We start from the raw sequence: 57,671 nt of genomic DNA, 5'->3' as shown, positions 1-57,671 counted from the left end.
GGGCGACCTTCTTGTGTGCCTTGGCGCGCAGGTGTTTCGCGGCCCGGTAGCCGCGCGAGGCGGGCTGTCCCTTCTTCGGCTTGCGGCGGGCCATCATCCGGTCGTATCGGGACAGCTTCGCCGTGGCCTTCTTGCCGTGCTCGGGATGCGGTAGATCGTGCGGATCGGAGGTGGTGGTGGCGATCTCCCGCACACCCCAGTCAACGCCGATCACTGCGCCCGTTGCCGGCAGCGGTTCGACGGCGGCGGGCATCACGAAGCTCGCGTACCAGTGGCCGAGACTGTCCTGGAAGACGCGGACGCTGGACGGGGCGGCGGGCAGCGGACGCGACCACACCACGGTCAGCACGACGCCGCCCGCCAGATGCAGCCGGCCGTCATCCTTCAACTGGAAGCCGCGCCGGGTGTAGTTCAGGCTCGGGCGCGTCTCGTGCCTCTTCTTGAAGCCCGGCATCCCGGCCCGCTGCCGCATCGGCCGCCGCTCCATGACGTCCTTGAGCGCCTTGGTGCGGGACTTCCCGAAATCCCGGATCATCTGCTGCTGCGGCACCGAACTGCCCGCCCGCAGCCACGGGGTCACGGCCCGTGCCTGGGTGAGCATCTTGTCCAGTTGGGCCGGACCACACGTCTGCTTGTCCTGCGGATGCGCGACGTTGTGCTGGTGGACGGCGATCGACTGGGCTACGGCCTCGTTCCAGATCCACCGGCACCGGCCCCACTCCGCGCCCAGCGCCGCCTCAGCGGTTGCCGATACCCGCAACCGGTAGGTGAAGCGGGCACACCCCACGCCCTCACCGCCTGTTGCCGTCCTGGCCGCCACGTCCCCACCCCCGCCCGGGCCGCTGTTCCGGTCATGCGCCCCTCACCGGAAACGACCATACGAGCGAGACCCGCACACCTGCCCGCACTTCACGCCACGATCACCCCTGCCAGCGATCACGCGCACACGCGTTCGCCTTCACCCCGGCTCCGCCGGGCCTTCGCGATCGGCACTCCGTGCCAGGAGCCGGAATGCGGCGACACTGCGCGTCGCTGCCACAGGATGCGCTTCTCCCCCGCAAGTGGGAGGTACCCCCACCCCGACGTGAACGCCGGGGCATCCTCGCAAGACGTCAGGTGAACTCCGCTCAGCCGATCGTCCTCGGCAGCCGCAGGCTCAGCAGGCCGGTCAGGGCCACGCAGCCCAGCTGGGTGAGGAGCGTGACGACCAGCGCGTCGCGCATGCCCAGGTGCGGGACCAGGGAGAGGAAGAGGGTGCCGAGAGCGGCGACGCCGAGGGCGAGGGCCGACTGCTGGGTCGTCATCATCACGCCACTGCCGACGCCGGCCCGCGCGGGCTCCACCTCGGACAGCACCACCCTGAAGATGATGGGGAGTTGGAGCGCCTGGCCCGCTCCGGCGAGGGCGGCTCCGGGGAGCAGCTCGACGAAGCCGAGGTCCGGCCAGGCCCGCCAGGCCGCGAGGGCCATCAGGCCGACGCCGGCCGCCTGGAGCAGCGCGCCGGCCGTCACGATCCGGGTGCCGTAGCGGGCGACGAGGCGCGGGCCGGCCAGCGAGACGAAGAAGAACACGACCGCCATCGGGGCCAGCGCCATCCCTGCCGGGACCGGGCCCAGCCCGGCGCCCCGCTGCAGGGCCACCGCGATCACGAACATGAATCCGCTGAACCCGACCGAGAACGGCAGGATCATCACCAGCCCGCGCCGCAGGGAGGTCAGCCGGAACAGGCTCGGCGGGACGAGGGGGGTACGGCCGCGCCGGTCCTCCCGGCGTTCGACCAGGTAGAAGGCGGCCGCCAGGAACGGGAACGCCGCCAGCGACAGCCACGTCCACAGCGGCCAGCCCGCCGTCCGGCCCTCGGTGAGCGGGGCCAGCAGGGCGAGCAGGGCCGCGGTCAGCAGGACGGTGCCGGGGCCGTCGACCGGCTCCGGGTGCTGGGAGCGGGTCTCGGGGACGGCTCGGGCCGCCAGGACGAGGCCTACGACGACAACCGGGACGTTCACCAGGAAGACCGAGCGCCAGCCGGTGCCGGCGATGTCGGCGGCCACCAGGACCCCGCCGAGGATCTGCCCGGCGACCATGGACAGGCCCGCCGTGGCGCCGTACAGGCCCATCGCCCTGGCCCGGCGCGGGCCCGCGGTGGCCGACTGGATGGTGGCGAGGATCTGCGGCAGCATCGCGGCCGCCGCGGCACCCTGGAGGACCCGCGCCGCGACCAGGGTCCAGGCGCTCGGCGCGAGCCCGCACGCCAGCGAGGTCAGGCCGAAGGCCGCCATGCCGCCGAGGAAGAAGCGGCGCCGCCCGAACAGGTCGCCGAGCCGGCCGCCGAGGACCAGGAGGACGGCGTACGCCAACCCGTAACCGGCGACGACGAGTTCGAGCACGGACTCGCTCGCGTGGAGGTCCCTGCCGATCGTCGGCAGGGCCACGTTGACGATGAAGAAGTCGATGAGGGGGAGTGCGGCGGCGAGCAGCACGGTGAACAGTCCGAGGCCGCCGAGGGTGGGTGGGGTCGCCGGGGAGCGGGCGGTGGTGCGCGAGGTGATGGTTTCGGTCACGCCTACGAGCGTGCGCCCGTTCCCAGGCTGGTACCAGAGTCTTCTTATCCTGGTAGAACCACTACCTGGAAACAGGGTCCGTGGGGAGGCAGGCTGGAGGCATGGTGACGATGGCCCAGGAGCAGGCAGTACGTGGTACTGGTACCCCGGTGAGCAGGGACGTGGCCGGTTCGGTGGTGAGCCGGGACGCTGCCGGTTCGATCCGGCGGCATGAGCTCGCGGGGTTCCTCCGGCACCGTCGTGAGCACATCACCCCGGAACAGGTCGGCCTGCCGCGCGGCCGCCGGCGCCGCACGCCCGGTCTGCGCCGCGAGGAGGTCGCACAGCTCGCCGCGGTCGGGGTCACCTGGTACACGTGGCTCGAACAGGCCCGGGACATCCAGGTCTCCGTCCAGGTCCTGGACGCCCTGGCTCGCGCCTTGTTCCTTGATCCGGGGGAGCGCGCCCATCTCTTCCAGCTGGCCGGCCAGATCGACCCGACGCCGGCCACCACGTGCCCTTCGATCACTCCGGCGGTGCGGGCGCTGCTGGCGCAGCTGGATCCGGTGCCGGTGAGCGTGCAGAACAGCCGGTACGACATCCTCGCCCACAACCGCACGTACGGGCTGCTGTTGTGCGACATGGACGCGGTGCCGCCGCAGGACCGCAACGCGTTGGTTCTCTCCTACACGAACGCCGAGTGGCAGTCCTCGATCGTGCATCTGCAGGACGCCCAGCGGATGATGGCCGCGCGGTTCCGTGCGGCGATGGCGGGGCATCTCGCCGAGCCCGCCTGGAAGATGCTGCTGAAGCGGCTGCGGGCGGAGTCGGCGGAGTTCTGCGAGGTGTGGGACCGGCATGAGGTGATCGCGCCGAGCACGAAGCGGAAGGAGTTCGACAACCGGTATGTCGGGCGGGTGACCGTCGATCACACCGATCTGTGGCTGGGGCCGGAGTTGGGGCCGCGGATGGTCACGTATGCGCCGGCGGACGAGCAGTCCCGGGAGCGGTTGGAGCGGCTGCACCGTATAGCGCTGGAGAGGGCAACGCCCTGAGCCGAACTACGCGTTGACCCCTGCGGCTTGGCGTACCTCCGGGGACTCCAGCTGATCGGCCGCACGTTCGGCCGTCTTCCGAGCCCACCGTCCGCTCGTCAACGCGCCGAGCACAAGCACGACGACCCCGCAGCCCACGAGAATCCACCAGGCCGGCACGGCAGCCGACTCGAACGCCGACTTGTACGACGACGACCCCACGCCGGAGGCCAGCACCGCCCCCACGACGGCGACCCCGAGCGTCTGCCCCAACTGCCGGCTCGTGGAGGCGACGGCGGCCGCGACGCCGGCCTGGGCGCGTGGCATCCCCGAGACGGCCGTGTTGGTGATCGGCGCGTTCACGAACCCGAACCCGATCCCGAACACGACGTACCCCAGGAACAGCGTGACGTCGGACGACTCCGCGTCGAACGCCGCGAAGAGTATCGCGCTCGCCGTCATCGTCGCTCCCGCGATGACCAGGGACAGCCGCGGTCCGCGACTGCCGACCAGTCGTCCGGACAGCGGCGCGCACAGGAACATCGGCACCGCCATGGGCAGCATCCACAGCCCCGCGTGGAGCGCGTCGTACCCTCGTACGTTCTGGAGATACAGCGTCGACAGGAACAGGAAACCGCCGAGTGAGGCGAACGCGCCGATCGCGATGACGGTTGCCCCGCTGAACGGCACCGAGCGGAAGAACCGCAGGTCGATGAGGGGTTCGTCGCGGCGAGGCTCGTACCACAGCAGTCCCGCCAGTGCGGCCGCGGCGATCACCGCGAACGGCAGGACCGAGGTGAACCCCGAGGCCGGCGCCTCGATGATCCCGTACGTCAGAGAGCCGAACAGCGCGATGACCAGGAACTGGCCTACCGGGTCGGGGCGGCGGGCCTTGGGGGCGCGGGACTCGGGGACGTAGCGGAGGGTGAGGAGCAGTGCTGTCAGGCCCACCGGGATGTTGACCCAGAAGATCGAGCGCCAGCCGATCGACTCCACCAGCGCGCCTCCGACGAGCGGGCCCGCCGCCATCGATATGCCGACGACCGCACCCCACACGCCGATCGCCCGTGCGCGCTCACGTGCGTCCGTGAACGTGTTCGTGATGATCGACATCGCCACCGGGTTGAGCATCGAGCCGCCGATTGCCTGGAGCATCCGGAAGACGATCAGTGCGTCGAGGCTGGGGGCGAGGGAGCAGAGCAGCGAGCCCAGGGAGAAGACCACCAGGCCCGCCATGAAGACCTTCTTGCGGCCGATCCGGTCCGCGGTGGAGCCGGCCAGCATCAGCAGCGAGGCCAGCACCAGTGTGTACGCGTCGATCGTCCACTGGAGACCCGACGTGGTGGCGTCGAGTTCGTGCTGCATCGACGGGAGGGCGACGTTCAGGGCGGTGACGTCGAGGCTCACGATCAGCAGGCTCATGCAGCAGATCGCTAGGACCAGGAGGCGTCGGCGGGGGCTGAGCTCGGGCATGCGGTCCAGCGTACGCCGACTTCGATAGTGTGTCTAACTAATAGTGCCGCTAACTAATGGTTGGTACATGATCGCTGTTGGTGCGCGATGATGGGGCAATGTCCACGCCCTTGTCTCCCTTGCGGATCGGTCCGCATGCTGTCAGTCCGCCCGTTGTCCTGGCGCCCATGGCCGGGATCACGAATGCTCCCTTTCGGACCTTGTGCCGAGAGTTCAGTGGGGGCAAGGGGCTGTTCGTCAGCGAGATGATCACTACTCGGGCGCTGGTCGAGCGCAACGAGAAGACCATGCAGCTGGTCCACTTCGACGCGAGTGAGAAGCCGCGGTCGATTCAGCTGTACGGCGTCGATCCGGCGACTGTCGGCAAGGCCGTCCGCATGATCGCGGAGGAGGGGCTGGCCGACCATATCGACCTGAACTTCGGGTGCCCTGTGCCGAAGGTCACGCGGAAGGGGGGCGGGTCTGCGCTGCCGTACAAGCGGAACCTGCTCCGGGCGATTCTGCGGGAGGCCGTTTCGGGGGCCGGGGAGTTGCCGGTCACGATGAAGATGCGCAAGGGGATCGACGACGATCACATCACGTACCTCGACGCCGGGCGTATCGCGGTGGAGGAGGGGGTTACGGCGATCGCGTTGCATGGGCGTACGGCTGCGCAGCACTACGGGGGTACGGCCGACTGGGAGGCCATCGCTCGGTTGAAGGAGCACGTGCCGGAGATTCCGGTGTTGGGGAACGGGGACATCTGGTCGGCCGGGGATGCGCTGCGGATGGTCCGCGAGACCGGCTGCGACGGAGTCGTCGTCGGCCGTGGCTGCCTGGGCCGTCCGTGGCTCTTCGCGGACCTGGTGGCCGCGTTCGAAGGCCGGGAACAGGAGACCCTGAAGCCCTCTCTGCGCCAGGTTGCCGACATCATGGTCCGGCATGCGGCGTTGCTCGGGGAGTGGATCGGCGACGAGTCGAAGGGTGTTGTCGACTTCCGTAAGCATGTCGCCTGGTATCTGAAGGGGTTCGCGGTCGGGAGCGAGATGCGCAAGCGGCTGGCGATCACTTCGTCTCTGGCGGAACTCCGGGCGGGGCTGGACGAGTTGGACCTTGATCAGCCGTGGCCGGTGGGGGCGGATGGGCCGCGTGGGCGTACGTCCGGGAACAACAGGGTTGTGCTGCCTGACGGTTGGCTGAAGGACCCGTACGACTGTGCGGGGATCGGTGAGGATGCGGAGCTCGACACGTCGGGGGGTTGAGGTCGATGCCTGCGGCGCCTGTGCGGGTTCGGTGGGGGCTCGTGTAGCGCCTGCGGTTGGGTGGGGGGGCGGGGCCGGGGCGGGGGTGTCCGTCCTCGGAACGGCGCGGAATCGGTTGGTCGGATGGGGGACGGTGTTGACGCGCCAACCGCTGCGGGCGGACACCCCCGCCCCGTCCCCTTCTCGCCGTACGCGGCTGCTCATGCGCCCCTTCGGGGGCGCATCAGGGGCGCGGGGAACTGCGCGACCAGCCCCCGCCGGGCCGCAGCCGCCTACTGCCGTGTCACCCCTTCTTCGGGTGCGGAGTCGAGCCGTACGCCGTCAGGAACTTGTCGCGGAACGAGCTCATCTTCCACACCGGGGCGTTGTGCGCGGGGCGAAGGCCGTCGGTCCAGTTCCAGTCGTTGATCTTGTCCAGGACCTTGGGGTCCTTGGCGACGATCGAGATCGGGACGTCGCGGCTGGCCTTGTTGCCGCTGACCCGGGCTATCGGCTGGTGGTCGCCGAGGAAGACCAGGACCGTGTCCTTGGTGCCGTAGCGCTCCAGCCATTCGGTGAGGGCCGTCACCGAGTACTGGACCGACTTGCCGTACTCCGCCTGGGACTTGGGGGAGCTGGTGATGATGTCCGACGGGTTCTTGCCGGCCTTCTGGATCGAGTTGAAGACCGAGCCGTCGCCCAGGTCGTTCCAGGGGACCATCTTGGGGATCGGGGCCCAGGGCTGGTGACTTGAGGTCAGGATGACCAGGGACATCAGGGGCTTGCTGCGCTTCTTGCTGTGCTCCAGGTTCTGGAACTGCTGGAGCGCGTACTGGTCGGGCATCGTCGACCAGCTGAACTTCGGGCCCTTGTAGCCCATCTGGAAGGCGTTGCGGTAGGAGTCCAGGCCGTAGAACTTCGACTCCGGCCAGCTCTTCTGTACGCCCGGCATGATGCCGACCGTGTCCCAGTCACCCGTCTTCTTGAAGGCCTCGGTCAGGCTCATGTGGTCGCTCGCCATGAGCGTGCGGTAGCGCTGCTGGTTGCTGATCCACAGGCCCGACATGGTGGTGGAGTGGCCGAGCCAGCTGCTGCCGCCGTAGGTGGCGGAGGTGAGCCAGCCGCTCTTGGCGTGGAAGCCCGCCTTGGCCAGGGCCTTGGTGCGGGCGTCGAGCGTTGCGTCCACGCCGGGGGCCTCTACCGGGTCCTCGATCGCGCTGCGGCCGTAACTCTCGATGAAGGTGAAGATCATGTCCTTGCCGCGCAGGTCGGGGACCAGCTGGCTGGGCGGTGTGTTGCCGAAGGCGTCGACCTTGGCGATCTTCTGGAACTCGGCCTCGTCCCGCAGGGTGTCGTGCACCCGCCGGGCCTGGATGGCCACCGCCCCGGCCGTACGGTCCGATGCGATCGGTACCCCGGAGACCTGTAGTCCCAGCGCCGAGCACAGGACCCATACGACGGTGGCGATCAGGGTGCCGCGGGTGGCCGTCTGCTTGTTGCGGGCCAGGACGTTGCTCAGGCGGACCATCGCCAGCGCCATGAGGGAGAGGAGGAGGAAGATCAGGACGAAGACGCCGATGGTTGCCGCGATTGCCACTGTCTTGCCCATCGCGTCTTCGACGTACGACTGGGCGTCGGGGAGCAACTCCCAGTCCAGTACGACGTTGAAGGCCCGTCCGAGGTACTCCAGGAACCCCATGTCCAGCAGGTTCAGGATCGTCATCGCCCCGAGCGCCACTCCGGACACCACGGCCACGATCAGGCGGGGTCGGCGCGGCAGCGCGAGTGCGACGGCCGCTCCGAGGATGGCCTCCACGGGTATCCGGGTGAACCGGTCGGTGTGCAGCGCCTCGATCCGGTTGGGGAGCAGGAGCGCGCCGAGCACGAGAACGGCCGCGAGGATCGTGATCGTCCAGCGGGTGTTGCGGGTGGCGGTGGGATGCCGGTCGCGGAAGTCGGAGAGGCGGCTGCGCAGAGTGCGAGGGGCGGCCGGGGCCTGCTCGGTGGTCTCTTCCGGCTCGATCTCGGGTGATGTGTCCGGCTGTTGACGAAGGCGCGTGAAGACGGGCACCCGAGGGTCCTTCCGTGGCAGGCCTGTGCTGAGTGGCTGGCTGGCGGGCCACGCTGGGGAGGCAGGGTCCTCGGTTCAGGACCCGTTTGGCCCGCCACCATCCCGTACGGCCGACTTGTGCCCGGTGTTCACGACTCCGGGCAAACACCCGGCAAACGGCTGGTCAACGCCGCCAAGGGGCGCGGGGCTGTATCAATTTGCGGCTCCGCCGCGTGGGCGCGACCAGCCACGACGGGCCCCGCGGTCGCCAAGCACCTCATCCGCCCCGCGACTAGGCGCCCCCGACGGCCGTCAACAAAGCCAGCGGCGCCGCCGCGGACCGAGCCTCCCGCACACACGCATGCGGATACGGCACCGGCTCCGCATGCGAGTCCCGCCCGTACCCGGCGATGACCTCCGGCAGCCGATGCCCCGTCGCGGTCGCCGCGTCGACGAGGGCGTGTGCGACCGACCGGGCCTCGTCGTGCAGGCCGTAGCGGGCCAGGCCGAGGGTGATCAGTGCGTTGTCGTGCGGCCAGACCGAGCCGCGGTGGTAGGAGAGGGGGTGGTACGCCGCCTGGCCGGCGGCGAGGGTGCGTACACCCCAGCCGGAGAAGAAGTCCGGTTCCAGCAGGCGTCGGCCCACCAGCTCGCCGTACTCCTTGTCGAGGAGGCCCGACCAGAGCAGGTGTCCGGCGTCCGACGCGAGTGCGTCGAGCTGGTGTCCCTCGCCGTCCAGGGCGAGCGCGGGGAAGGAACGGTCCCGCATCCAGAAGTCCTGCTGGAAGCGGTCGCGGAGGTCGGCTGCCGCCTGTTCCAGGAGGGCCGCGTAGGTCTCGTCCGACCAGACCGTGCGGGCCATCCACGCTGTGCGGCGCAGGGCGTCGTAGGCGTAGCCCTGGGCTCCGGCCGCCATCACCGCGCCGGTGGCGCGGGTTCCGTCGGCGGAGCAGATCGCGCCGGGGGAGTCCTTCCAGTTCTGGTTGGCGAGGCCGCCCTGGTCGGCGCGGTAGACGAGGTAGCCGCGGGAGGTGAGGCCGCCGTGGTCCAGCATCCAGCCGATCGCCGCGCGGGCGTGGGGTTCGAGGCGGTGGGCGAGGGTCGTGTCGGCTGTGTGTTCGGTGTAGGCGCCGAGGAGGATGAGGAAGAGGGGGGTCGCGTCCACCGAGCCGTAGTAGCGGGCGTACGGGACCTGGCCGAAGTGCGCCAGCTCGCCGTGGCGTACCTCGTGCACGATCTTGCCGGGCTGGGCCACGGAGTCCGTGCTCGTCTCGGTCGCCTGGGTGGCGGCCAGGGCGGGGAGGGTGGCGGCTGCCAGCTGGGGGCGGTAGGGGAGGGCGAAGAGGGAGGTGAGCAGGGCGTCTCGGCCCAGGAGGGTCAGGAACCAGGGGGCGCCTGCGGCGGGGACGCGGAGTTCCTCGCCGTCCGGGCCCGTCGCGGGGACCTGGAGCGAGGCCAGGTCGGCGAGGCCTCGGGCGCAGGCCGCCGCCAGCTCCGGCCAGCCGGTCGGGAAGGCGACGCCCTCCACGAACTCGCCCTCCAGGGAGAGGAGTTGTTCGGTCATGGCTGCGGGGGAGGCCGGGACTCGTAGGGCTCGTTTGTCGCCGTGCGGCCTTGCCATCACCCGGAGGGTGAGGTGTGTGGTGCCGTGCGGGGGGAGGTCCAGGGTCCAGACGAGGCGGCGGGCGCCTGTGCCTGTCTCTTCGACGGCGTCCGGGGCGGGCTCGGCCGTGACCGTCGTACAGGAGCGCCATTCGCCGCGCTGGTAGGTGAACTCCACGCCGTCGTCCAGGACCTGGCGGGAGCGGGTCGCGCCGATCTTGGTGTAGGTGCGGTGGTCGGAGCGGAGTTCGAACTGGTCGGTGAAGTCGGCGTCCGCGGTGAGCGCGAGGCGGACGGTGGTGGGGGTGGGGCGGTTGCTGGTGATGCGGATCGATTCGACGAACGCGGCTTCTCCTACCGCCTGTTCGCGGAAGATCGTGTACGCGGGGGCTCCTGGCGTCCGCCGCGCGGGACGAGGACACAGCGTGCCGTGTCCCCGTCCGCGACCGGCGTGAGCGACTCCGGCACCGCGCCGTCGACCGTCAGTTGCCAACGGCTCAGGTGCCGGGCGTCGCGCACGAATAACCCGTCCGGGGAGCCGGACCCCCGGACGCCGCTGATGTCCCCGCTGTCGCCCACGGCCGCGAACGTCCCGCCGTGCACGAGCAGATGCTGCCGGTCACTCATCCCCGGATCCCTCCCTTTTCACTCATGTCGAACGTGCCGGTGGCGGTTGAGGACACGCCGTCCTCGGGGCGCACATGGAGCAGATCCAGCGCGAGCGCGGCGGTCCAGCTGAAGTCGGGTGCACCGCAGGGCTCGCCCGTGTACGGGTCGACGTACTCGGCGAAGCCCGAGGTGGCGGCGGTGGAGAGGAGGGCCGTGCGCAGTGCGTCGGCGTGTTCCGGTTCGCCCTGCGTGCGCAGGCCGCGTTCGATCAGCCAGCTTGTGTTGAACCAGGCCGGGCCCCGCCAGTAGCGGTGCGGATCGAAGGCCTCGCCGAGGAGGTCGTAGGACGGGGGGAGGCGAGTGGTTCCGCCCAGTCCGAAGTGGGGGCCGCGGGCCGTGCCGATCAGCGCTGTGGCGATCTCGCGCGGGAGCGTGGGCAGGAGGAGGGGGATCAGGCCGGAGACGCCGAGTTCGGGGATCAGGCTGCGGCTGTGCAGGTCGCGGCAGAGGAACATCTGTGTCGCCGGGTCCCAGAGGCGGTTCACCAGCGTCGTCGTCAGGCGTTCCGCCCGGGCGTGGCGGGCCGTGGCGGTCGCTCCCAGTTCGGCGGCGATGCGGGCCAGGGCGTGCTCGGAGGCGATGAGCAGGGCGTTGAACGCCGGGTCCTCCACGGCGAATCGGGATGTTCCGTCGGCGTAGCCGGCGTCGCGGTAGTCCGTCGCCAGGCGTACGTAGCGGCCGTAGTCGAGGTCCGTCGGGCGGTCCTCGGCGGCTCCGTGGTCCAGGTCGGCGCGGCGGAAGGAGCGGGCCGGGGCCGGTGTGACCCGGCTCAACGGGGCGTCCCAGCAAGGGCTGTTGTCCATGCCCTGTTCCCAGGGGTGGACGACGGAGGCCAGGCCGGCTCCGCCCAGGTCGCGGCGGTGCAGCAAGTAGCGGTGCCAGGCGGCGAGTTTGGGGTGGAGACGGGCCAGGAAGCCGCGCGCCCGGGACAGGCCCGGGTCGGCGCAGTGCACCAGCCAGGCCGCGAGCGCGTGCACTGGTGGCTGCACGATGCCCGAGGTCTGTACGGTGCGCGGGGCGCCCGCAGCGCGCCCCGCGGTCGAGGAGCGCCAGAAGTCGGGGCTCGGGAAGTACGCGTCGAGCGGGACGGAGGGGTTGAAGACGATGTGCGGGATGCGGCCGTCCCCCCACTGGGCCGACAGCAGTGTCTCCAGCTCCGTCTGCGCCCGTAGCGGCGACAGGTGGCGCAGGCCGATCGCGATGAACGCCGAGTCCCAGGACCACTGGTGCGGGTACAGGCTGCGGGACGGGACCGTGGAGGCGCCCGTCCAGTTGTCCTCCAGGACGCGCGAGGCCGCGACGTGCAGCGGGTCGGGGACGGGTGGTGGATCGTATGCAATGAGGTGCTCTGAGGCACGGCTGATGAGCTGGGCAGTGCGATCCACTCGGGGCTCCCCGAAGACGTCCGGCCGACCGGTTCGGTCGTGGCTACCGTAGGGTTACGTCTATTTAACACGCAAAACTCAATATGTAATGCAAGCTTGAGAAACACAAGGGGGTGCGCATGGCCGGGCGAGGACAGGCGAGTGCCGGAGATCTGCTCGAACTGGTGCGAAGCGGACGCGCGACCACGCGCGGAGCCCTCCAGCAGGTCACCGGGATGTCCCGCGCCACCGTCGGCCAGCGGCTCGACCGGTTGTTCCGTGCCGGGTGGCTGCGGGAGGGGGCGGGCGGTCCGGTGGACTCGCCGCTCGGCGGGCGGCCCTCCATCACCCTGGAGTTCGACGACGAGCATGCGGTGGTCCTCGCCGCCGACCTCGACACCCGGCACGCCCGCGCCGCCGTCCTCACCCTGACCGGCGAACTGCTCGCCGAACACGCCGGGGTTCTCGTCGTCGAGGACGGGCCGGATGCCGTACTGGGCGAACTCGGCCGCTGGTTCGCCGAGTTGTTGCCCAGGGCGGGGCGGCGGCCCGACCAGGTCTGCGGGATCGGACTCGCCGTGCCGGGGCCCGTCGACAGCGAGACCGGGCGGGTCGTGCAGCCGCCGATCATGCCGGGCTGGGACGGGTACGACATACGAGGGCGGCTGGCCAGGGCCTTCGCCGAGCACAGCGGTTCCGGCCGGGTGCCGGTGCTCGTCGACAACGACGCCAACCTCATGGCTTACGGCGAGCAGCGCGCCGGCTATGCCGACTGCTCGGCGTTCGTGCTGGTCAAGGTGTCGACCGGTATCGGTGCGGGGGTCGTGGTCGGCGGGGCGATCTATCGGGGGACCGACGGGGGTGCCGGGGACATCGGGCACATCCGGGTCGGTGCCGAGGCGCTCTGCCGGTGTGGCTCCTACGGGTGTCTGGCCGCGGTGGCGAGTGGTGGGGCCGTCGCGCGGCGGCTTGCCGAGGCCGGGGTGCCGGCCGCCTCCGGCTCGGATGTGCGGGAGTTGTTGGCCGCCGGGCATCCGGAGGCGGTGGGGTTCGCCCGGGAGGCGGGGCGGCAGGTGGGGGACGTACTCGCGACCGTCGTGACGCTGCTCAATCCCGGGGTGCTGATGATCGCCGGGGATTTGGCCGGAACTCCCTTCCTCACCGGGGTGCGCGAGCTCCTCTATCAGCGGGCGCTGCCCCGCTCCACGGCCCATCTGGACGTGGTCACCTCGCGGCTCGGGGAGCGGGCGGGGCTGGTGGGAGCCGGTGCGCTGGTCGTGGAGCATCTCTACGCGCCCGAGCGGGCCGAGGAACGGCTGCTGGCGATGGGTGTGTGACGTCCGTGTTTCGGTCTTGAGGCAGGTCCGGGGGCCGTCCGCATGGTGAAATCCGGCCCGCTGTGGCAGCGTGATTCTCGCCACGCCTGATAAGGGGTGCGCTCGGATGAGCGGATCTTGGGCGACTGCACTTCTCCAAAGGGTGGCACCGAGTGCCACCCTTTGATCGTTCATCGATCGAAATCAGATGCGCTTGAGGGCTGCTCAGATGAGCGGAAAACCGCCCTTGTGGGCAGTGCTGCGTTCAAGAAGTGAAAACATAAGCGGTTGGTTGCTTGCCGAGCTTTGACTTTCGATCCGCTGGCGGACGAGTGGTTACAGGCGCATGACGCGTGAGTAGACGTACCCAGACGCCTTTGATCTGGGTATGTTCCTGCCCGTCAGGGCAGCCACCGCGTCCCGAGGGAGTCGAGACCCGTGTCGGAAAACAAAGAACCCCACGCAGCGAAGTTCGTTTACGACTTCACCGAGGGAAACAAGGACCTCAAGGACCTCCTGGGCGGCAAGGGCGCCAACCTCGCCGAGATGACCAACCTGGGGCTTCCCGTTCCCCCTGGCTTCACGATCACGACGGACGCCTGCAAGGTCTACCTCGACAGCGGCGAGGAGCCCGCGGCACTGCGTGACGAGGTGAGTGCGCACCTCGACGCCCTCGAGACGCGGATGGGCAAGAAGCTCGGCCAGGCCGACGACCCCCTGCTGGTCTCCGTCCGTTCCGGCGCCAAGTTCTCCATGCCCGGCATGATGGACACCGTCCTGAACATCGGGCTCTCCGACAAGTCCGTGCAGGGCCTCGCCAAGCAGGCCGGCGACGACCGGTTCGCCTGGGACTCCTACCGCCGCCTCATCCAGATGTTCGGCAAGACCGTCCTGGGCGTCGACGGCGAGCTCTTCGAGGACGCGCTCGACAAGGCCAAGGAGGTCAAGCAGGTCTCGGTCGACACCGACCTCGAGGCCGCGGACCTCAAGAAGCTGGTCACCGCCTTCAAGAAGATCGTCAAGAAGGAGGCCGGGCGGGACTTCCCGCAGGACCCGCGCGAGCAGATGGACCTCGCGATCCACGCGGTCTTCGACTCCTGGAACACCGACCGCGCCAAGCTCTACCGCCGCCAGGAGCGGATCCCGGGGGATCTGGGTACGGCCGTCAACGTCTGTTCGATGGTCTTCGGCAACCTCGGACCGGACTCGGGTACCGGTGTCGCCTTCACCCGCGACCCCGCCTCCGGCCACCAGGGCGTCTACGGCGACTACCTCCAGAACGCCCAGGGCGAGGACGTCGTCGCGGGCATCCGCAACACCGTGCCGCTCGCGGAGCTGGAGCAGATCGACAAGAAGTCGTACGACCAGCTGATGCAGATCATGGAGACCCTGGAGAACCACTACAAGGATCTCTGCGACATCGAGTTCACCATCGAGCGCGGGCAGCTGTGGATGCTCCAGACCCGGGTGGGCAAGCGGACCGCCGGTGCCGCCTTCCGGATCGCGACCCAGCTGGTGGACCAGGGGCTGATCGACGAGACCGAGGCGCTCCAGCGCGTCACCGGCGCCCAGCTCGCCCAGCTGATGTTCCCGCGCTTCGACGAGGACGCGAAGGTGGAGAAGGTCGGCCGGGGCATCGCGGCCTCGCCGGGCGCGGCGGTCGGCAAGGCGGTCTTCGACTCGTACACCGCCGTGAAGTGGTCGCGTTCGGGCGAGAAGGTCATCCTGGTCCGCCGGGAGACCAACCCCGACGACCTCGACGGCATGATCGCGGCCGAGGGCATCCTCACGAGTCGCGGTGGCAAGACCTCGCACGCGGCCGTCGTCGCGCGTGGCATGGGCAAGACCTGTGTGTGCGGTGCGGAGGAGCTGGAGGTCGACACCAAGCGGCGGCGGATGACCGTGCCGGGCGGGCAGGTGGTGGAGGAGGGCGACCTCATCTCCATCGACGGGTCCAACGGCAAGGTGTACCTCGGCGAGGTGCCGGTCGTACCGTCCCCGGTCGTCGAGTACTTCGAGGGCCGGATGCACGCGGGCGCCCAGGACGCCGACGAGCTGGTCGAGGCCGTGCACCGGATCATGGCCTTCGCCGACCGCAAGCGCCGGCTGCGGGTGCGCGCCAACGCGGACAACGCCGAGGACGCGCTGCGCGCCCGCCGCTTCGGCGCGCAGGGCATCGGTCTCTGCCGTACCGAGCACATGTTCCTCGGCGACCGCCGTGAGCTGGTGGAACGCCTCATCCTCGCCGACACCGACGAGGAGCGCGAGGAGTCCCTCAAGCAGCTCCTGCCGCTCCAGAAGCAGGACTTCGTCGAGCTGTTCTCGGCGATGGACGGCCTGCCGGTGACGGTACGGCTCCTCGACCCGCCGCTGCACGAGTTCCTGCCGGACATCACCGAGCTGTCGGTGCGCGTCGCCCTCGCCGAGTCCCGCAAGGACCCGCACGAGAACGAGCTGCGCCTGCTCCAGGCCGTCCACCGGCTGCACGAGCAGAACCCGATGCTGGGGCTGCGCGGTGTGCGTCTGGGCCTGGTCATCCCGGGTCTGTTCACGATGCAGGTGCGGGCGATCGCGGAGGCCGCGGCCGAGCGCAAGAACGCCAAGGGCGACCCGCGCGCCGAGATCATGATCCCGCTCGTCGGCACCGTCCAGGAGCTGGAGATCGTGCGCGAGGAGGCCGACCAGGTCATCGCCGAGGTCGAGGCAGCCACGGGCGTGCAGCTGAAGCTGGCCATCGGCACGATGATCGAGCTGCCGCGCGCCGCCCTCACGGCCGGGCAGATCGCGGAGGCGGCGGAGTTCTTCTCCTTCGGCACCAACGACCTCACCCAGACGGTGTGGGGCTTCAGCCGGGACGACGTGGAGGCCTCGTTCTTCACGGCCTACCTGGAGAAGGGCATCTTCGGCGTCAGCCCCTTCGAGACGATCGACCGGGACGGCGTGGGCTCGCTGGTCAGGTCCGCCGTGGAGGCGGGCCGCCAGACCCGGCCCGACCTGAAGCTCGGCGTCTGCGGCGAGCACGGCGGTGACCCGGAGTCGGTGCACTTCTTCCACGAGGTGGGTCTGGACTACGTCTCCTGCTCCCCGTTCCGCATCCCGGTCGCCCGCCTGGAGGCGGGTCGCGCGGCCACCCAGTCGGCGGGCAGCGACCACCGCTAGACCATACGGCGACCACCGGAGAGAGGGCGGCACCCCGTGCGGGGGGTGCCGCCCTCTCGTTGATGTGGGAAAACGCCTTTTCTTGTGTGCCCACCCAGGAAATGCCAAGGTTTTCACAGCTTTCATTCCTGCCCTTAATTTCGAGTTTTCCGTTCGCCTCGCACAGGGGCGTGTTAACTTCTTTCTCATCGGGCGACGGGATCGCCCGTGATCGCAAACTCGAAAGGAGTCCGTCATGGCCTTCAGGGTAGTTGCACCGCTTGTTCCGCGCCGGAACGGGAACGCCGACCCGAACGTGAACGCGAACCCCGGTCAGGTTCCCCCGCCCCCGCCCCAGCAGCGCCGCAGGCGCCCGCGCCCCGGTGATCCGGCGCCCCAGCAGCCGGGCGCCTGAGGCTGAAAGCCCAGGTGGCAAGGGAGGGCCGCCGGTTCTCCGGCGGCCCTCCCGGGAGAAATATGAAAACGTCCGAAGAATCCTCGTGGGATCATTTACCACGTGAAATACCGCCGGATATGGAGCTGTCCGAATACGGTTTTCCGGTGATCCGGAATTCCGTCGCCTCCGGCTTCCATTTCCTCACCGCCCGAGCCGCATTCCGCCGTTTCTGGCCCATGACCAGGGGCCTGCGCCGCTGGCTCGTGGTCGTCTGGCTGTGCACCGTACTCGGCGCGCTCGCCGAGACCTCCGCGATCCTCCTGTTCGGCGATCTGACGGACAACGCCCTGCAGAAGGGCTCTCTCGACGCCTTCTGGACCCAGGCCGTGCAGTGGCTGGTCATCGCCGTCCTGGGCGCCGCGATCGGCTACGCGGGCGGCTCCCTCGCCGTATGGGTGTCGGAGCGGTTCGTGATGAGACTGCGCGAGCACGTGTTCGAGCATGTGCAGCGGCTGCCCCCGCACTTCTTCCAGCTCCACCGGCAGGGCGATCTGCTCTCCCGGCTCACCGGCGACGTCGAGGCCATCGAGCAGATGGCCGTCTCCGGGCTGATCGGCACGGCGTCCGCGCTGTTCAGCGCCGTCTTCTACGCGGCGGCCGCGTTCTGGCTGCGCTGGGACCTCGCGGCGGCGACCTTCGTGCTCGCCCCGCTGTTCTGGCTCGCGGCCCGGAGGTTCTCGGCCGGCGTCAAGGCCGTGGCCCGCGAGGGCCGGGTCGCGGACGGGGCCGTCACGTCCGTCGTGGAGGAGTCGCTCGGCAACCTCGTCCTCACCCAGGCGTACGGGCGCCACGACGCCGAGCGCCGTCGGCTCGGCCGGGAGGCGTCGGCGTGGTTCCGGGCCGCCGTCCGCTCGGCCCGCCTCAACCAGGCGTACGGACAGCTCGTCCAGGTCATCGAGACTGTCTGCGTCCTCGCCGTGATCGGCATCGGGGTCTGGGAGATATCCGAGGGCCAGATGACCCTGGGCCAACTCCTGTCCTTCGCCGCCCTGTTGAGCTACCTCTACCCGCCCGTCCGCAGCCTCGCCCAGCTCGGACTCCTGGTCACCGCCGCCACGGCCGGCGCTGAACGGCTCGTCGAGATCCTCGACACCCGGCCCGCCGTCACCGATCCGGCCCACTCCGGCCGGCAGACCGGACGCCCCGACGGCGTCGTCGAAATGAGGGACGTCTCCTTCCGCTACCCGGGCGCCGAGACCACGGCCCTCATGGGCCTCTCCTTCACGGCCCACCCCGGCGAACTGGTGATACTCACCGGCCCCAGCGGCGCCGGCAAGTCCACGGTCTCCAAGCTCCTGCTCCGCTTCTACGACCCCGAAGCGGGCGAGGTGACGCTGGACGGCGTCCCGCTGCGCGACTTCTCCCTGGACCGCCTGCGCGAGTACGTCACCCTGCTCCCGCAGGAGACCCTCGTCCTGCACGACACCGTCCGCGCCAACATCGCCTGCGGGCGCCCCGGCGCCAGCGACCGGGCGATCGAGGAGGCGGCACGGGCGGCCGACGCGCACGACTTCGTCGCCGCACTTCCCGAGGGTTACGACACCTGGATCGACCCCAACTCCGCCCAGCTCTCCGGCGGTCAGCTCCAGCGCCTCGCCATCGCCCGCGCGATCCTGCGCGACGCCCCGGTCCTGGTCCTCGACGAGCCGACGACCGGCCTCGACGCGATGGCCGCGCGCCGCATCGTGGAGCCCCTGCGGCGGCTGATGGCGGGCCGTACGACGATCATGATCACCCACGATCTGGGCCTGGCCCCGGACGCGGACCGCATCCTGGTCGTGGAGGAGGGGCGGCTCGTCGAGACCGGGCGCCATGACGAACTGCTTGCCCACGGGGGGACGTACGCGCGACTGCACTGGTCGCGGGAGACGGGCGGCGGGGACGGCGAGGAGACGTACGCGGGGTGGGCCGCCGCCGGGTGAGTTGGCCTTCGTGGAGCGGGCGGAGGAAGCTGGGAGGCGGTCGAGTCCGGTAGCGGAGGGGAGCCTGCCATGTGTGCCTGGAGCCTGAAGGACATCCCCGAGCAGGACGGCCGTGTCGCCGTCGTCACCGGGGCCAACAGCGGGCTCGGTCACGTCGTCGCGCGGGAGCTGGCCCGCAAGGGGGCGCGGGTGGTGCTCGCGTGCCGGAGCGAGGCTCGTGGGAGTGCGGCCGCCGACCGGATCGTGGGTGAAATACCGGGCGCGCTGGCGGAGTTCGCGCGGCTCGACCTCGGGGATCTGGGCTCCGTGCGGGAGTTCGCCGATCGGTTCCCGTACGACCGGGTCGATCTGCTCGTCAACAACGCCGGGGTGATGGCGTTGCCGTACGGGACGACCGCGGACGGGTTCGAGACGCAGTTCGGCGTCAATCACCTGGGGCACTTCGCGCTGACCGGACGGCTGCTGCCGCTGCTGCTCGGCTCGCCCGGGGCGCGGGTCGTGACCGTCTCCAGCGAGGTGCACGCGCTGGCCAACATCGACATCGACGACCTCAACAGCGAGCGCCGGTACCGGCGTTGGACCGCCTACGCCCGCTCGAAGACCGCCAACCTGCTGTTCACGCACGAGCTGGCGCGCAGGCTCGCGGCGCACGGGGCGGACGTGGTCGCGGCCGCCGCGCACCCCGGGTACGCGGCCACCAACCTCCAGGGCGCCGCCCCCCGGATGCAGGGGCGCCGGCTGGCCGGCTGGGCGATGGAGCTCGGCAACCGGGTCATCGCACAGTCCGCGGAGGCCGGCGCGCTGCCCACGCTGTACGCCGCGACGGCACCCGACGTACGGCCGGACTCTTTCACCGGACCGTCGTTCCTGATGTGGCGCGGCGCGCCGGCGCCTTCCTGGCGGGCGCCCTGGACCCTCAACGACACGGCGGCGGAACGGCTTTGGGCCGCCTCGGAGGAGCTGACCGGGGTCTCGTGCGACGTCCTGAAGGTGTGAAGGCAGTGGTGTGACGCCAGTGGTGTGACGCCAGCGGTGTGAGTCCATGGCCGGTCCTCGGCGGCCGAATGGTTTCCATCCCGGACGGCCATGGCTCACCGCCCGATTCACAGGAGCCACTCCCTTCTGCGGTCTCCCACGCGCTGCTTCACTCCCTGTCGCACCTCCGGCACGTCCGTCCCCCTGGAGTCGACCGCCGTATGAACTGCCGTACGGCGCACGGGAGTTGCCCCATGTCTGAAGCCATCCGTCAGCCGACCATGCGCTCGCGCGTCCGCGCCCTGCTCGCCGTCGGCGCCCTCGCCGCCGCGCCCACTCTCCTCGCCCCGGCCACCGCGCAGGCCGGGACCGGCGGACGCAGGACCGTCGCCGCGGGCGAGACCTGGGTCGTCACCGGGACCACCCGGCTCGACCTGCTCGTAGTCGAGGAGGGCGCCCAACTCACCGCCCCCGACGGCTACATAATCACCCTCACCGTGAACGGCGTCGAGACCGGCTCCGCCCTCGACGGCACCTACGGCGTGACCACCCTCATCGCGCCGGGCACCTACCGCGGCGACGTCGTCCTCACCCCGGCCGTCGAGCACCTGGTGACCTTCGCCGGCTACACCTTCCATCTCCGGCAGGCCGTCTACGTCGGCTCCGCGGGCGTGGTCGCGGAGAACTCCGTGCTGTCCGCGGTGCGTGGCGGCCGGCTCACCGACGCGTACGCGAGAGACGTCGGCCTCGTCTCCGAGGCCCAGGCGTTCAACGGGTTCTTCGTGGCCGACGGCGCCGACTACGCGCTGGAGGATCTGCGGGTCGCCTTCGACGGCAACGGCCGCTGCGACTTCGCCAGTTACGGCGCCGCCGTCACCGGCGCGGGGGAGGGCACCCGGCTGGTCGTGGACGGAGCGCGCATCGACACCCGGGGTGTGGTGCGCAGTGCGCTGATCGCGCGGGACGGGGCGAACGTCGTCGTCAAGAACTCCCGTATCCGCGCCCGCAACGGCGTCCTCCCCGACGACTACGTGCCCGCGGGCGGCGCCAACATGCTGACCGTGCCCTGGCGGCTCGGCCTGACCGGCGACATCCGCGCCACCAACGTCATCGGCACCAACACCAGGGCCACCTACGTCAACTCCGCGATCTCCTCCGAGCAGTGGGGCGTCCTGTCCACCGACTCGGTCAGCAACTCCCGCCTCACCACCGTCAATTCCTCCGTCACCATCACCGGCGACTCCGGCTACGGCACCTACGCCGACGGCAAGACCCAGCAGGACCTCTTCCTCGGCACCGACTTCGACGTGGCCACCTGGGTCGCCATCTCGACGGGCAGTCCCGTCGTGTTCGGCGACAGTACGGCGGAGGCGGTGGCAGCGCTGAATGAGGAGCTCGAACTCGGCCTGGGTGAAGGGGAGTTGGCGGCCATCGAGGCCCGCCCCTGCACCCTCACCTCACGTGGCTTCGGCGTGATGTGGCACAGCGGGGACGGCGGGTCCGTCGACATCAGCGGCGGGACCCGGTTCTCCACCGCCGAGACCATGTTCCTCGACAAGGCCGTGCAGATGGCCGTCACCGTCGACGGCTCCCAGGGCGCCGAACTCCACGCCGGCAACGGCGTCCTCGTACAGATCATGGAGACCGACAACCCCGGCTCCATCGACGGCGTCTACACCGAACCGACCGGGGATCCGGACCGGGACGACAGCTTCGACACCAGCGCCGAGCACACCGCCGACGCCACCGCCTCCTTCACCGGCATCGCGCTCCAGGGCGACTTCTACAACGCCATGCGCACCGGCAAGAACCTCGTGCTCTCCTTCGCCGGCAGCAGCGTCGAGGGCGTCATCTCGGCGAGCGCCTCCGCGCACGCGGTCTCCACGATCACCTCCGCCGAGTGGGCGCAGCTCAGCCACGTCACCAACACCGCGCGGCCCGCGATCAACAACGGCGTGATCGTGCAGCTGGGGGCGGGCTCGGTCTGGACGGTCACGGGGACGTCGTATCTGACGAAGCTGGTTCTCGACGCGGATGCCGAGGTGCGGGCGCCGGACGGTACGACCGTCGGCCTCACGGTCGACGGCACGGCAACCGCGCTCGAAACGGGGGCCACCTACACGGGCGCCCTCACCCTCACCGTCGGCTGACCCGGCTCACGCCGTCGCGCCGCCGTCCACCACCAGGTCGGTGCCCACCACCGAGGACGCGTCGTCCGAGGCCAGGTAGAGGACGGCGGCGGCGATCTCGTCGGTGGTCGAGATCCGGCCCAGGGGCAGCGTGGCCGCGGCCCGCTCCGCGCGGTCCGGCTCCGTCTCGCCCGCGCGCAGCGACATGGGGGTGTCGGTCGCGCCGGGGCTGACCGCGTTGATCCGGACGCCCTCGCGGATGTGGTCGCGGGCGGCGGCCCTGGTCAGGGCGGAGACGGCGGCCTTGGTGGCGGCGTACGCGGCGGCGCCGGGAACGCGCGCGTGCGCGCCGAAGGTGGAGGCGATGTTGACGATCGCACCGCCGGACGGCTGTGCGCGCATCTCCCGGATCTGGGCCCGCATGGCGAGGAACACGCCGGTGACGTTGGTGTCGAGCTGGGTGCGCCAGTCGGCCTCCGGCAGGTCCGCCAAGGGCTGCCCGCCACGGAAGACGCCCGCGTTGTTGACGGCCACGTCGAGGGAGCCGAAGTGCTCCGCGGCGGCGCGGACCAGTGCCTCGGCGTCGGCGGCACGGGAGACGTCGGCCGTCACCGCGAGCGCCTTGCCGCCCAGTTCCTCGATCAGGCGGACCGTCTCGTCGAGGGGTTCCGGGCGACGCCCGGCGGCGACGACCCGCGCCCCCTCCGCCGCGAACGCGAGCGCGATCGCCCGGCCGATCCCCGAGCCGGCGCCGGTGACGAGAGCGGTCCTGCCGGTGAAACGCGTCCCGGTCATGTTCGTCCTGGTCATGTTCTCCCCTGTTTTCTTGACCGATCGGTTCAGTATGGCGGCGAACAAGAAGCGCCCCGGAGTCAGGGACTCAGTCCAGCAGTGCCAGCGCCTGTTCCGCCGCGTCCCGCACGCGCGCCGGATCCGCCGACGCCTTCCCGACGACCCGCAGGCCCTGCAGCAGCACCAGCAGCATGCGGGCGAGGGCGAGCGGATCGCGGTCGGCCGGCAGCTCGCCCTGCGCCTGCGCGCGGACCAGCGCCGAGTGCAGCACGGTCTCCAGCTGGTCCCAGTTGCGCTCGACCTGCCGGGCGGCCGCCCGGTCGTGCGGGGCGAGCTCGGCCGCGGTGTTGGTCACCAGGCAGCCGTTCAGGCGCAGTTGCTCGTCGGCGGCCTCGGCGGCGTAACGCCGTACGACCGCCCGGACGGCCGGCAGCGCGGGCCCCGGCTGGGAGAGCTCCCGCACGATCGGCGGGAGTCCGGCCCGGTCATAGCGCTCCAGCGCCTTGAGGTACAGCTCGTGTTTGTTGCCGAAGGTCGCGTAGACGCTGGCGCGGCCGATGCCGAGACGGTCCACCAGGTCGGACATCGACGTCGCCTCGTAGCCGCGCTGCCAGAACAGCTCCAGGGCTGCCTGGAGCGCGGCGTCCGGATCGAACTCCTTGGTCCTGGCCATGTGTCGCAGCCTAGAACCATTCAGAACGATCGGTCAACAAAGGCCGGGAGAGGCCGCTGGACGCGCCTCCCCGCCCGGCTACGCGAACTCGGGGATCAGCTCGCCCACGCGCCGGATACTGTCCATGACCCGCTCGTGCGGGATCGCCCCGACCTGCTGGAAGCACATCAGCCGGTCGATGCCCGCGTCCGCGTAGGCCCGCAGCTTCTTGCGGCAGGTGTCGGGGCTGCCGACGATCAGGGAGTCCTGGGCCATCAGCGCCTCGAAGAGCTCGTCCTCCGGGACCGTCTCGCCCTGGAGGATGCGGCCGATCGCCAGCTGGGCCGCGTTGGGGGCCGCGTCGGCCTCGTCGCGCAGGAACGCGCCCGTGAGGCCGCCGCCGGACGGGTCGGCCAGGATGCCCTGCTGGATCCGCATCGTCTCGACGAACGCCTCCGCCGCCTCGAAGAAGGTCAGCGCCCGGGCCGTGTACCAGGCCGCCGCGGCCGCCGCGCCCGAGCGCAGGGCCTCCTCGTCGGTCTCCGCGCAGTGCACGAACGTGAAGAAGGCGATCTGGTCGTTGACGAAAGCGCCCACGGGCTGTTCGCAGGCGGCCACCGCCTCCCGGTACAGCTCCACCAGTCGGGCCACCCGGGTCAGCGGCTCCCAGAGCGTGGTGCCCAGGACGCCCACCCCGCGCCGGCCCGCCTCCTCGAAGGACGCCGGGGACGAGGCCGCCTGCCAGAGAGGCGGGTGCGGGCGCTGCAACGGGCCCGGGACCAGGGGCTGTTCCCCTGCGCCCGTCCACAGCCTGGGGACCTCCTCGAAGGCCCGCTGGGTCTGGGCCCGGGCACCCGCCGGGTCCACGCCGAACATGCGCCACTCGGGGGCCGTCGAGCGGGTCAGGCCCAGCTCCGTTCGGCCGCCGCTCAACTGGTCCAGCCAGGACGCCCGTTCGGCGATCCGCCGCGGGTGGTTGATCTCGGCCGGCGCCAGCACCGCCGCGTGCCCGAGCCGTATGCGGGACGTACGCTGCGACAGCGCCGCCAGCAGCAGCTCCGGCGCCGAGCTGAGGCTGAACTCCTCGGCCCCGTGGTGCTCCACCTGCCACCAGCAGCCGTACCCCAACTCGTCGGCGAGGACGGCCTGTTCGACCGCCTCTGTGATCCGCCGGTGCTCGTGGTCCTCGGCCGTCCACGGCCGGGGGTCCTGGATCTCGCTGAACATGTCGAGCTTCACGTGCTGAACTGCCCTTCTCGCCTGCCGGATTGACGTGGGAGGGCTCCCACGCGGCGCCTTCAGCGTGCCAGGCGAACGGGCGAAAAGCGGTTTGCCCCTCCGACGGGAGGGGCAAAACCGGAATCCAATGTTCAGCTTGTGCGGACCTCGTATGTCGCCACCCGCACCGACTCGTCGTCCAGGCACTGCCCCGACACCAGGTCGAAGCGCTGCTTGAGGAGGGGCGAGGCCACGAACGGGCGGCCCTGGTGGGTGCCGGTGAGACCGCGGGAGAGGACCGCCGCGCCGCCGAAGGGGTCGCGGTTGTCGATCGCGTACAGAGCGCCGTTGCGGTCGCGGAACACGGCCACCTGGCTGCCGTCGGGGAGGAGCGCCGCCACGCCCCGGCCGGGGACCAGCTGGTTCAGGTCGCAGACGGTGAACCAGCCGTCCGCGAGCTGGAGTTGGACCTTCAGGTCGGTGGTCTCGGGTGCCAGGGTCATCGCTGGGCGCTTCCTTCCAGGAGGTCTTCGGCGGGGCGCAGGCCGATGGACAGCAGCGGCAGGTCGGGCTTGATCTGGTCCCGCTCGGGCACGAAGCCGACGACCGGGTCGGGGGTGTCCGGGGCGTTCACGAAGGACACGAACCGGGCGAGCTTGTCAGGGTTGTTGATGGTGGTCGCCCACTCGTCGGCATAGTTCGCCACGTGGTCCGCCATCAGGGACTCCAGCTCCTCGCAGATGCCGAGGGAGTCCTCCACGACCACGTCACGGACGTGGTCCAGGCCGCCGGGGATCCGCTCCAGCCAGGTCGACGTGCGCTCCAGACGGTCGGCGGTGCGGATGTAGAACATCAGGAACCGGTCGATCAGGCGCACCAGTTCGGCGTCCGTGAGGTCCTGGGCGAGCAGGTCCGCGTGGCGCGGGGTGGCGCCGCCGTTGCCGCCGACGTACAGGTTCCAGCCGTTGGAGGTGGCGATGACGCCGAAGTCCTTCGACTGGGCCTCGGCGCACTCGCGGGCGCAGCCCGACACCGCCGACTTGAGCTTGTGGGGGGAGCGCAGGCCCCGGTAGCGCAGCTCCAGGTCGATCGCCATGCGCACCGAGTCCTGGACGCCGTACCGGCACCAGGTCTGGCCCACACAGGACTTCACCGTGCGCAGCGCCTTGCCGTACGCGTGGCCCGACTCGAAGCCGGCGTCCACCAACCGCATCCAGATCAGCGGGAGTTGCTCGACGCGGGCGCCGAACATGTCGATCCGCTGGCCGCCGGTGATCTTCGTGTAGAGGCCGAAGTCGCGGGCGATCTCGCCGATCGTGATCAGGCCCTCGGGGGTGATCTCACCGCCGGGGATGCGCGGGACGACCGAGTACGAGCCGTTCTTCTGCAGGTTGGCGAGGAAGTGGTCGTTGGAGTCCTGGAGGGCCGCCTGCTCGCCGTCCAGGACATAGCCGCTCGCGCCGATCGTCGGGGCGAGGGAGGCGATGATCGAGCCGACCGCCGGCTTGCAGACCTCGCAGCCGTCGCCGCTCTTGGCGCCGTCCCGGCCGTAGCGGTCGAGCAGGTCCTGGTAGGTGTTGATGCGCAGGGCGAGGACGATCTCGTACAACTCCTCGCGGGTCTGCGAGAAGCAGCCGCACAGGCCCTTGTCGACCTCGACGCCGGACGCCTCCAGCTCGGCGGTGACCAGCTGGCCGAGGACCTTGACGCAACTGCCGCAGCCGGTACCGGCCTTGGTGCACTTCTTCACCTCGGGCACGGTCGTGCACCGGTGGTCGGTGACCGCGCCGCGGATCGCGCCCTTGGAGACGTTGTGGCAGGAGCAGATGATCGCCTCGTCCGGCAGCGCGGACGGGCCGAGCTGCACGGACTCCCCGGTGCCGGCCGGCAGGACGAGCGACTCGGGCGAGACCGGCGGGACCGAACCGGTGAACGCCCGCAGCGTGCCGTACGCCTCCGCGTCGCCGACCAGGATGCCGCCGAGCAGCGTGCCGTCCCGGCCGATGACCAGCTTCTTGTAGAGGCCCGCGCGGGAGTCGGAGTAGACGACGTCCAGGCAGTCCTCGGTGGTGCCGTGCGCGTCGCCGAAGGAGGCGACGTCGACGCCGAGCAGCTTCAGCTTGGTCGACAGGTCGGCGCCGACAAAAGCGGCTTCATCGGAGGCGATCGTCGCGGCGGCCGTCTCGGCCTGCTCGTAACCGGGGGCGACCAGGCCGTACACCCGGCCGTCGGAGGCCAGCGCGCACTCGCCGATCGCGAAGACGTGCGGGTCGGCGACCGTACGGCACTGCTCGTCGACCGTGATGCCACCGCGCTCGCCGACCGTGAGGCCGCAGTCGCGCGCCAGCTGGTCCCTCGGCCGTACGCCGGCGCTGAACACCACCAGATCCGTGGCGAGTTCGGAACCGTCGGACAGCTTCATGCCGGTGACGGCGCCGGCCTCGTCGACCACGATCTCCTGCGTGCCGACGCCCGTGTGGACGGTCAGGCCCATCTCCTCGATGGTGCGCAGCAGGGCCGCGCCACCGCCGTCGTCGACCTGCACCGGCATCAGGCGCGGCGCGAACTCCACGATGTGGGAGGTGAGTCCGAGTCCCTTCAGCGCACCGGCCGCCTCGAGCCCGAGCAGACCACCGCCGACCACGGCACCGGTGGTGCGGGTCTTCGCGTACTCCTCGATGGCCAGGAGGTCCTCGATGGTCCGGTAGACGAAGCAGCCCTCGGCGTCCTTGTTCGGGACCGGCGGCACGAAGGGGAAGGAGCCGGTGGCGAGGACGAGGGTGTCGTACTCAAACACCTGACCGGACTTGGCCGTCACCTTCTTCGCCTCGCGGTCGACCGTCACGGCCGGGTCGCCGACGTACAGCTCGATGCCGTGCGTGTCGATGAACTCCATGTCCGTCATGGAGAGTTCCTCGGGTGTTTTGCCCGAGAAGTACGAGGTGAGGGCGACGCGGTCGTACGCGGGGCGCGGCTCCTCGCACAGCACGACCACGCGGTGCGTCGCGGTCAGGCCGCGCTCGGCGAGCGCCTCGAGGAAGCGCTGGCCGACCATGCCGTGGCCGACGAGCACGATCGTGGGGGTGGCCTCCGTGGCCTCCGGGGTGGCGGTCATCAGGAGCCTCCATCGTTGGTGAGCAGGTGGAGCAGGGGCCCGTCGTCGGGGAGCGGCTCTGCTCCCTCCCAGGCCCGGGCGAGCGCGCCGACGGTGCCGAGTTCGCCGACGAGGACCCCGCCGACCAGGCGGTCGTCGCGGACGACGACCTTGCGGTAGGTGCCGCGGGTGGCGTCCGCGAGCTGTACGACGTCGTCGCCGGGCCGCGGCTCGGTCTCGCCGAACGCGGCGAGGTCGAAGGGTGAGTCGTGCCCGACGAGTGTGAGCCGGGTCAGCGAACGGGTGCCGGTGTAGCGGGCGTTGGTGTCACCGGCGATCAACTCCGCGAGCGTCTCGGCCTGTTCGAGCGCCGGAGTGGCGAGCCCGTAGACCTGGCCGTCGTGCTGCACGCAGTCGCCGATCGCCCTGATGTGCGGGTCGGAGGTGCGGAGTTCGTCGTCCACGACGATGCCCTTGCGTACGTCGAGCCCCGCGACCTGGGCGAGGCCGACGCGCGGGTGGACCCCACAGGCCAGGACCACGAGGTCGGCGTCGAGGGCGTAACCGTCGTGCATCTCGACCGAGCGGACCGCACCGCCCACGCAGCGCACGTCACGCACCCGGCACTCGGTGTGGATCTCGACGCCGAGGTCCTTGAGATGCCGCTGCACGAGCTTCGAGGCGCTCGGGTCGAGCTGGCGCTCCATGAGCCGCTCGCCCTGCTGGGCTAGGACGACCTGCGCGCCACGCTGGGCGAGCGCGCGGGCCGCGGAGACCCCGAGGAGCCCGCCGCCGATGACGACGGCCTTCGTACCAGCCCGCACGGCCTTGGAAAGACCCAGGCAGTCGTCCATGGTCCGGAACGCGTGCACGCCCTCGGGCAGCACGTGGTCCGGCGTGAACAGGCCGCGCAGCGGCGGGAGTACGGGGTTCGAGCCGGTCGCCAGGACCAGCGTGTCGTATCCGATCTTCGAGCCGTCCGCGAGGTGTACGGCTCGCACCTCGCGGTCGATGCCCGTGACCCGGCCGCGGGTGAGCTCCGCGGGCGCGGGCAGCGCGATGACATCCGGGCTGTAGCGCCCGGCGAGCACCTCGGCGAGGAGCACCCTGTTGTACGGGCGGTGCTCCTCCTCGCCGATCAGCGTCACGGGCGTGCCGAGCTCACCGAGCCGCCGGGCGAGACGGACGCCCGCGAGGCCGGCGCCGATCACCACCACACGCGTATTCGAGGTCATGCCTAGGAGCGTGCGGTGCCGGTGTTACCCGGCAGCATCACCTCTGTTTCCCGCGAGGAACGCTGCCCTCTTCGGGAGCGCGCCGAGAGTGTGAGGGTTCGGCGGGCGCGCCGGGGGCGTGGTGTGAGGTCCCGCGGCGGGGCGGGGGTGGGGCTACCCGAACCCCCGGCTTCCGTGCAGGCACCATCGTCTACGACCACGGGCGACGGGAGCCTTGTCCCATCGGGTTTCACCAGCTCAGAGCAAGGGGGAAGCACCATGGACGCAGTCCGGGAGGTCCCGGTACGGGACGCGGCGGCCGTGCGGGTCTGGCGGGTCGTCCGCGAGCCGTTCACGGCCGCCACCTGGCGCCGTTTCGCATACGCCGTGATCGCCTTTCCGACGAGTGTGGTGTGCGTCCCACTGGCGCTGGTGGGGGCGCCGGCGGGGCGGTGGCAGCGGAGGCTTGTACGGCGGTGGCTGGGCGCCGGGGAGGTCGGCGGGGTCGACGGGCCGGCCGACGGGCCGCGGGCCGGGTTGGTCCACGCGTTGGTCTCGCTGCCGGTGAACCTCCTCACCCTGGCCGTCACCCTCTACGGCTGGGCGATCGTCCCGATGAACCTCGGCTGGCCGCTGCGCGCCGGCTCCGACCACTCCCACGCCTGGGGCGGGCCCACCTTCGCCGGGGCCTGGGCCTTCCACGCCGTCCTCGGCGGGCTCGGGTTCCTGCTGCTCATGCCGTGGGTGGGGCGGGGGCTGGCGGCGGTGCAGCTGCGGGTGGCGCGTGCGTTCCTCGCCGGGGCCGGGCGGCCCTAGGTTGACCTTCGTGAAGCGTCTCCGTTCCCGGTCCGGGCCGGGTGTCCCTGGGGCGACCCTCGTGAAGCGTCTCCGTTCCCGGCCCGAACCGGGCGCCCCCGGACCGGCCCTCGCGAACCGCCTGCGTTCCCTCGTCGCCGCCACCTTCGGCCGCCGTGCCCTGGCAGCCCTGCTGTACGGGGTGCTCGCGCTGCCGCTCGGGCTCGTCGGCTGTGTTCTCACGCTGGCCGGGCTGGCGGCGGGTGGGCTGTTGTCGGTGACCACGCTGGGGCTGTGGTTGCTGGCCGGGACCGTGCGGGGGGCGCTGGCGCTGGCGGCGGTGCAGCGGGGGCTGGCCCGGCGGCTGCTCGGGGTGGAGATCGAGGAGCCGGTGCCGCCGCGGGGGAGCGGGGTGCTGGCGTGGCGGCGGGCGGTGCTGGGGGAGCGGGCGGGCCGGCGGGCGGTGGCGTCGGCCGTGTTGACTCCGTTCACAGCGATTTTCCTGTACGCCGCTGTTGTCATCGGATACGTCTACGGCGTCCTGCTCACCCTGCATCCGGTGCTCCGCCACCTGAACTACAACACGGTTCACCGGCCCGACGGCACGGTGACGCATGTGTCACTGGAGTTCTTCGGCTACCAAGTCGACAGCTGGCCGCGCTGGTTGATCCCGTTCACCCTCGGCCTGCTGCTCCTGGCGTTCGCCCCCCGCTTCCTGCGACTCGCGCTCACACCCCACCGCGCCCTGCTGACCGCACTGCTCGGCCCGACCGCCGCCGACCGCCGTATCCGCACCCTGGAGGAGACCCGCGCCCAGGCCGTCGAGGACGCCGCCGCGACCTTGCGCCGCATCGAACGCGACCTGCACGACGGCACCCAGGCCCGCCTGGTCGGCCTCGCCATGCACCTCACGATGATCCGCGAACTCGTCGCCACGGGCGCCACCCCCGAGCGCCTCCTCGCCGTGGTCGACACCGCCCAGCACAACGCCAGCCAGGCCATCACCGACCTCCGCCACCTGGTCAAGGGCATCCATCCCCCCGTACTCGACGAAGGCCTCCCGGCAGCCCTCGCCACCCTTGCGGCCGACAGCGCGCTCCCCGTCGTCGTCACCACGGAAATCACGACCCGCCCGAGCCCGGCGGTCGAGTCCATCGCGTACTTCTGCACGGCGGAACTGCTCGCCAACGCGGTCAAGCACAGCGGCGCCGACACCGTCACGGTCGAGGTCACCACCGCCGACGGCCGCATCCGCCTGCGCGTCGGCGACGACGGCCGGGGCGGCGCGACGATCGGCGCCGGATCCGGACTCACCGGCCTGCTGGCCCGGGCCCGCACGGTCGACGGGACGCTCATCTGCGACAGCCCGGCCGGAGGGCCTACGGTGGTGACCGTCGAACTGCCGCTGTGATATGTGACATAGCACTGGACCTCGGGAGCTCAGGAGCCGTATGCGCGTCGTCATCGCCGAGGACTCCGCCCTCCTGCGCGACGGACTGGCCCAGCTCCTCCGGATGCGGGACGTGGAGGTGGCGGCCGCGGTCGGTGACGCCGAGACACTCGTCGCGTCCGTCGCCGAGCACGCCCCCGACGTCGCGGTCGTCGACATCCGGCTGCCGCCCACGCAGACCGACGAGGGCGTACGGGCGGCGCTGCGGCTGCGTGCCGAGCATCCCGGCACCGGGGTCCTGCTCTTCTCCCAGTACGTCGAGACGGCCCACGCGGCCCGACTGCTCGCCGACCCGGCGGGGTTCGGGTACCTGCTGAAGGAACGGGTCGCCGACATCGGCGAGTTCGTGGGCGCGCTGGAACGCATCGCGGCCGGCGGCACGGCACTCGACCCCGAGGTGGTCGCCCAGCTCTTCGGCGCGAGCCGCCGCACCAACGCGCTGGACACCCTCACACCCCGCGAACGCGAGGTCCTCGCCCTGATGGCGGAGGGCCGCACCAACCACGCGATCGCGACGGCGTTCACGGTCTCCGAACGCGCCGTCGAGAAACACATCGCCAACATCTTCACCAAGCTGGACCTGCCCCCCTCGGAGACGGGAAACCGGCGCGTACTGGCAGTGCTGCGATATCTGGAGAACGGCCGGGACGGCTGAAACGCGAACGAGGCCCGGGAATTGTCACTCCTCGACCCGGTCGGCGCGAAAGGCCTGAGCGATGACCGCGTACTGAGCGGCGATCTCAAGCCGGCGGCCTGCCGGCATTTCAAAGCCGGCGTCCTCGGCTCTCGCCAGGAAGGCGCGGGCGCGCTGGAGGCCGGGTGTATTCGGGGCGGTGCCACGGGCGCTTGGTCACGATGGTCATCCGTAGCCGTAATTCGCTTGACCAATTCCCGAGCCGAGGCTGCACTGTGCCAGGGCGCTGCGGGGTGTGGTGCCGGGATCATGGGGAGGCAGCCGCAGTATGGAGATCCGTCCTACTACCGACCAGGATCGCGACGTATTCGTCGACACGATGTTCGCCGCGTTCGGGCGTTTCCCGGAAACCCCGGCCGAGGGCGGTGGCGGGGTGTGGTGGGCGGCGCTGGAGATGGACCGTGGTGTGCTCGCCGTGACGGCGGACGGGCGGGCCGTCGGTACTGCGGGGGCGTACTCCTTCGAGCTCACCCTCCCCGGCGACATCCTCGTCCCGGCCCCCGGCGTGACCGCCGTCGGCGTCCTCCCGTCGCACCGGCGTCAGGGCGTGCTCAGCGCGATGATGCGGCATCAGCTCACCGAGCTGCGATCCCGCGGCGAGTTCCTCTCCGTGCTGCTGGCCTCCGAGGCCCTGATCTACCGCAGGTTCGGCTACGGCCCGGCGACCTACACCGCCCGCCTGACGGTGCCACGCCACCGCGCCGCCCTCGCCCTCCCCAGGGCCCGCGGCGCCGCCGACACCCCCGCCACGGGATCGGTGGAGGTACTGCGCCGCGGCGACTGCGGCGAGATCCTCGAAGAGGTCTACGACCGTTACCGCCGCGCCCAGCCCGGCGCGCTGTCCCGGCCGCACCGCTGGTGGGAGCTCGGCGCGGGGCAGCCGCCCATCGCCCCGGCGCAGCGTTACGTCGCCGTCCACCGTGACTCCGACGGCGTCCCGGACGGATACGCCAGCTACTCGCTCGACGACTCCAACACCCTGACCGTCGACGAGACCATCGCCACCGACGACGCCGTGTCCACGGCCCTGGCCCGGTTCGTCCTCGGACACGACCTGGTCGCTCAGGTCGTGTTCAAGCACTGCCCGCCCGACCACCCCCTGCGCTGGCAGCTCACGGACTTCCGCGCCGGCGAGGTCGGCGGCGACATGGACTGGCTCTGGGTACGGCTGCTGGACATCCCGCGCGCGCTCACCGCCCGCGGCTGGTTCACGGACGGCGAGCTCGTCCTGGACGTGACCGACCCGTTCCTCGGCGAACACGGCCGCTATCTGCTGACCGTCCGCGACAACAAGGCCGAGTGCGTTCCCACGGACCGCGACCCCGACCTCTCCCTGGACGTGACCGACCTGGGCTCGGTCTACCTCGGCGGCACCACCCCGAGCACCCTCGTACGCGCCGGTCACATCCACGCCCACCACCCGGACGCGGCCACCCTCGCCGACGACCTCTTCCGCACCGCCCGCGCCCCGCACTGCCTGCACTGGTTCTGACGCCGGTCGGGAGCGGGCGGCGATCACCCCTCCGGAGGCCCGCTCACGACAGCCGCCGCGATCGTCCGCGCGCAGTCCAGGGCCTCCGTGTGGGTGGTGTCCACTTCTACGTCGTAACGCACACCCTGGTGGACAAGGCCCGCCTGCTTCTCCGCCATGCCGCTCGGCCGGTCGCCGCGGACGATCTCGCGGCCCGCCGCCACCGCGGCCTCGCAGTGCACGCCGACCCACAGGACGTCCAGGCCGGACAGGGGCTCGCGCCAGCGGTCCTGGGACCTCGCGCCGCCGAGGAAGACATCGTCGACGACGATCCGGGCGCCCGCGCGGGCCGTCGCCGCGACGCCCTGGCGCCAGGCCGACTCCAGTCGGCCGAACTCCGGGCCCACGTGCACCCCGCCGTCCGGCGAGACGAGTTCGGCCCGCATGGACACGGGCAGCGAGTCGATCAGGCCGTCGATGCCGAAGGCCAGCCACGGGTCCGGCAGCACCGCCTGGAGGCAGCGCACGATCCCTGACTTGCCCGAGCTGGAGCCGCCGTTGAGCACGATCACCTGAGTCGTCACGCGGTCACAGTAGGGGAACGGGGATGCGGGGCCCCACTCGTTTTCAGGCGAGCCACTGCCCGTACGCCAGGTTCGCCACCAGCGCGAACACCACCGTCAGCAGCACGACGCGGACGAAGCCGCTGCCCTTCTTCAGCGCGGCGCGGGCGCCCAGGGTGCCGCCCGCGAGGCCGATGCGGACGGCCAGGCGTACGTCGATCGAGGTCCTACGGCTGTACTCCTCCACTGCCTGAAAGGCGTGGGAGGTGCCCGCATCCGCCCTGCCGCGAGGGCCGCGGCACGGAAGATGACGCCCATGGTCAGCGATATGTCGGGCATGATCGCGACCCTAGGGACGGGGTGCGTGTGCCGTCCATGTATTTGGGGGAGTTCTGAGGCTCGCCGGGAGCCCCTCGCTCAGCGGCTCCCGGTCAGGTGCGCGAAGACGACCACGTTCCCCTGATAACCGGTCGACCGCGAATAGCCGCCCCCGCAGGTGATCACCCGCAGCTCCGCCCGCCCCGCCGCCCCGTACACCTTCTCGTCCGGGAAGTGCTTCGCGTCGTACACCTCGACCGCGTCCACCGTGAACAGGGCCACGCTTCCGTCGCGCCGGTCCACCGTGATGCCGCTGCCCTTCTTCAGGGCTCCCAGGTCGTAGAAGACGGCGGGGCCGTCGGCGTTGTCGACATGGCCCGCGACGATCGCGGTGCCGCGCTCACCCGGGGTCGTGCCGGCCTCGTACCAGCCCGCGAGATTCTTCTTCTCGGCGGGTGGGACGTCGAGGCTGCCGGTGGGGGTGAGGCGGAGGCCCATGAGGGGGGCGTTCACCCCGATCGACGGGATGTGGACGCGGTCCGGCGGGGAGGGCGGCAGAGCGGGGGCCGAGCGGGCGTCGGCGTGGCCCGTGCGGGCCTGGGCAGCCGTCGGCTGCGGTGGGGCGTGCGTGTCGGCGCCGCTGCCCAGCAGCCACGCGCCGGTGCACAGGGCGACCACAGTGACGGCCCCTGTGGCGGTGTTGCCCAACCTGTGCATACCAGCCTCCTGAAGTGACCCGGTCCCCCTCCGGGCCGCGAGGGGCGTCGGGCCCGGAGGGGGAGGGACATGCGGTACCGGCGGACGGACAGCGGAGGGTGTCCGTCAGATCCCGTCGCCTCTCGCCCGGCGATGCAGGAGCCAGGTACCGCCCGCGGCGGCGACGGCGAGAGCCGCCACGCCGGCCGCGGTCTGCACGGGGTCGGGGCCCATCACGCCACCGACCCCCGTCTTCACACTTCCGCGGGGAACCTGTCCGCGCTCCGCGGTCAGCGTCACCACCAGGTCGCCGGAAACCTCCTTGTCGCCCTCCGCGCACTGCGCGACGATCTCGTACGTCCCCGGCTGCGCGCTCGGCGGCACCCTGAACTGCCCGATCGCGTCGCCCTCGTGCGTACTGGGCGCCAGCGTGAACGAGCCCGCGCCGACCGCGCCGGCGTCGCCCGTCGCCGTACCGTCGTCCCCGCACGCCGCGGTGTTCACCGTGACCTGGCCGCCCGGCACGGCGGAGGACGGGAACACCTCCAGGCTGCCGGTGTCGTCGGCGTACGCGGGCGCGGCGACGAACCCCGCGGCTGCGACGGCGAGCGCGGTACCGGTCAGCAGACGGGCGGTACGTCGCATCGATGCTCCTTCGAGCGTTCTCGGTGTCCCCTGCCCTTCCGAGGAAAGTCCCGCGGGGCCGACCGCGCTTCCTGAGGGTGTGTCAGAAATGTGCTGAATGGGTGTCAGGACGGCGGGTACGGGGCCTGCCCGGGGGAGTTTCAGCAGGTCACTGGCGTACGGCGGCCTGCCGGGCAAGAGAACCCGAAGGGCGCACGGCGCACGTGTGAACGGGTGACCCGGCGCTCGCTCGGGCGGATCGGGCCCGCCCCCGCGACGACCGGTGAATACCCTGAATTCCCTGTGAATAACTCCATCGGATAACAGGGAACTCTCAGCGCGGCCACGTAATACGGAAGACCGGTGCAAGAAGGCCACCTAAATCAAGGACACGGCCGAACTTTCCGAAAGGCGTTGAACAATGGGTACGCGACGGGCTTTTCTCGCGCAGGTCATGGGGGCGACGGTGGCGGTGGCGGCGGGGGCGACCGCCTGCGATTCCGGCTCCGGCGATTCCGGCTCCAGTACCGGTTCCGGGGACGGCCACATCAAGAGCGCGACCGCGATCACCCAGGTCTACGGCGACGGCCAGAAATTCATCGCCGTGGCGCTGGAGTACGACTCGGCCATCGACACCTCGAAGCTGTCGAAGTCGTCCTTCAAGGTCGACGGCCGGACCGTCACCAAGGTCTACGCCAACACCGGCGCCGCACTCGCCGACCAGGGCCGTGACGGCAGGTACGTCATCGTCGAGCTCTCGCCCGACGACAGCAGCGCGCTGCTGTGGGGCAACGAGAGCGGTGGCGGGACGGGGACGGGGCAGGCCTCCGGCTCCGCGTCGAGCGGTGCCGCAGGCGGCGGCCCGAAGGTGGGCCAGAAAGGCACGGCCAAGGGCGCCGACAAGGCGAAGGGCACCGTCACGAGTACGGGCAGTGTCACGACCACCGGCGGCTCGACCTACGCCGGCGGCAGCACCGAGCTCGCCACCGGCAAGCAGGTGAACCTGATCGTCGACGACTTCGAGCAGCTGTCGTACAAGGACCCGAAGACCGGCAAGACGCTGCCGTACAACCTGTTCGTTCCCGAGGACTACGACGAGAGCAGGAAGTACCCCCTCGTCCTGTTCATGCACGACGCCAGCGTGGTCAGCACCGTCACCACGGCGACGCTCGTGCAGGGGCTCGGCGCGGTGGTCTGGGCGAGCCCGGAGGAGCAGGCGAAGCGGCCGGCGTTCGTCCTCGCACCCCAGTACCCGGAGGTGGTCGTCGGCGACGACTACAAGCCGACGGCGTACTTCGACGCCACCGCCCACCTGGTCCAGGAGTTGACGGGCAAGTACAGCATCGACGCCGACCGGGTGTACTCGACGGGCCAGTCCATGGGCGCGATGATGACGCTCGGCCTGAACATCAAGTACCCGGATCTGTTCGGGGCTTCGTGGGTCGTCGCCGGTCAGTGGCCGTCCTCCCAGGCCGCCCCGCTCGCGAAGAAGAACCTCTTCGTCACCGTCTCGCAGGGCGACACCAAGGCGTACCCCGGCGAGAACGCGATCATGTCCGTGATCGAGAAGGAGGGGACGAAGGTGAGCCGCGCGACCTGGAACGGCAAGTCCACGGCCGCGCAGTTCACCAAGGACGTCGACGCGATCACCGCGAAGGGCACGGCGGTCAACTACGTCACGTTCGAGAAGGGAACCACCCTCACCGCGGAGTCCAAGAAGAAGTTCGGCACCGTCGAGCACAACTCGACCTGGCCGATCGCCTACACGATCGAGGGCGTCAGGGAGTGGATCTTCCAGCAGCGGAAGTGATCCACCCCCTCAACACCTGCTCCCGGGCTGTCAGTTCACGTTGACCGCGCTCCAGGCCGCCGCCACCGCGTTGTACTCCGTGCTCCCGGCCCCGTACAGGTCCTTCGCCGCGTTCAGCGTGGCCGTCCGGGCCCCCGCGTAGTTCGTCGAGGACGTCATGTAGACCGTCAGTGCCCGGTACCAGATGGCGCCCAGCTTGGCCCGGCCGATGCCGGTGACCGTGGAGCCGTTGTACGTCGGGGAGTTGTAGCTGACGCCGTTGATGGTCTTGGCGCCGCTGCCCTCGGCGAGGAGGTACGCGAAGTGGTTGGCCACGCCGGAGGAGTAGTGGACGTCGAGGTTGCCGACCGAACTGCTCCAGTAGTCGGCGGAGTTGCCGTCCTTGGACGGCTTGTCCATGTAGCGCAGGGCGTCCCGGCCGAAGCCGGACTTCACGATCTTCTCGCCGATCAGGTAGTCCCCGGGGTCGGAGGAGTTGTCGGCGTACCACTCCACGAGGGTGCCGAGAATGTCGGAGGTGGCTTCGTTCAGGCCGCCGGACTCGCCCGAGTAGGTCAGGGCCGCCGTCTTCGACGTCACACCGTGGGTCATCTCGTGCCCGGCCACGTCCAGCGACACCAACGGCCCGAAGGTCGTCCCGTCACCGTCGCCGTACGTCATGCAGAAGCAACTGTCGTCCCAGAAGGCGTTGTTGTACTTGTTGCCGTAGTGGACGCGGTTGTACGAGCCCTTGCCGTCGCCCGCGATGCCGCTGCGGCCGAAGGTGTTCTTGTAGAAGTCCCAGGTGACGTCCGTGCCGTACTGGGCGTCCACGGCCGCAGTGGCCCGGTCCGAAGTCGCCCCCGTGCCCCAGTGGTTGTCGGCGTCGGTGAACACCGTCGAGGGGGCGCGGCTGATGCAGATGCTGGTCAGGAAGCACAGGTCGGTCTTGTTCGCCGCGTCACCCGTGTACGTGTTCCCGCGCGTCGGGTCCTTCAGCTGGTACGTCGATCCGGAGAGCGTCGTCTCCAGCGGAACCGTGCCGCTGTAAAGGGAGTTGCCGTCGCCGGACGCCGTCTCGATGTCGTCCCAGGCGTCGATCTGCGCGCCGGTCCGGGCGTCCGTGATGACGGTACGGGCGACCGGGTTGCCGAGCGTGTCCTGCGCCGCGGCCTGGGTCCGCCAGGCCAGCTTCGGCGTACCGTGCAGGGCGTCGACGACCAGCTGGGGCTTGGCCGTCAGCTTCTTCAGCGTCTCGCCGAGGTTCACCGCGCGCAGGGCGTTCGCGGCGAGGTCGGCGGCCTTGGGGGCCGATATGGAGGGGACGATCGAGGCGAGGGATATCTCGCCCCTCGTCGCCCGGTTCGAGCTGCGGTAGGTGCCGTTCGGGGTCAGGTGGACCACGAAGTCGCCGCCCAGGACCGGGAGTTGACGGTACGTCCGGTCGTAGCGGACGTGCTGGGTGCCGTCCTTGTCGACGATCACGTCACGGACCGAGGTGCCCTCCGTGGAGGTGAGTCCGAGAGCGGCGGCGTGCGAGAGCAGGGCCTCGGCCGCGTTGGCGATCGCGTTGCTTCTGGTGGGTCGGTCGGCCGCCTGGGCGGCCGGGGTGAGAGCGGAGGCCAGCAGGGCGGCGGTGGTTGCGGCCACACCGGCGGCGGCGAGACGACGGGAACCTCGGACGTCGATCCGTATCCGACTCATCGATCTCCTCGATAGGGCGCCAACGGGCGCGTGGGGACGGCGTTGGTGTTGACCAAGATTTAAGGGGCCATGACATGTCGAGGTCCATAGGAAGTACGCGGAAGTATGTGAAGAGAGAGAATCGTTTTTGTGAGTCCCCAGCTGCCCTTCTTCGTCTACGGCACCCTCCGCCCCGGCGAGGTCAACCACGACCTCTTCCTGCGCGGCCGCACCCGGTCCGAGGAACCGGCCCGGATGAGCGGGCTCGTGCTGTACGAGGGTCCCGGCTATCCGTACGCCGTCGAGGAACCGGGCGGCGGAGGCGCCGTCCACGGCGAGCTCGTCACCGCACTGCCCGAGCGGTACGAGGAGTTGCTCGTCGCCCTCGACCGGCTGGAGGACTACGCGCCGGGCGATCCGCGGAACTTGTACGAGCGGGTCGAGCGCGAGGTGACCCGCGAGACCGACGGCGGCCCCGTACGGGCCTGGGTGTACACAGCCGCCGCTTCCGTCGCGACCCGGCTGCGTGCCCATGGCCGCCCGATCGGCGGCGGCGACTGGCTGGTCCGGCGCTGAGTCGCCGGCGGTGGGCCGTGCGGGCGACCCCTGCCGTGCGGCACCCGGGCCGCCCCGCGGGCCCCTGCCTACCCTCCCGCCATGACCGACAGGGATCAACTCAGCAGGCGGCGCGCCCTCGCCCTCGGCGGCACCACCGCCGGGGCCGTCCTGGGACTCGGGCTCACCTCGTGCTCCTCCGACGACTCCGGCGACTCGACCGACTCCGGCGCGGCCGCCTCGGACGCCGCCTCGCCCGCCGCCGACTCCTCCGACCTGTGCGTGCTCAACTCGAGCGTCACCCAAGGCCCGTACTACCTGGACGGCGCGCTGTTCCGGAAGGACATCACCGAGGGCAAGAAGGGCGTCCCGCTCACCGTGAAGCTGACGGTGCGCGACCAGACCGAGTCCTGCGACCCCGTCAAGGACGCCGCCGTCGAGATCTGGCACTGCGACGCCTGGGGCTACTACTCCGGCTACACCACCGCCAACCCCGGCGGCAGCGCGCCCAAGGAGAGCGAGGACACCAGCGGCGCGAACGACAAGACGTATCTGCGCGGCTACCAGACCACGGACGGCAAGGGGGTCGTCGAGTTCACGACGATCTACCCCGGCTGGTACACCCCGCGCGCCACCCACATCCACGTCAAGGTGCACACCGGCGGCAAGAAGGCCGACGACACCTACGAGGGCGGCAAGGTCAACTGGACCGGCCAGCTCTTCTTCGACGACAAGTACGGCGACGAGGTCTACAGGACCGAGCCGTACAGCGAGCACACCGGCACGGTCACCAAGCTCGACGACGACATGGTGTACGGCGGAGGCGGGGCCAAGGACGGCCTGATGACGATCACCGGCTCGGTGAAGAACGGTTTCACCGGCACGCTGACCGTCGGCATCGACCCCGACAAGGAGAACACCGGCGCGGGCACGGGAGGCGGCGGCAGCCGGCCACCCGGCGGCAACGGCAGCAAGCCCCCGGAGCCGCCGAGCGGCACACCGAGCGCCTCCGCCACATGAGCCGGGCCCGCGGCCCTCGCTAGCCGATCCGCACCAGCACCATCGCCGGCGCCTGAGGCAACCGCACCCGCAGCGCGCCGGCCTCGCCGTCCCACTCCACCTCCGTACCCGGCAACCCCGCCGCCGGATGCAGCACCTCGGCCCGTACGCCGTCCAGCTCCGCCAAGTGCGGTACGGGCAAGGTCAGTTCGGGCTCCCCCTCCCGCCGCCAAACCGACAGACAGGTCGCGCCCCCGACCGGCGCCCGCAGCCCCAGCGCGATCCATCCATCCGTCCAGCCGGGCAGCCCGAGCGGCCAGAAGGGGAGCGCGCCCGGCAGGTCGGGCCGGATCTTCTTGTACGTGTCCAACGCGGCCCGCACCAACCCGAGCTGACGCTCCGTCATCCGGTCCAGGTGACCGGAGAGATGGACCCGCCCCAGCAGCGCCGTACCGACCGCGAAGTCGATCTCCGCGTCGGTGAACTCCGGTTGGGGGTACGCCCACACCGCGCCCTGCTCCGGCGGTACGGCCGTCGGCGCCGCCGCCGCGATCGGCGGATACCGCACCGGGTCCTGCTGGTCGGAGGTCGACTGGAGCTGGGTGACGGACGTGGACGCCCCGTCCATCCGCATCCCGCCCGACGCACAGTTCTCGATGACCAGGCCGGGATGCCGGTCGAGGACGGCGGAGAGCCAGCTCCGCCACGCCCGCGTGTGGTCGAGGAGCCCCGGCGCCGAGGTCGTGATGTTGTAGTCCAGCTTCAGATAGCCCACGCCCCACTCGCCGACGATCCGGTCGACCGTCCCGTCGAGGTGGGCGCGGGCCGCCGGATGGGTCAAGTCCAGCTGGTGGCGGCCCTGTTCGGTGACCCGGGCGCCGTCCGCGTGCCGCAGGAAGGCGTCCGGCGGCAGCTGGTCGGCGACCGGACTGCGGACGCCGACCACCTCCGGCTCCAGCCACAGCCCCGGCACCATCCCGCGCTCCCGGATCCGCCCCAGCACCTCCCCGATACCGCCCGGGAAGCGCCGTGCGGACGGCTGCCAGGCGCCGACGCTGTCCCACCAGCCGCCGTCCGTCGTGTCGTCGTACCAGCCGGCGTCCACACAGAAGTACTCGGCGCCCGCGGCCGCCGCCGCGTCGATCAGCGGGAGCAGTCTGCCGGTGGTGGGGTCGCCCATCAGGGTGTTCATGTAGTCGTTGAAGATCACGGGCAGGTGCTCGTGGTCCCGGTGCGGGCGGCGGAGGCGGCGGCGGTATGTCGTCAGGGCGGCGAGTGCGTCGTCGAAGTCGTCGCCGAGGGCCAGGGCGGCGTATTCCGTGGTGAACGGTTGGACGCCGGGTTCCAGTACGGGCTGTACGCCGTGGTCGTCCGACGTCGGCCCGCCCAGCGCGAGGTACGTGTGCCCGGCCACCTCGCCCGCGTCCCACGCCCACCCCGCCGACGACTCGATCTGCCACAGCCAACTCCGCCCGTCCGTACGGTCGGTGAGTGCCCCCATGGCCAGGTGCCCGTCCGTGGGCCAGCTTCCGCGGCTCGTCGACCGCAGCCGCGCCCCCGAGTCCTGGCCGTGGACGTCCCGGCCGATGTCGGGAACGTGCTCGCGCAGCGGCTCGGTGTACCAACGGCACTCCGCGAGCCAGTCGTTGCGCGCCCGGTGCACGTCCAGCACATCGGGCGAGGGCAGCCCGCCGAGCAGCAGACTGCCGGCCGCGCGGATGGTCACCGGCCCGTCGCCGTCCTGGTGGACGCGGAGCCGGGAGCGCAGGACGGGTACGCCGTCGGGTGACGAGTACTCGACGATGACGGTCAACCGGTCCTTGGGCGCCACGAGTTGGACGGCCAGGTGATGCCAGCCGTCGCCGTAGGTGGCACGGTGGCCGCGATACAGAAGCTGCGGCCCGAGCGCCGTACCCCCGAAACGCGTGCTCGACCGGCCCGGGCCGGCGCCCGTCAGCGTCAGGTCGGCCAGGGGCAGCTCTGTCGGCGGGGGTTTCGGTTCGCCCGGGCGGGTCAGCCGCAACCGGCCGCCCGCCGGGTCGAAGTCGAAGTCGGCGATGAGCGCGGAGTGGCCCCAGCGGTAGCCGTAGTCGTCCTCAGCCATAGTGACACCACCCTATGGCGCGAACGCCCGTACAACCCCTAGGACTTGACAGTCTCGAGCCGCACCGCGCACGCCTTGAACTCCGGCATCCGCGAGGTCGGGTCCAGGGCCGGGTTGGTGAGGGTGTTGGCGCGGCCCTCGCCCGGCCAGTGGAAGGGCATGAAGACGGTGTCGGGGCGGATGGCGGTGGTGATGCGGGCGGGGGCGACGGCCCGTCCGCGCCGGGAGACCACGGCGACCGGGTCGCCCTCCGTCGCCCCGAGCCGTGCCGCGAGGCGGGGGTGCAGCTCCACGAAGGGGCCCGGCGCGGCGGCGTTCAGCTCGTCGACGCGGCGGGTCTGGGCGCCGGACTGGTACTGGGCGACGACCCGGCCGGTGGTGAGCAGGACGGGGTACTCGTCGTCGGGTTCCTCGGCGGTCGCCCGGTGCGACACGGGGGTGAAGCGGGCCCGGCCGTCCGGGGTGGCGAAGCGGTCGAGGAAGAGGCGGGGGGTGCCGGGGTGCGCTTCCTCACCAGGTGCCGCCTCCGGTGTCGGGCACGGCCAGAACACGCCGTTCTCCTCGGCGAGTCGGCGGTAGGTGATCCCGGAGTAGTCCGCGATCCCGCCCGCGCTGGCCCGGCGCAGTTCCTCGAAGACCTCCTCCGGGTCGGTGGGGAAGCCCTTCTCCACGCCGAGCCGGCCGGCCAGCTCGTGCATGACCTCCAGGTCGCTGCGGACGCCGTCCGGAGGGGTGATCGCGCGGCGGCGGAGGAGGACGCGGCCCTCGAGGTTGGTGGTGGTGCCGGTCTCCTCGGCCCACTGGGTCACGGGGAGTACAACGTCGGCGTGAGCTGCGGTTTCGGACAGTACTATGTCACATACCACAAGGAGGTCGAGGGCCTTGAAGCGCTCCTCGATGTGCCCCGCCCGCGGCGCCGACACCACCGGGTTCGACCCCATCAGCAACAGCGACCTGATGTCGCTCCCCAGCGCGTCCAGCAGCTCGTAGGCGCTCCGCCCCGGCCCCGGCAGACTGTCCGGATCCACCCCCCACACCTCGGCCACATGCCGCCGCGCGGCCGGATCGTCCAGCTTCCGGTACCCCGGCAACTGGTCGGCCTTCTGCCCGTGTTCCCGCCCGCCCTGCCCGTTCCCCTGCCCGGTCAGGCAGCCGTATCCGCTGAGTGGCCGTCCGGCCCGTCCGGTCGCCAGGCACAGGTTGATCCACGCGCCCACCGTGTCCGTGCCCTTGGACTGCTGCTCGGGTCCGCGCGCGGTCAGCACCATCGCGTTCTCCGGCTCGCAGAACAGCCGTACCGCCTCCCGGAGTTGGGGCACGGACACGCCGGTGATCCGCTCCACGTACTCCGGCCAGTGCGCCATCGCCGCGGCCCGCGCGTCCTCCCAGCCGGCGGTGCGCTCGGCGACGTACTCCTCGTCGACCCGCCCCTCGGCGACGACCAGGTGCAGCAGGCCGAGCGCGAGGGCGAGATCCGTGCCGGGGCGCGGCGCCAGGTGCAGGTCGGCCTGCTCGGCCGTCCTCGTCCGGCGCGGGTCGACGACGATCAGGGTGCCGCCGTTCTCCTTGAGTTCGTTGAAGAAGCGCAGTGACGGCGGCATGGTCTCGGCGAGGTTCGAGCCGACCAGGATCACGCAGCCCGTCTTCGGGATGTCCTCCAGCGGGAAGGGCAGACCGCGGTCGAGACCGAAGGCCTTCGTGCCGGCCGCCGCGGCCGAGGACATGCAGAAGCGCCCGTTGTAGTCGATCTGCGAGGTGCCGAGCACGACTCGGGCGAACTTGCCGAGCGTGTACGCCTTCTCGTTCGTCAGTCCGCCGCCGCCGAACACCCCGACCGCGTCCGCCCCGTGCTCCGCACGCGTACGACGGAACCCCTCGGCGATCCGGTCCAGTGCCTCGTCCCAGGTGGCGGGCACCAGCGTGCCCTCGGAGCGCACCAACGGGGAGGTCAGGCGCACCCGGGACGAGAGCACGGCCGGCGCCGTGCGGCCCTTGCCGCACAGCGCACCCCGGTTCACCGGGAAATCGGCGCGCTCGCTCACCTCGACCGTGCCGCCGGGTACGGGCGTCAGGTTCATCCCGCACTGCAGGGCGCAGTAGGGGCAGTGGGTGGGCGTCGCGGTGTTCATGCCGTTCAGCGTGGGTCGGGCGTGTTACGTGCGGGGCCGCCCCTTGTTACGCGGGCTTGACGGCGGCCTCCCGGCGGATCACCGGAGACGGTGAGGCGCGCACCTGCCCACCCACGAGTCGCCGCCGGATGGTGCGGGAGTTGCCTCTGATGTGAAAGACGCCACATGTGGCTCATTCCGTAGCGTGAATGGCCGAGCACGCGTTGTTGAGAGTTGAAGAGCCGAGGCCGCACCCTGGCTGCCGCATGACTCCGCACGGCGTTCGACACACCGGGCATGCCCGCCGCTCATCCCGGACCGGCACACAGCGCATCTCGACACTCGAAACAGCCAGGAGGTCTCCCCACCATGCCCCTGCGCCACTTAACCCCCCACGACCAGCACCTTTTCCAGCGATACGGCCGCGGGCCCACCGTTCCCGTCCCGGACCCGCTCGTCCACCACGCCTTCGAGCGGCACGCCGCGGCCGCCCCGCACGCGGTCGCCGCCGAGCATCTGGGCGCGACGATCACCTACGGCGAACTCGACCGGTACGCCGACGCGCTCGCCGCCCGGCTGGTCCGCGAGGGCGTACGGCCCGGCGACCACGTCGGCCTCTTCGTCCGCCGCTCGATCCCGATGCTGGTCGGCCTGCTCGGCATCCTGAAGGCGGGCGCCGCCTACGTCCCGCAGGACATCGGCCTCGCGCCCCCGGCCCAGCTCGCCCACGTCATCCGCGCCGCCCGCACCCGCGTGATCCTCACCCTCGCCGACCACGCCTCCAGCGTCCCGCTGCCACCCGGGCACACCCTGATCGCCCTCGACACCGAGCCCCTACCGCGCACCCCCGGCCCGCGCCCGGCGCTGCACCCCGACGACGGCTGCTACGTCCTGTTCACCTCGGGCACCACCGGCCGCCCCAACGGTGTGAAGGTCACCCACCGCACCGTCGCCAACATCCTCCTCACCGCCCCCGGCGACCTCGGCATCCGCCCCGGCGACCGGGTGGCCCAACTCCTCAACATCGCTTTCGACATGGCAAGTTGGGAGATCCTCGGCTGCCTCGCCCACGGCGGCACCCTGGTCGTCCGCGGCAAGGACATCGCGGCGGCGGCCCGCACGGCGGACGTCATCGTGGCGACCCCGACCGTCCTGTCCGGCATCGACCCGGCGGCCTGCCCGCACGTCCGCACGGTCGCCGTGGCCGGCGAACCCTGCCCGCGCCCGCTCGCCGACAGCTGGGCGGCACGAGCGGCGGCCTTCTACAACTGCTGCGGCCCCACGGAGACGACCATCGTCAACACGATGCGCCGCCACGACCCGGCCGCCCCGCTCCTCACCATCGGCCGCCCCACCCCCAACAACACGGTGTACGTCCTCGACGCAGACCTCCGCCCGCTCCCGATCGGCGAGGTCGGCGAGATGTGGGCGGGCGGCGACTGCGTCTCGGCCGGATACCTCGCCAACGACCGCCTGAACGCAGAGCGTTACGCCCCCGATCCCTTCCTCGGCCCCGGCCACCGCATGTTCCGCACCCGCGACCTCGGCCGCTGGACCGCCGACGGCGAGCTGGAGCACCTCGGCCGCACCGACGACCAGGTCAAGGTCCGCGGCTTCCGTGTCGAACTCGACTCCGTCTCCTCGGTGTTGGAGTCGGTGCCGGGCTGCGTCCGCGCGGTCACCCTGAAACGCGACGCCCGCAGCCTGGTCTCCTTCGTCTGCCCGGCCGACGTAGACCCGGACGCGGCCCGCCGCGCGGTGGCCGACGCCCTGCCCTACTACTGCGTACCGGCGGAGGTCCTGCCCCTCGCCTTCCTCCCCGAGACGGACCGCGGCAAGATCGACAAACCGGCGCTGCTGAGACTCGCCGAGGAGCGCACGGCGGTGGCCCGATGACGACGGCACCCACCCGGCAGACGGCCGCCCTGCCCCCGCTGACCTCCGCGCCCCGCCGCCTCCTCAAGCACCCGCGCCTGATGCACTACAACCGGCTGGCGGGCCTGGTGATCGCCACCAACCTGGCCTTCCTGTACACCAGTTGGCGACCGGGCACGGAAACCCTCGCCCACGCCTCCCTCGCCAACCTGGCCCTCGCCGTCCTGGTCCGCCAGCAGTACGTCGTCAACCTCCTCTTCAGGCTGGCGACTTGGCCACCGACGAGCTGGCCGCTCAGGATCCGCTGGACGCTCGGCAAGGTCTACCACTTCGGCGGCCTGCACGTGGGCGGGGCGCTCGCCGGAGCGGCCTGGTTCCTGGCCCTGACGATCAGCACACCCAACACCCCTCTGGCCGCCGTCGGTTGGACCCTCACAGGACTGCTGGCGCTCATCATCGCCACCGCCCTGCCCCCCTTCCGCTCCCGCCACCACGACCACTTCGAGAAGATCCACCGCTACGGTGGCTGGACCGCCCTGGCCCTCTTCTGGACGCACACCCTGCTCTCCGGCGCGGGCCCGCTCTCCGTCGCCGTCCTGGCCGTGGCCACCTTCAGCGTCGCCCTGCCCTGGTTACGGCTGCGCAAGGTCCCCGTCCGCCTCGAACGCCCGTCCCCGCACGTGGTGCTGGCCCGCTTCGACCACGGCGAGACCCCCTTCGCCGGCTCCTCGACCGCGATCAGCCGCAGCCCGCTGAAGGAGTGGCACTCCTTCGCCAACGTCCCGGCCCCTGGTGAGCCCGGCTTCCGGCTCACCATCTCCCGGGCCGGCGACTGGACCGGCGCCTTCATCGACGACCTCCCGCCGCGCGTCTGGGTCAAGGGCATCACCACGGCCGGGGTCGCCAACATCGAGACCCTGTTCACGAAGGTGGTCTACGTGGCGACCGGCAGCGGCATCGGCCCCTGTCTGCCCCACCTGCTCGCCGCCGAGGTCCCCTCCCGCCTGGTCTGGGCGACCCGTGAGCCCCGCACGACCTACGGCGACGCCCTGGTCGACGAGATCCTCGCCGTCCAGCCGGACGCCCTGGTCTGGGACACCTCCCGACACGGCAAGCCCGACATGGTCCGCCTCGCGTACCAGGCCTACCGCGAGTTCGGGGCCGAGGCGGTCATCTGCATCTCCAACAAGAAGCTGACCTGGCAGGTCGTGCACGGACTGGAGCGACGGGGGATTCCGGCGTACGGCGCGATCTGGGACTCGTAACTCGGCGTACTGGAGGGGAAGATGAACAACCTCAAGATCGAGCGGGACGGCCGTGTCGTGACCGTCCGCCTGCACCGGCCGCACGTCCGGAACGCGCTCAACGGCGAGCTGCTGGCCGAACTCCTCGAAGTCCTGGGCGAATTGGACGCGGACGCCGAGGTCGGCTGCTTCGTCGTCACCGGCTCGGAACGGGTCTTCGCGGCCGGCGCCGACATCAAGGAGATGGCGCCGAAGACGGCCGTCGAGATGGTGACGGAGGACTGCTTCGGGGCCTGGGAGGCCTTCGCGGACCTCCGCACCCCGAAGATCGCGGCCGTCAACGGGCCCGCCCTGGGCGGCGGTTGTGAGCTGGCGATGATGTGCGACCTGGTGATCGCGGGGGAGTCGGCGGTCTTCGGGCAGCCGGAGATCAAGCTGGGCGTGATCCCCGGCATCGGCGGCACCCAGCGGCTGACCCGCCTGGTCGGCCGGGCCAAGGCGATGGACCTGGTCCTCACCGGCCGCACGATGGACGCACGGGAGGCGGAGCGCTCCGGCCTGGTGTCGAGGGTCGTACCGGACGAACGCGTCCTCCCCGAGGCCCTGGCGGCCGCGGCCACCGTCGCCGCGTACGGCCGCACCGCGGTCCGCGCCGCCCGCGAGTGCGTCGACCGCGCCCTGGAGACCGGCCTGCGCGACGGCATCCGCTTCGAACGGCGCGTCTTCCACGCCCTGTTCGCGACCCACGACCAGAAGGAGGGCATGACGGCGTTCCTGGAGAAACGCGCCCCGCGCTTCACCGGTCGCTAGCCGGTCTCACCGCGCACCCGCTAGCGCCTTCGCGACCCCCGGTTCCTGCGGCCCGAGGAACCGGGGATCCGGATGGAACAGGACGTCCAGCGCCGCCTTGCCCGCCGCGAAGATCTCCCGAGTGCCCCCGTAGTACCAGGTCACGTCGTGCTTGGCGTCGACCCCGATGCCGTACGACGTGACCCCCGCCGCCTCACACAGCGCGACCGCGCGCCGGATGTGGAAGCCCTGGCTGATCAGCACGGCCCGGTCGACGCCGAAGATCTTCTTGGCGCGCACGCAGGAGTCCCAGGTGTCGAACCCGGCGTAGTCGCTGACGATCCGCGCCCCCGGCACCCCGTGCTTCGTCAGATACGTGCGCATCGCATCCGGCTCGTCATAGTCCTTGCGGCTGTTGTCCCCGGTCACCAGCACGACCTTGATCCGGCCCGCGCGATACAGCTCGGCCGCCGCGTTCAGCCGGTTGGCGAGATACGGCGAGGGCTCGCCGTCCCACAGACCCGCGCCGAAGACAACGGCGACCTCGGTGCGCGGCGCGTCCGCCGTCGTACGCAACCGGTCGCCCGTCGACACGTACATCCAGGTCGCCGGAAGCAGGGCGAGCACGCACCCGGCCATCACGGCCTGCACCAGCCGCCGCTGCCCGGTACGGGTGCGTGGCAGGCGCGGTCTGCGCAGCTTGGGTCGGCGCATCGGACGGTCCCCCTCTTCGGCCTCGTTCGACATCCAGAGACGTCCTGTCAGCCGATCCGGTTCGGTGCACGATACGTGACCAGCTTCACCCTCCGCCATGAAACCGCAGGTCACGCCACCTCACAGACCCCTCACACCCCACCGTGAACCGCCGGAAAACCCTCGTCATTCTCATGCAACGGGGAGGCAACCTGGCGCCGCGACCATCGGTGCATGACGGACAGTACGGCGCACCTCATGAACCAGATCGGCAGCCAGCTCGCCAGCCAGCTGAGCCTGATCTCCCTCAACGGCCGGCGACGCCCCGGCGGCCCCGCCCTGGTCGTCGTGGCCCACGGCAGCCGCGACCCGCGCGCCCTGCGCACCGTCCGCAAGCTCCTGGACCGGGTCCGCGAGCAGCGCCCCGCTCTCCAGGTCCACCTGGGCCACATCGAACTGAACGCCCCCCTGCTCCCCGACACCCTGGAGTCCCTCGGCACCCAGGAGGCGATCCTGGTCCCCCTCCTCCTCAGCCGCGGCTACCACATCAAGCGGGACATCCCCGAGATGGCCGCGGAATCACGGGTACACGCGCGCGTGGCCGGCGCCCTGGGCCCCCACCCCTTCCTCGTGGACGCCCTCGAGTCCCGCCTGATCGAGGCGGGCTGGCGCACGAGGATGGACGAGAAGACGCGGCGGGGGAGCGCGGTGGTCCTGGCGGCAGCTGGCTCCCGAGACCCCGAGTCCAAGGTCGACACCAACCGCACAGCCCAGCTGCTCGCCGACCGCCTGGGCGTCCCGGTGGTCCCGGCCTACGCGACGACGGCGGCCCCGACGGTCCAGGACGCCATCGATTCCTTGAAGGAAAGGGGTTTCCACCGAGTAGCAGTGGCCTCCTACTTCACGGCTCCCGGCCGCTTCGCAACGGAGTGCGCTGAAAAGGCCCCATGGATAGCATCGGCCCCCCTGGGCACGCACGAGGCGATGGCGAAGTTGCTCCTCCACCGCTACGACCAGGCACTTGCAATGCCGTTGCTGAAGGATGCCCTAAGGGGCGCGGGGAACTGCGCGACCGGCCACAACGCACCCGCACTCGCCATCTGACCGAACCCACCCGCCCAGTAGGCGGATTGTCACCCCCTGCCCGTACTGTCAAGACATGCCGTACGACGCGCAGTCAACAGAACGCTGGGCCCCAGAACCCGACAAACGCCCCGGCCGCACCGCCTTCCAACGCGACCGCGCCCGAGTACTGCACTCCGCAGCCCTGCGAAGGCTCGCCGGCAAAACCCAGGTGGTCACCCCGGGAACCCGCACCCAGGCGTGGGACGCCACCCCCCGCACCCGCCTCACCCACTCCCTGGAGTGCGCCCAGGTCGGCCGGGAACTCGGCGCGGCCCTCGGCTGCGACCCCGACCTCGTAGAAGCCGCCTGCCTCTCCCACGACCTCGGCCATCCCCCCTTCGGTCACAACGGCGAACAGGCCCTGAACGAGTTCGCCCAGGACTGCGGCGGCTTCGAGGGCAACGCCCAGTCGCTCAGACTCCTCACCCGCATCGAACCCAAACGGTTCACCCCGGAGGGCTCGGTGGGCCTCAACCTCACCCGAGCCGCCCTGGACGCGGCCACCAAGTACCCCTGGCCGAGAGGCGCCCACCCCACCGACCCGGCGTCCAACAAGTTCGGCGTCTACGAGGACGACCGCCCCGTCTTCGACTGGGTCCGCAAGGACGCCCCCGGCACCCGCACCACCTTCGAGGCCCAGGTCATGGACTGGTCCGACGACGTGGCGTACTCCGTGCACGACGTGGAGGACGGCCTGCACGCGGGCCACATCGACCCCAACTACCTGCACGCCGAACCGGAACGCGAGGAGGTCTTCGCGGTCGCCCTCGGCCGTTACGTCCCCGCGGACACCGACCCGGCGGAGCTCGCCGCCGCCCTGGACCGGCTCCAGGACCAGGAATGGTGGCCGCACGGCTACGACGGGACGGCCGTCGCGCAGGCCCGCCTCAAGGACGCCACCAGCCAGCTCATCGGCCGCTTCTGCCTGGCCGCCGAGACCGCCACCCGCGCGAGGTACGGCACGGGGCGCCTCACGAGGTACGACGCCGAACTCGTCGTACCGCACGAGGCCCGTCTCGAGTGCGCGGTCCTCAAGGCCGTGGCCGACCGGTACGTGATGCAGCGCGCCGAGCAGGAGCGGCTGCGGGCCGATCAGCGGGTCGTGGTGGCCGAACTCGCGCAGGCGCTCACCGCGCGTGCTCCCGACGGCCTCGACCCCCAGTTCCGCGCGCTGTTCGACCAGGCCGGGGACGACCGCGCCCGCAAGCGGGTGATCGTCGACCAGATCGCCTCGCTCACCGACGCCTCCGCCCGCTCGCTTCACCGGCGTCTGACGGGGCACACGTGAGACGGAAGGAGCGCGCGTGACGGAAAACGCGCCCGAATGTGACCCTCCGTGGCCTGATCGGGCCACTCCCTCTTCCCCCATCACGCTCCGTGCGGGACGCTCGCATGTGGCGGCACCGCTGTGTTCTCTGAGGGGACACCCCTCAGACACCCCGTAGGAGGCATGAAGTGGTCGACGCGGATCAGACATTCGTCATCGTCGGAGGAGGGCTCGCCGGTGCGAAGGCGGCCGAGACGCTCCGAGCGGAGGGCTTCAGCGGCCGCGTGATACTGATCTGCGACGAGCGCGACCACCCGTACGAGCGCCCTCCGCTCTCCAAGGGCTACCTGCTGGGCAAGGAGGAGCGCGACAGCGTCTTCGTCCACGAGCCCGCCTGGTACGCGCAGAACGACATCGAGCTGCACCTCGGCGAGACCGTCGACGCCATCGACCGCGAGGCGAAGACGGTCCGCTTCGGCGAGGACGGCACGCTCGTCCGTTACGACAAGCTCCTGATCGCGACCGGCGCCGAGCCGCGCCGCCTCGACATCCCGGGCACCGACCTCGCGGGAGTCCACCACCTGCGCCGGCTCGCGCACGCCGAGCGGCTCAAGGGCGTGCTCGCCGCGCTCGGCCGGGACAACGGGCACATCGTGATCGCCGGGGCCGGCTGGATCGGCCTGGAGGTCGCGGCCGCGGCCCGGGAGTACGGCGCCGAGGTCACCGTCGTCGAGCCGCTCCAGACCCCGCTGCACGCCGTCCTCGGCCCCGAGCTCGGCGGCCTCTTCGCCGAACTGCACCGCGACCACGGCGTCCGCTTCCACTTCGGCGCCCGGCTGACCGAGATCGTCGGCCAGGACGGCATGGTCCTCGCCGCCCGCACCGACGACGGCGAGGAGCACCCCGCGCACGACGTCCTCGCCGCGATCGGCGCGGCCCCGCGCATCGGGCTCGCGGAGGCGGCGGGCCTGGAGATCGCCGACCGGGAGTACGGCGGCGGGATCGTGGTCGACGACCGGCTGCGCACCTCCGACCCCGACATCCACGCGGCCGGTGACGTGGTCTCCTTCCCGCACGCCCTGTTCGACACCCGGCTGCGCGTCGAGCACTGGGCCAACGCCCTCAACGGCGGCCCGGCGGCGGCCCGCGCGATGCTCGGCAAGGACGTCACGTACGACCGCGTGCCGTATTTCTTCTCCGACCAGTACGACCTCGGTATGGAGTACTCGGGCTGGGCGCCCCCGGGTTCCTACGACGAAGTGGTGATCCGGGGGGACGCGGGCAAGCGTCAGTTCATCGCCTTCTGGATCAGGGACGGACGGGTGCTGGCCGGGATGAACGTGAACGTGTGGGACGTCACGGAGCCCATCCAGAAGCTGATCCGCTCCAAGGCACCGGTGAACACGGAGTCGCTGGCGGACCCGCACGTTCCGCTCGACAGCCTCGTCCCGTAGCCGACAGCCACGTCCCGGAGGTGTCAGTCCGCCACCGTAGAATTCACGCGTGGCAGGACGGATCAACGACGAGGACGTGAAGGCGGTACGGGACGCGGTCCCGATCGACGCCGTGGTGTCCGAGTACCTCCAGCTGCGCAACGCGGGCGGCGGCAACCTCAAGGGCCTCTGTCCGTTCCACGACGAGAAGTCGCCGTCCTTCCAGGTCAGCCCGAGCAAGGGACTCTTCCACTGCTTCGGCTGCCAGGAGGGCGGCGACACCATCACGTTCGTGATGAAGGTCGACCACCTCACCTTCTCCGAGTCGGTCGAGCGCCTCGCCGCCCAGGCGGGCATCACGCTGCGGTACGAGGAGGGCGGCTACAACCCCGCCCACCAGCGCGGCGAGCGGATCCGCCTGGTCGAGGCGCACAAGATCGCCGCCGACTGGTACGTCGAGCAGCTCGCGGTGAGCCCGGAGGCCGACGCCGGCCGTCAGTTCCTCGCCGAGCGCGGCTTCGACCAGGCCGCCGCCCAGCACTTCTCCGTCGGCTACAGCCCCCAGGGCTGGGACCACCTCACCCGCTTCCTGCGCGGCAAGGGCTTCACCGACAAGGAGCTGATCCTCTCCGGCCTCGCCCAGGAGGGCCGCCGCGGCCCCATCGACCGCTTCCGCGGCCGCCTGATGTGGCCGATCCGCGACATCGGCGGCGACGTCGTCGGCTTCGGCGCACGCAAGCTCTACGAGGCGGACAACGGCCCCAAGTACCTCAACACGCCCGACACGCCGATCTACCGGAAGTCCCAGGTCCTGTACGGCATCGACCTCGCGAAGAAGGACATCGCCAAGGTCTCCCGCGCGGTCGTGGTCGAGGGTTACACGGACGTCATGGCCTGCCACCTCGCCGGTGTCACCACCGCCATCGCGACCTGCGGCACGGCCTTCGGCGGCGACCACATCAAGATCCTGCGCCGCCTGCTCATGGACAACGGCTCGGCCCGCGTCATCTTCACCTTCGACGGCGACGCGGCCGGCCAGAAGGCGGCCCTGCGCGCCTTCGAGGACGACCAGAAGTTCGCCGCCGAGACGTACATCGCCATCGCCCCCGACGGCATGGACCCCTGCGAACTCCGGCTCGCCAAGGGCGACGAGGCGGTCGCCGACCTCGTCGAACCCCGCACCCCGCTCTTCGAGTTCGCGCTGCGCCAGATCGTCGTCCGCTACGACCTCGACACCCCCGCGGGGCGCGCGTCGGCCCTCGACGAGGCGGCCCCCATCGTCGCCCGCATCAAGAACAGCGGCGCCCAGCACGAGGTCGCCGTCCAGCTCGCCGGCATGCTCGGCATCCTGGACACCCAGTTCGTCGTCAAGCGCGTTGCCCAGCTGGCCCGTTGGACCCGCGAACGCGGCGGCAAGGGCCCGGCCCCCACCGGCCGCGGCCCCCAGCAGTACGACGCCGCCCCGCGCCCCAGCGCCCCCGGCCCCGCCCTCAACCTCCGCAACCCCGTCTACGCCACCGAGCGCGAGCTGCTCAAACTCGCCCTCCAGCGCCCGGAGCTGGTCTCCCCGGCCTTCGACGCGTACGGCGTCGACGAGTTCACCGCCGTGCCCTACGCCGCCGTACGCCTGGCGATCATCGAGGCGGGCGGCGCCGAGTACGGCCTCCAGGACTCGCAGGACTACCTCGTCCGGGTCCGCGAGGCCGCCCCGGACGACTCGGTCCGAGCCATGGTCACCGAGCTCGCCGTCGAGGCGATCATGCGCCGCACGGTCGACGAGCACTACGCCGGCGACCAGCTCGTGACCGTCCGCCGCCGCGCCGTGGAGCGCCGGATCACCGACATCCAGTCCCAGCTGACCCGCCTCTCGGCCGGCGGCGACCCCGCCCAGCTGGCCGCCGTACAGAACGAGTTGTGGGTGTTGCAGCAGTACGACCAGGCCCTCCGGGCGCACGGAGCCGCTGCTCTCTGAGCACATCCGTACGGCACGGTAACCGCGCGGTCACGGCCCGATTGCAAAAAGTCACCGCACGCCCCTCGTGGCGACGATGTGTCGTACTCCACACTGGGTTCCGGTGCCTGAGTCCTCGGAGCGCGGCCGATCCGTCCCACACGGGTCCCACACCCCCGCGGTTCCGCTCATCGCGTACGGGACGGACAGCGGCGTGGCCGCCGACTCCGCCCCCAAAGCAGCGCTGCCGCTCCGCTCAGCAGCGATCATCCTGGAGGTCGCCCCCGTGCAGACCCAGACCCTGACCCAGACCGACATCAGTACCGACGGCACGGAGCCGGACGCCGAGACCGACGTCCTGGTCGCGGTCCCGCCGCAGACCCGTGTCGTGCACCACCCCGAGGCGGACCCGGTGGAACCCGAGGACCCGCCCGAGCCGGCCGAACCGCCCGCCGAGGCGCTGGAGGCCCCGGAGGACCCCGAGCCGGTGGCCCCGCCGCGGGCCCGCGCAGCCGACACCGGCAGCCCGTCCTCCGACCTGTTCCGCCAGTACCTGCGTGAGATCGGCCGGATCCCGCTGCTCACCGCGGCCGAGGAGGTCGAGCTCGCCCGCCGCGTCGAGGCCGGCCTGTTCGCCGAGGAGCGGCTCGGCACCGCGCCGGACCTGGACAGCCAGCTCGCCCTCGACCTGGACCGCCTCGTCGTCATGGGCCGGATGGCCAAGCGCCGCCTCATCGAGGCGAACCTGCGGCTGGTGGTCTCCGTGGCGAAGCGGTACGTCGGCCGTGGCCTGACCATGCTCGACCTGGTCCAGGAGGGAAACCTGGGCCTGATCCGTGCCGTCGAGAAGTTCGACTACGCCCGCGGCTACAAGTTCTCCACGTACGCCACCTGGTGGATCCGCCAGGCCATGTCCCGGGCCCTCGCCGACCAGGCCCGGACGATCCGGGTCCCGGTGCACGTCGTGGAGCTGATCAACCGGGTCGTGCGCGTGCAGCGCCGCATGTTGCAGGAACGCGGCTACGAGCCGACGCCGGAGGAGGTGGCCGCCCACCTCGAACTTCCGCCCGAGCGGGTGAGTGAGGTGCTGCGGCTGGCGCAGGAGCCGGTCTCCCTGCACGCGCCGGTGGGCGAGGAAGACGATGTGGCTCTCGGCGACCTGATCGAGGACGGTGACGCGACGTCACCTGTGGAGTCAGCGGCGTTTCTGCTGCTGCGGGAGCACCTCGAGGCCGTGCTCTCCACCCTGGGGGAGCGGGAGCGGAAGGTCGTTCAGCTGCGGTACGGGCTGGTCGACGGGCGTCCGCGCACGCTGGAGGAGATCGGGCGGATCTTCGGGGTGACCCGGGAGCGGATAAGGCAGATCGAGTCGAAGACGCTCAACAAGCTGCGGGATCACGCGTTCGCGGATCAGCTGAGGGGATACCTGGACTGAGGAAGGGGCCGTTTCTCAACGGCCCCTTCCAGCTAATCCACTTCCGCCACCGCCTGCGCGAACTGCGCCTTGTACAACCGTGCATACGCCCCGTCCGCCGCCAACAGGTCGGCGTGTGCGCCCTGTTCGACGATCGAGCCGTTCTCCATCACGAGGATCGTGTCCGCGTCCCGGATGGTCGACAGGCGGTGGGCGATCACGAACGACGTGCGGCCGTGGGCCAGTTTGGCCATCGCCTTCTGGATGAGGACCTCGGTGCGGGTGTCGACCGAGGACGTCGCCTCGTCCAGGACCAGGATCACCGGGTCGGACAGGAACGCCCGCGCGATGGTGATCAGCTGCTTCTCGCCGGCGCTGACGCCCGTGCCCTCGTCGTCGATCACCGTGTCGTAGCCGTCGGGCAGCGTACGGACGAAGCGGTCGGCGTGGGCCGCCCGCGCCGCCTCCTCGATCTCGCCCCGGGTGACCTCGCGGGAGGCGCCGTACGCGATGTTCTCCGCGATGGTGCCGCCGAACAGCCAGGTGTCCTGGAGCACCATGCCGATCCGGGACCGCAGTTCGTCCCGGGACATGGCGGAGATGTCGACGCCGTCGAGGGTGATGCGCCCGCCGGAGACGTCGTAGAACCGCATGAGCAGGTTGACGAGGGTGGTCTTGCCGGCGCCGGTCGGGCCGACGATCGCGACCGTGTGGCCCGGTTCGGCCTTCAGGGAGAGGTCCTCGATCAGCGGCTTCTCGGGGTCGTAGCTGAAGGAGATGTTCTCCAGCTCGACCAGGCCGCGCAGTTCCTCGGGCCGCGCGCCCTGCACCGGGTCCGCCTCCTGCTCCTCCGCGTCCAGGAGTTCGAAGACCCGCTCGGCCGAGGCGACGCCCGACTGCACCAGGTTCGCCATCGACGCGACCTGCGTCAGCGGCATCGAGAACTGGCGCGAGTACTGGATGAAGGCCTGCACGTCACCGATGGACAGCGCGCCGGACGCGACCCGGAGGCCGCCGACGACCGCCACCAGCACGTAGTTGAGGTTCGACACGAACATCATCAGCGGCTGCATGACCCCGCTGTTGAACTGCGCCTTGAACCCGGCCTCGTACAGCGCGTCGTTCTGCTCGGCGAACTGCGCCGCCGACTCGTCCTGGCGTCCGAACACCTTCAC

At 70.9% G+C, this 57,671-nt stretch carries 41 protein-coding genes and 2 pseudogenes (2 of these 43 only partly in view); 22 read left to right on the top strand and 21 right to left on the bottom strand.

The window, feature by feature from the left end; translation table 11 throughout:
- Window positions 1–820, bottom strand: the 5' portion of a protein-coding gene (locus tag ACQEWB_RS16070; RefSeq protein WP_432831413.1) for an RNA-guided endonuclease InsQ/TnpB family protein. Its footprint begins 413 nt before the window's first position; the window shows 820 of its 1,233 coding nt (coding positions 1–820); the start codon lies at window positions 818–820; its stop codon lies beyond the left edge, outside the window.
- A 307-nt stretch (window positions 821–1,127) separates the two neighbouring features.
- Window positions 1,128–2,558: an MFS transporter gene (locus tag ACQEWB_RS16065; RefSeq protein ID WP_432831411.1), complete on the bottom strand. Its 1,431-nt coding sequence runs from the start codon at window positions 2,556–2,558 to the stop codon at window positions 1,128–1,130.
- 101 nt (window positions 2,559–2,659) lie between these two features.
- Between ACQEWB_RS16065 and ACQEWB_RS16060 the strand changes: the two genes are divergently transcribed.
- Window positions 2,660–3,592 (top strand): helix-turn-helix transcriptional regulator, encoded by a 933-nt coding sequence (locus tag ACQEWB_RS16060; RefSeq protein WP_432831409.1) that lies wholly within the window; start codon window positions 2,660–2,662, stop codon window positions 3,590–3,592.
- Between the two features lie 6 nt (window positions 3,593–3,598).
- Here ACQEWB_RS16060 and ACQEWB_RS16055 read toward each other — a convergent pair whose 3' ends face one another.
- Window positions 3,599–5,044 (bottom strand): MFS transporter, encoded by a 1,446-nt coding sequence (locus ACQEWB_RS16055; RefSeq protein ID WP_432831407.1) that lies wholly within the window; start codon window positions 5,042–5,044, stop codon window positions 3,599–3,601.
- 98 nt (window positions 5,045–5,142) lie between these two features.
- On the opposite strand from ACQEWB_RS16055, the gene dusB reads away from it, so the two are divergent.
- Complete coding sequence (gene dusB, locus ACQEWB_RS16050) at window positions 5,143–6,285, top strand: tRNA dihydrouridine synthase DusB (RefSeq protein WP_432843845.1); 1,143 nt, start codon at window positions 5,143–5,145, stop codon at window positions 6,283–6,285.
- Between the two features lie 283 nt (window positions 6,286–6,568).
- Here dusB and ACQEWB_RS16045 read toward each other — a convergent pair whose 3' ends face one another.
- From ACQEWB_RS16045 to ACQEWB_RS16035, 3 genes and pseudogenes are all read right to left on the bottom strand, one after another.
- Window positions 6,569–8,335 (bottom strand): CDP-alcohol phosphatidyltransferase, encoded by a 1,767-nt coding sequence (locus ACQEWB_RS16045; RefSeq protein WP_432831405.1) that lies wholly within the window; start codon window positions 8,333–8,335, stop codon window positions 6,569–6,571.
- Window positions 8,336–8,606: 271 nt separating this feature from the next.
- Window positions 8,607–10,543: pseudogene (locus ACQEWB_RS16040) on the bottom strand (amylo-alpha-1,6-glucosidase).
- A complete protein-coding gene (locus tag ACQEWB_RS16035; protein WP_432831403.1) occupies window positions 10,540–11,970 on the bottom strand; it encodes an MGH1-like glycoside hydrolase domain-containing protein in 1,431 nt (476 codons plus the stop codon). The pseudogene ACQEWB_RS16040 and the gene ACQEWB_RS16035 overlap by 4 nt, the downstream one beginning before the upstream one ends.
- Window positions 11,971–12,089: 119 nt before the next feature.
- On the opposite strand from ACQEWB_RS16035, the gene ACQEWB_RS16030 reads away from it, so the two are divergent.
- The 5 genes from ACQEWB_RS16030 to ACQEWB_RS16010 all read left to right on the top strand — a co-directional run bounded on the left by ACQEWB_RS16030 (window position 12,090) and on the right by ACQEWB_RS16010 (window position 21,907).
- Window positions 12,090–13,286: an ROK family protein gene (locus ACQEWB_RS16030; RefSeq protein WP_432831401.1), complete on the top strand. Its 1,197-nt coding sequence runs from the start codon at window positions 12,090–12,092 to the stop codon at window positions 13,284–13,286.
- Between the two features lie 417 nt (window positions 13,287–13,703).
- Window positions 13,704–16,424 (top strand): pyruvate, phosphate dikinase, encoded by a 2,721-nt coding sequence (ppdK, locus tag ACQEWB_RS16025; protein WP_432831399.1) that lies wholly within the window; start codon window positions 13,704–13,706, stop codon window positions 16,422–16,424.
- 612 nt (window positions 16,425–17,036) lie between these two features.
- Window positions 17,037–18,782 carry an ABC transporter ATP-binding protein gene (locus tag ACQEWB_RS16020; protein ID WP_432843843.1) on the top strand — a complete coding sequence of 582 codons (1,746 nt, stop codon included), beginning with the start codon at window positions 17,037–17,039 and terminating at the stop codon, window positions 18,780–18,782.
- A 69-nt stretch (window positions 18,783–18,851) separates the two neighbouring features.
- Window positions 18,852–19,778: an oxidoreductase gene (locus ACQEWB_RS16015; RefSeq protein WP_432831397.1), complete on the top strand. Its 927-nt coding sequence runs from the start codon at window positions 18,852–18,854 to the stop codon at window positions 19,776–19,778.
- A gap of 233 nt (window positions 19,779–20,011) precedes the next feature.
- Entirely contained in the window at window positions 20,012–21,907 is a 1,896-nt protein-coding gene (locus ACQEWB_RS16010; RefSeq protein ID WP_432831395.1) for a hypothetical protein, read from the top strand.
- A gap of 6 nt (window positions 21,908–21,913) precedes the next feature.
- Here the strand turns inward: ACQEWB_RS16010 and ACQEWB_RS16005 are convergent, their stop codons facing one another.
- The 6 genes from ACQEWB_RS16005 to ACQEWB_RS15980 all read right to left on the bottom strand — a co-directional run bounded on the left by ACQEWB_RS16005 (window position 21,914) and on the right by ACQEWB_RS15980 (window position 28,877).
- On the bottom strand, window positions 21,914–22,681 hold the full coding sequence (locus ACQEWB_RS16005) for an SDR family NAD(P)-dependent oxidoreductase (RefSeq protein ID WP_432843841.1): 768 nt from the start codon (window positions 22,679–22,681) through the stop codon (window positions 21,914–21,916).
- An 85-nt stretch (window positions 22,682–22,766) separates the two neighbouring features.
- The gene (locus ACQEWB_RS16000) at window positions 22,767–23,351 is read right to left on the bottom strand and encodes a TetR/AcrR family transcriptional regulator (RefSeq protein ID WP_432831393.1); all 585 of its coding nucleotides are present in this window, start codon (window positions 23,349–23,351) and stop codon (window positions 22,767–22,769) included.
- A 78-nt stretch (window positions 23,352–23,429) separates the two neighbouring features.
- Window positions 23,430–24,569 (bottom strand): LLM class flavin-dependent oxidoreductase, encoded by a 1,140-nt coding sequence (locus tag ACQEWB_RS15995; RefSeq protein ID WP_432831391.1) that lies wholly within the window; start codon window positions 24,567–24,569, stop codon window positions 23,430–23,432.
- Between the two features lie 131 nt (window positions 24,570–24,700).
- A complete protein-coding gene (nirD, locus tag ACQEWB_RS15990) occupies window positions 24,701–25,051 on the bottom strand; it encodes a nitrite reductase small subunit NirD (protein ID WP_432831389.1) in 351 nt (116 codons plus the stop codon).
- Window positions 25,048–27,663 (bottom strand): nitrite reductase large subunit NirB, encoded by a 2,616-nt coding sequence (gene nirB / locus ACQEWB_RS15985; RefSeq protein WP_432831387.1) that lies wholly within the window; start codon window positions 27,661–27,663, stop codon window positions 25,048–25,050. Before nirB ends, nirD begins: the two co-directional genes overlap by 4 nt.
- Window positions 27,663–28,877 carry an NAD(P)/FAD-dependent oxidoreductase gene (locus tag ACQEWB_RS15980; RefSeq protein ID WP_432831385.1) on the bottom strand — a complete coding sequence of 405 codons (1,215 nt, stop codon included), beginning with the start codon at window positions 28,875–28,877 and terminating at the stop codon, window positions 27,663–27,665. The genes nirB and ACQEWB_RS15980 overlap by 1 nt, the downstream gene beginning before the upstream one ends.
- Before the next feature lie 258 nt (window positions 28,878–29,135).
- Between ACQEWB_RS15980 and ACQEWB_RS15975 the strand changes: the two genes are divergently transcribed.
- The 4 genes from ACQEWB_RS15975 to ACQEWB_RS15960 all read left to right on the top strand — a co-directional run bounded on the left by ACQEWB_RS15975 (window position 29,136) and on the right by ACQEWB_RS15960 (window position 33,287).
- On the top strand, window positions 29,136–29,672 hold the full coding sequence (locus tag ACQEWB_RS15975) for a hypothetical protein (RefSeq protein WP_432831383.1): 537 nt from the start codon (window positions 29,136–29,138) through the stop codon (window positions 29,670–29,672).
- A gap of 61 nt (window positions 29,673–29,733) precedes the next feature.
- The gene (locus ACQEWB_RS15970; RefSeq protein ID WP_432831381.1) at window positions 29,734–31,062 is read left to right on the top strand and encodes a sensor histidine kinase; all 1,329 of its coding nucleotides are present in this window, start codon (window positions 29,734–29,736) and stop codon (window positions 31,060–31,062) included.
- Window positions 31,063–31,102: 40 nt separating this feature from the next.
- Window positions 31,103–31,756, top strand: coding sequence for a LuxR C-terminal-related transcriptional regulator (locus tag ACQEWB_RS15965; protein WP_432831379.1), 654 nt, complete (start codon window positions 31,103–31,105; stop codon window positions 31,754–31,756).
- Between the two features lie 307 nt (window positions 31,757–32,063).
- Entirely contained in the window at window positions 32,064–33,287 is a 1,224-nt protein-coding gene (locus ACQEWB_RS15960) for a GNAT family N-acetyltransferase (protein ID WP_432831377.1), read from the top strand.
- Between the two features lie 23 nt (window positions 33,288–33,310).
- Here the strand turns inward: ACQEWB_RS15960 and cpt are convergent, their stop codons facing one another.
- The 4 genes and pseudogenes from cpt to ACQEWB_RS15940 all read right to left on the bottom strand — a co-directional run bounded on the left by cpt (window position 33,311) and on the right by ACQEWB_RS15940 (window position 35,488).
- Window positions 33,311–33,850 carry a chloramphenicol phosphotransferase CPT gene (gene cpt / locus ACQEWB_RS15955; protein ID WP_432831375.1) on the bottom strand — a complete coding sequence of 180 codons (540 nt, stop codon included), beginning with the start codon at window positions 33,848–33,850 and terminating at the stop codon, window positions 33,311–33,313.
- A 43-nt stretch (window positions 33,851–33,893) separates the two neighbouring features.
- A pseudogene (locus ACQEWB_RS15950) lies at window positions 33,894–34,019 on the bottom strand (sulfite exporter TauE/SafE family protein); the annotation flags it as partial.
- 227 nt (window positions 34,020–34,246) lie between these two features.
- Complete coding sequence (locus ACQEWB_RS15945; RefSeq protein ID WP_432831373.1) at window positions 34,247–34,864, bottom strand: class F sortase; 618 nt, start codon at window positions 34,862–34,864, stop codon at window positions 34,247–34,249.
- A gap of 105 nt (window positions 34,865–34,969) precedes the next feature.
- Window positions 34,970–35,488 (bottom strand): hypothetical protein, encoded by a 519-nt coding sequence (locus tag ACQEWB_RS15940; protein WP_432831371.1) that lies wholly within the window; start codon window positions 35,486–35,488, stop codon window positions 34,970–34,972.
- A 400-nt stretch (window positions 35,489–35,888) separates the two neighbouring features.
- On the opposite strand from ACQEWB_RS15940, the gene ACQEWB_RS15935 reads away from it, so the two are divergent.
- Window positions 35,889–37,277 (top strand): alpha/beta hydrolase-fold protein, encoded by a 1,389-nt coding sequence (locus ACQEWB_RS15935; protein ID WP_432831369.1) that lies wholly within the window; start codon window positions 35,889–35,891, stop codon window positions 37,275–37,277.
- Window positions 37,278–37,307: 30 nt separating this feature from the next.
- Here ACQEWB_RS15935 and ACQEWB_RS15930 read toward each other — a convergent pair whose 3' ends face one another.
- Window positions 37,308–38,960: a M4 family metallopeptidase gene (locus tag ACQEWB_RS15930; RefSeq protein WP_432831367.1), complete on the bottom strand. Its 1,653-nt coding sequence runs from the start codon at window positions 38,958–38,960 to the stop codon at window positions 37,308–37,310.
- A 129-nt stretch (window positions 38,961–39,089) separates the two neighbouring features.
- On the opposite strand from ACQEWB_RS15930, the gene ACQEWB_RS15925 reads away from it, so the two are divergent.
- Both ACQEWB_RS15925 and ACQEWB_RS15920 read left to right on the top strand, forming a co-directional pair.
- Window positions 39,090–39,515, top strand: a complete 426-nt coding sequence (locus tag ACQEWB_RS15925; RefSeq protein WP_432831365.1) for a gamma-glutamylcyclotransferase family protein — start codon at window positions 39,090–39,092, stop codon at window positions 39,513–39,515.
- Between the two features lie 81 nt (window positions 39,516–39,596).
- Window positions 39,597–40,514 (top strand): intradiol ring-cleavage dioxygenase, encoded by a 918-nt coding sequence (locus ACQEWB_RS15920; RefSeq protein WP_432831363.1) that lies wholly within the window; start codon window positions 39,597–39,599, stop codon window positions 40,512–40,514.
- 19 nt (window positions 40,515–40,533) lie between these two features.
- On the opposite strand, the gene ACQEWB_RS15915 is transcribed toward ACQEWB_RS15920, so the two are convergent.
- Window positions 40,534–42,597 (bottom strand): glycoside hydrolase family 36 protein, encoded by a 2,064-nt coding sequence (locus tag ACQEWB_RS15915; RefSeq protein WP_432831361.1) that lies wholly within the window; start codon window positions 42,595–42,597, stop codon window positions 40,534–40,536.
- Between the two features lie 38 nt (window positions 42,598–42,635).
- Window positions 42,636–44,726: a molybdopterin oxidoreductase family protein gene (locus tag ACQEWB_RS15910; RefSeq protein ID WP_432831359.1), complete on the bottom strand. Its 2,091-nt coding sequence runs from the start codon at window positions 44,724–44,726 to the stop codon at window positions 42,636–42,638.
- Window positions 44,727–45,074: 348 nt separating this feature from the next.
- Here ACQEWB_RS15910 and ACQEWB_RS15905 point away from each other — a divergent pair, with 348 nt between their 5' ends.
- The 3 genes from ACQEWB_RS15905 to ACQEWB_RS15895 are packed head-to-tail and all read left to right on the top strand — an operon-like array spanning window position 45,075 to window position 48,634.
- On the top strand, window positions 45,075–46,601 hold the full coding sequence (locus tag ACQEWB_RS15905) for an amino acid adenylation domain-containing protein (protein WP_432831357.1): 1,527 nt from the start codon (window positions 45,075–45,077) through the stop codon (window positions 46,599–46,601).
- Window positions 46,598–47,845, top strand: coding sequence for a hypothetical protein (locus ACQEWB_RS15900; protein ID WP_432831355.1), 1,248 nt, complete (start codon window positions 46,598–46,600; stop codon window positions 47,843–47,845). The genes ACQEWB_RS15905 and ACQEWB_RS15900 overlap by 4 nt, the downstream gene beginning before the upstream one ends.
- A 21-nt stretch (window positions 47,846–47,866) precedes the next feature.
- Entirely contained in the window at window positions 47,867–48,634 is a 768-nt protein-coding gene (locus ACQEWB_RS15895; RefSeq protein ID WP_432831352.1) for an enoyl-CoA hydratase-related protein, read from the top strand.
- A gap of 6 nt (window positions 48,635–48,640) precedes the next feature.
- On the opposite strand, the gene ACQEWB_RS15890 is transcribed toward ACQEWB_RS15895, so the two are convergent.
- Window positions 48,641–49,327, bottom strand: coding sequence for a SanA/YdcF family protein (locus ACQEWB_RS15890; RefSeq protein WP_432831350.1), 687 nt, complete (start codon window positions 49,325–49,327; stop codon window positions 48,641–48,643).
- A gap of 213 nt (window positions 49,328–49,540) precedes the next feature.
- On the opposite strand from ACQEWB_RS15890, the gene ACQEWB_RS15885 reads away from it, so the two are divergent.
- The 5 genes from ACQEWB_RS15885 (at window position 49,541) to ACQEWB_RS15865 (ending at window position 56,517) form a co-directional block, all read left to right on the top strand.
- Window positions 49,541–50,410 carry a sirohydrochlorin chelatase gene (locus tag ACQEWB_RS15885; protein WP_432831348.1) on the top strand — a complete coding sequence of 290 codons (870 nt, stop codon included), beginning with the start codon at window positions 49,541–49,543 and terminating at the stop codon, window positions 50,408–50,410.
- Window positions 50,411–50,465: 55 nt separating this feature from the next.
- On the top strand, window positions 50,466–51,719 hold the full coding sequence (locus ACQEWB_RS15880) for a deoxyguanosinetriphosphate triphosphohydrolase (protein WP_432831346.1): 1,254 nt from the start codon (window positions 50,466–50,468) through the stop codon (window positions 51,717–51,719).
- Between the two features lie 167 nt (window positions 51,720–51,886).
- A complete protein-coding gene (locus ACQEWB_RS15875) occupies window positions 51,887–53,152 on the top strand; it encodes an NAD(P)/FAD-dependent oxidoreductase (RefSeq protein WP_432831344.1) in 1,266 nt (421 codons plus the stop codon).
- A gap of 49 nt (window positions 53,153–53,201) precedes the next feature.
- Window positions 53,202–55,103 carry a DNA primase gene (gene dnaG / locus ACQEWB_RS15870; protein ID WP_432831342.1) on the top strand — a complete coding sequence of 634 codons (1,902 nt, stop codon included), beginning with the start codon at window positions 53,202–53,204 and terminating at the stop codon, window positions 55,101–55,103.
- 103 nt (window positions 55,104–55,206) lie between these two features.
- The gene (locus tag ACQEWB_RS15865; protein ID WP_432831340.1) at window positions 55,207–56,517 is read left to right on the top strand and encodes an RNA polymerase sigma factor; all 1,311 of its coding nucleotides are present in this window, start codon (window positions 55,207–55,209) and stop codon (window positions 56,515–56,517) included.
- Window positions 56,518–56,549: 32 nt separating this feature from the next.
- Here the strand turns inward: ACQEWB_RS15865 and ACQEWB_RS15860 are convergent, their stop codons facing one another.
- Window positions 56,550–57,671: the 3' portion of an ABC transporter ATP-binding protein gene (locus ACQEWB_RS15860; RefSeq protein ID WP_432831338.1), read on the bottom strand. Its footprint extends 810 nt past the window's final position; the window shows 1,122 of its 1,932 coding nt (coding positions 811–1,932); its start codon lies beyond the right edge, outside the window; it ends in the stop codon at window positions 56,550–56,552.

Source organism: Streptomyces sp. CA-249302 (genome assembly GCF_050936785.1).
GTDB lineage: Bacteria > Actinomycetota > Actinomycetes > Streptomycetales > Streptomycetaceae > Streptomyces.
Note: the sequence above shows the minus strand (reverse complement) of the source record. Positions and strands in the feature narration are given on the sequence as shown.

What these genes read in the sequence shown, in the direction of transcription:
- ACQEWB_RS16060 (WP_432831409.1), top strand. Translation starts at nt 2,660, where the DNA reads ATGGTGACGATGGCCCAGGAGCAGGCAGTACGTGGTACTGGTACCCCG.
- ACQEWB_RS16055 (WP_432831407.1), bottom strand. Translation starts at nt 5,044, where the DNA reads ATGCCCGAGCTCAGCCCCCGCCGACGCCTCCTGGTCCTAGCGATCTGC.
- dusB (WP_432843845.1), top strand. Translation starts at nt 5,143, where the DNA reads ATGTCCACGCCCTTGTCTCCCTTGCGGATCGGTCCGCATGCTGTCAGT.
- ACQEWB_RS16030 (WP_432831401.1), top strand. Translation starts at nt 12,090, where the DNA reads ATGGCCGGGCGAGGACAGGCGAGTGCCGGAGATCTGCTCGAACTGGTG.
- ACQEWB_RS16020 (WP_432843843.1), top strand. Translation starts at nt 17,037, where the DNA reads ATGACCAGGGGCCTGCGCCGCTGGCTCGTGGTCGTCTGGCTGTGCACC.
- ACQEWB_RS16015 (WP_432831397.1), top strand. Translation starts at nt 18,852, where the DNA reads ATGTGTGCCTGGAGCCTGAAGGACATCCCCGAGCAGGACGGCCGTGTC.
- ACQEWB_RS16010 (WP_432831395.1), top strand. Translation starts at nt 20,012, where the DNA reads ATGTCTGAAGCCATCCGTCAGCCGACCATGCGCTCGCGCGTCCGCGCC.
- ACQEWB_RS16005 (WP_432843841.1), bottom strand. Translation starts at nt 22,681, where the DNA reads ATGACCGGGACGCGTTTCACCGGCAGGACCGCTCTCGTCACCGGCGCC.
- ACQEWB_RS16000 (WP_432831393.1), bottom strand. Translation starts at nt 23,351, where the DNA reads ATGGCCAGGACCAAGGAGTTCGATCCGGACGCCGCGCTCCAGGCAGCC.
- nirD (WP_432831389.1), bottom strand. Translation starts at nt 25,051, where the DNA reads ATGACCCTGGCACCCGAGACCACCGACCTGAAGGTCCAACTCCAGCTC.
- nirB (WP_432831387.1), bottom strand. Translation starts at nt 27,663, where the DNA reads ATGACCGCCACCCCGGAGGCCACGGAGGCCACCCCCACGATCGTGCTC.
- ACQEWB_RS15980 (WP_432831385.1), bottom strand. Translation starts at nt 28,877, where the DNA reads ATGACCTCGAATACGCGTGTGGTGGTGATCGGCGCCGGCCTCGCGGGC.
- ACQEWB_RS15975 (WP_432831383.1), top strand. Translation starts at nt 29,136, where the DNA reads ATGGACGCAGTCCGGGAGGTCCCGGTACGGGACGCGGCGGCCGTGCGG.
- ACQEWB_RS15965 (WP_432831379.1), top strand. Translation starts at nt 31,103, where the DNA reads ATGCGCGTCGTCATCGCCGAGGACTCCGCCCTCCTGCGCGACGGACTG.
- ACQEWB_RS15960 (WP_432831377.1), top strand. Translation starts at nt 32,064, where the DNA reads ATGGAGATCCGTCCTACTACCGACCAGGATCGCGACGTATTCGTCGAC.
- ACQEWB_RS15945 (WP_432831373.1), bottom strand. Translation starts at nt 34,864, where the DNA reads ATGCACAGGTTGGGCAACACCGCCACAGGGGCCGTCACTGTGGTCGCC.
- ACQEWB_RS15940 (WP_432831371.1), bottom strand. Translation starts at nt 35,488, where the DNA reads ATGCGACGTACCGCCCGTCTGCTGACCGGTACCGCGCTCGCCGTCGCA.
- ACQEWB_RS15935 (WP_432831369.1), top strand. Translation starts at nt 35,889, where the DNA reads ATGGGTACGCGACGGGCTTTTCTCGCGCAGGTCATGGGGGCGACGGTG.
- ACQEWB_RS15930 (WP_432831367.1), bottom strand. Translation starts at nt 38,960, where the DNA reads ATGAGTCGGATACGGATCGACGTCCGAGGTTCCCGTCGTCTCGCCGCC.
- ACQEWB_RS15920 (WP_432831363.1), top strand. Translation starts at nt 39,597, where the DNA reads ATGACCGACAGGGATCAACTCAGCAGGCGGCGCGCCCTCGCCCTCGGC.
- ACQEWB_RS15915 (WP_432831361.1), bottom strand. Translation starts at nt 42,597, where the DNA reads ATGGCTGAGGACGACTACGGCTACCGCTGGGGCCACTCCGCGCTCATC.
- ACQEWB_RS15910 (WP_432831359.1), bottom strand. Translation starts at nt 44,726, where the DNA reads ATGAACACCGCGACGCCCACCCACTGCCCCTACTGCGCCCTGCAGTGC.
- ACQEWB_RS15905 (WP_432831357.1), top strand. Translation starts at nt 45,075, where the DNA reads ATGCCCCTGCGCCACTTAACCCCCCACGACCAGCACCTTTTCCAGCGA.
- ACQEWB_RS15900 (WP_432831355.1), top strand. Translation starts at nt 46,598, where the DNA reads ATGACGACGGCACCCACCCGGCAGACGGCCGCCCTGCCCCCGCTGACC.
- ACQEWB_RS15895 (WP_432831352.1), top strand. Translation starts at nt 47,867, where the DNA reads ATGAACAACCTCAAGATCGAGCGGGACGGCCGTGTCGTGACCGTCCGC.
- ACQEWB_RS15890 (WP_432831350.1), bottom strand. Translation starts at nt 49,327, where the DNA reads ATGCGCCGACCCAAGCTGCGCAGACCGCGCCTGCCACGCACCCGTACC.
- ACQEWB_RS15885 (WP_432831348.1), top strand. Translation starts at nt 49,541, where the DNA reads ATGACGGACAGTACGGCGCACCTCATGAACCAGATCGGCAGCCAGCTC.
- ACQEWB_RS15880 (WP_432831346.1), top strand. Translation starts at nt 50,466, where the DNA reads ATGCCGTACGACGCGCAGTCAACAGAACGCTGGGCCCCAGAACCCGAC.